Source organism: Candidatus Competibacter denitrificans Run_A_D11, assembly GCF_001051235.1.
GTDB lineage: Bacteria > Pseudomonadota > Gammaproteobacteria > Competibacterales > Competibacteraceae > Competibacter_A > Competibacter_A denitrificans.
Genome location: NZ_CBTJ020000033.1, coordinates 1 through 57671, shown reverse-complemented (window position 1 = coordinate 57671; position 57671 = coordinate 1). Strand labels below are relative to the sequence as shown.

The window sequence follows — 57671 nt, the reverse complement described above, 5'->3', positions numbered from 1 at the left end:
CACGCGCACGAGGTGGTGCATGGTGCTACCGAGTTGGCGCACGGCGTATCGGGTATCGGCGGGGTGTTGGCGGCTATGACCCCATCCCTGGTGAATATTGTGGTAGGAATCCTCGCGGGCGGTCTGGTCTTGCTGGCGGTCAAGGCGGTGGGAACGGTGTGGCCCAAAACCAAAACTGCCGCCTGATCGGTTTGTTGAATCGCAGGCCAATTTTGGCACAAGTCCGCGCCGCTTCCTGATCATGTCCCGCTTATCGGCAGGGCTGTTTTTCATTGCGTTGGCGTTGGCTAGCGCGTTCAGTAGCGATGCGGCGACGCCACCGGTCAGCTCAACGCCGGCCCTTGTCACTCTTGAGCAAGTACGCTCTAAGCTCGATACCCTCGCTACTCTGCGTGATTTGCCAGAGAGCGAGCGCACACAGGCCAAGGAACTCTACCAGCAGGCTATCAGCCAGTTAGAGGCGGCCAAAACCTATGCTGACACCGCAGAAAATTACCAACGGCAATTGCAGGCCGCGCCCGCACAGACCGCCCGCCTACAAGAAGGCTCGCTTGATAAGCCTTTGCCGGCACTTCAACCGACGCTATCCACGGATGATTTAACCAAGCGCCTGACGCAAGCCCAAGTCGATCTGGGCGATGCCCGAAAGCGCTTTAATGAGCTGGATCAGCAGTTAGCCACCCAGCAGGCCCGCCCCAAGAGCATCACCGTCGAGTTGAACGATTACAAAGAGCGGGCCGCCGACCTTGAAGCCAAATTGCAGGCGGTGAGTTTGCCTGCTACCACCCCCCTCTTGGCGGACGCACGGCGCTTGGCATTGGTCAGCCAGCGGCAGGCGTTGGTGCAAGAGATGGTCATGCTAGAACAGGAACAGCTCAGCTACGACGTTCGTCTGGCCTTGCTGAATGCCCAGCGCGCCGCCGCTACGCAAGAGATCGCCCGTACCCAAGCGCAAATCCAGCAATTGCAAACCATGCTGAATGAGCGGCGCCGCAGTGAGACGGCCGCTGTAGTGCAGCAAACCACCCAAGCGACGGAGGATGCCGCCGCCAAACCGGCCGCGATCCGGGACGCTGCGCAAGAAAATGCCGCGATCAGCCAGAAACTAAAAGAGGTCGTCCAGCACGGCAATGAGATCAGCGACCGCCAGGCTCAATTTGACCGACGCTTAGCAGACTTGACCGAGCGGGTCGGTGGAATCAAACAACAACTGGGCATCGCCGGGTTCAGTGACGCTATCGGGCCGGTGCTCTTGCAAGAGCGGCGCAATTTGCCAGACGTGCGCCAATACCTGCGCAATGCCAGCGAGCGCCAACAACAGATCGTTCAAGCTCGGCTTGATCAATATCAAGCGACAGAGCGATTACGCCGCGTGCGTTCGGTGGAAGAAGAACTCAAGCAACTGACGGCTAGTGCGGAGACCGGCTGGTCGGATGCACAACGGGATGCGATCCAGGTCGAGTTACGCACTTTGCTGGCTGATCGCCAACAGTTGCTGGAAAAGCTGGCGGCGGGTTATGCCAACCTGATCAGCCAACTGGTGGCAGCGGACGATAGCCAACGCAAGCTGAGTGATCAGGCTGGCCAATACGGGGCGTTACTCGACCGCTATCTGCTGTGGGTGCGGAGCAGTTCGCCGCTGAACATAGAATGGCTTCAGGGACTGGGGCGGGCCTTGGAATGGTCGTTAACGCCAACGCACTGGTGGGAGGCAGGAAAAAATGCCCTGCAAAGTGCGCAAAATCAGCCTCTGCCGCTTGCACTCGCGGCCCTGGCCTTGCTGGGCTTTTTTTACTACCGCCGGCGCTTCATCCTACTTTTGGCAACGGGTGTCGATGCCATCGGCGATGTCCGCAACGATAGTTTCTGGCTAACGATCCGCGCGTTGGGGGTTACCGGATTATTGGCGCTGCCTTGGCCGTGGTTATTAGCTTGGCTGGGCTGGCTGTCACGAGGTAACGCTGAAACGGATTTCGCGCGGGGATTAAGTCAAGGGTTGATCGCCGGTGCCTTCGTTACCCTGACCTGCACCTTTCTGCGCCAGCTCTGCCGCCCTCAAGGGGTCGCCATTGCGCATTTCGGCTGGAATGAATCGGGTTGTCGGTTCCTGCGCCGTCATCTGGGCTGGTTCCTATGGATTGGGCCACCGAGCGTGATCATCACTGCACTCTGTGATGCGCAGCCTGAGGCATTGTATGGCGATACTTTGGGTCGGGCCGCTTTTTGTATTGGCACGCTGGCGTTGGCGGCGCTACTGTGGCGGGTCTTACATCCTGGCCGGCGTCTGCTAGCGGAGCTGATGGCGCGGCGCGCGGGTGTGGCCTGGCGGCTGCGCCATCTCTGGTATCCGTTGATCGTGGGCCAATATTTGCTCATGGTGGGGCAGGCCCTGGCTGGCTACTATTACACGGCCTTCCAATTACGGGAGCGGCTGGCATTGACGGCTTGGCTGCTGCTCGGTGCCTTGTTGCTGGTTAACCTGCTGTTGCGCTGGTTGAATGTGAGCCAGCGGCGCTTGGCGTTTCAGCGGGCACTCAGCAAGCGCGAGGCGCAACTGACAGCCCGCGCCAAGGAGACCGCCGCACCTTCTGGGGAAGCAGCGCCAGAGGTGTTGGAGATTCCTGCGGTGGATTTGACCAGTGTCGGCGAACAGACCCGCGGGCTGATCAATTTACTGGTGTTCGTGGGCCTCGGTTTTGGTCTTTGGCAAATTTGGGCGGACCTGATTCCGGCGTTTTCCATCCTGAACGAGATCACCCTTTGGCATCAGACGCTCCAGACCGCCGGCGGTGCGCAGATTGCGGATATTACTTTGGGCAATATCCTGGTTGCCGTTGCGCTGCTTCTGCTGATGGGCTTTTGCGCCCGCAACCTGCCGGGCGTATTGGAATTGGTGGTGCTGGAGCGGCTTGCGGTCGATTCCGGTACCCGCAACGCGATTATCACCATCAGTCGTTATCTGATTGTCGCTGTCGGCCTCGCAGCCGCCTTGGATATCGTTGGGATTGGTTGGGGGCAGGTGCAGTGGTTGGTGGCTGCGCTGGGTGTCGGTCTGGGCTTTGGTTTACAAGAGATTTTTGCCAATTTCGTGTCGGGATTGATTTTGCTGTTGGAGCGGCCGATTCGGGTGGGTGATACGGTGACGCTGGGCGATCAGAGCGGTACGGTCGCCCGCATCCATATTCGGGCGACCACCTTGGTCGATTGGGACCGCAAGGAAATCATCGTTCCCAACAAGACCTTCATTACCCATGCGCTGATCAACTGGACTCGGAACGACTCCATCACCCGCGTGGTGGTTCCGGTCGGCGTGGCTTACGACAGTGACCCGATACAGGTCCACGACCTGTTGTTGAAGCTAGCGGCTACCCATCCCTTGGTGCTCAACGAGCCTGCGCCGGCCGTGCTGTTTTTGAAATTTGGCGAAAGCGCATTGGAATTTGAGGTGCGGGTGTTTGTGCGGGAACTCGCCAATCGGTTAGCGCTGACTCACGATCTGCATAACCGGATCATCGCGGTATTACGGGAGCATCACATCGAAATTCCCTTCCCGCAGCGGGAGGTGCATCTGCACGGTTGGCCGAGCCGGAGTCGTGCCACGGAACCGCCAGCGGCTGAACCACAACCCCTGTCTGTGCCTATGCAGTTGGATCAGCCGTAATCTTTGGCTAATGCCGATGCCGAGAAAATACGATTTTGTCAACCAGCGCCATCAACAGTGCTGAAACCACGAAAGCGATATGAACCACCATCAGCCAGAAAAGCTCTTCGGTGTCGCCGGTCTTAAAGTTCATGAACGCTTTGAGCAAATGAATCGAGGAAATAGCGACGATGGACACCGCCAGTTTGATTTTGAGCGTCGCGGCATCCATTTTGCCCAGCCAGGATGGTTTTTGTTGCCCTTCGACTAAATTCAGGGTTGACACAAAAGTTTCGTAACTGCTCAGAATGACCATCACTAGCAGATTGGCGATCAGCGCCAGGTCGATCAGTGCCAAGCCGGCCAAGACGATTTCCGTCTCCGTCATGATGAATACCTGCGCGAACAGGTGAGCGGTTTCTTGCACCGCCTTAATGCCGAATAAAATCAGGATGGCGGCTAGCGACAGGTAAATCGGTACCAACAGCCAACGGCTGGCGAAAATCAATTGTTGGAGAATGCGCTCGATCATGCTCTTAACTCTTGATAGAAATGATGCGCCGTGGGGCTGACGCATGAAAATAGCAAGGTTTGGGGTCTCTCAAACTCGGTTTCGCTAGGCAACGCAACCAACGAGGGGCCGAAATAATGGCCGCTCACTCGCCAGACTGCAACAGTGAGCCGCGCTCTCTGGCTTTATGGAGAGCGGCCAGAAACAGACTGGCGCCGAGACTGAGATAAACGGCGTTCAACGCGAGCGCGTACAGCAGGAAATCTAGCCGGAACCGATGCTCCAACAGGACCGTTCGCATTCCCTCGAAGACATGGCTGGCGGGCAAGGCCCAGGATAACGGTTGCAGCCAGTCCGGCAGGGTGGCGACAGGGTAGTAGATACCGCACAACGGCGCGATGGCGAAGATGGCGGCCCAGGCGATACTTTCGGCGCCCATTCCATAACGCAGCACCAAGGCGGATACCATCAAGCCGATAGCCCACCCCAGCATCAGTAAATTCACAAAAAAGCCCAACAGCGGTGGGCCAAGCTGAAACAGATTGAAACCGTAGAAGGGCATGGCCAGCAGTACGGCGACCCCGACGCCAAGCAGAGTACGCGCCAGGCTGACCAGCATCAGGGCTAAGATCAATTCAATGGGTTGTAGCGGGCTGATGAACAATTGCCCCAGATTGCGTGAATGCAGCTCTTCAAAGAACACCACCGACACGCCAAGTTGGCTGCGAAACAGGATATCCCACAGCAAGACCCCCGACAGCAGTAAACCGCTCGCCTGATAGAGCACATCGCTGTGACCGGCCAGATACCGGGTGATGAAGCCCCACAGCACCATCTGGACGGTGGGCCAGTACGCCAGCTCGATCACGCGAATCCAGGACCCGCGCAGCAAGTACAGATAACGCAAGACCAACGCACCGATCCGCTGCGGGGAAAGCGCCGTCATTCCCGCACCTCGCCGTTGCGGATGCCGCGTGCGATGTCCAGAAACACTTCCTCCATGTCCTTGCGGCCGTAGCGGTGGATCAGCTCACGCGGGGTGCCGGTGGCGACGATGTGGCCAGCGCGCAGCATGATGACCTGATCGCAGAGCCGTTCGACTTCACTCATGTTGTGAGAAGCGAGCAATAAAGTCGCACCGCTGCGGTCCCGATAATCGGTCAGCGTGGAGCGCATCCGGTCAGCGGTGTCGGGATCAAGCGAGGCGGTCGGCTCGTCGAGCAACAAAATATCTGGCTCGTTCAGCAACGCCTTGGCCAACACGACACGGGTTTTCTGCCCGGCGGACAAACTCCCGTAAGGCCGTTTGAAAAAACCGTCGATATCCAACTCCCGGCCCAATGTTGCCAGCCGCTCGTGGATGCGGCGCACGCCGTACAAGCGTGCGTAAACGGTCAGGTTTTCCCATACCGTCAGCCGCTGCGGCAAATCCATGTATGGCGAGGAGAAATTCATGCGCGGCAATACACGGTAACGATGGCGCGGAATGTCCTCGCCGAGAATCCTGATCTGACCGCTGGTGGGGAGTAGCAATCCCAGCAGCATGGCGATGGTCGTGGTCTTACCGGCGCCGTTACCGCCCAGCAGCGCGCAGGTGGCGCCACGGGCGACGGTGAAACTGATACCGTCCACCGCCCGTACCGGGCCGTAATGCTTGCACAAATCATCCACCTGGATGACGGGTGGCGTGCTCACTGTGGCCGTTCCAGCGGTTCGAGCGCGATCAGCCAGCCATCTTTTTCAGCGACCGTGATCCGTTGCAGGGATTGCCGGGCGCAGGGGCCGGCAATGCAGTAGCCGTCGTCGATGCGGAACTGCGCACCGTGAATGCCGCATTGAATCAGAGTGCCGGTGTAATCGAGAAATTGGTCCGGTTCCCATTCCATCGGTGCGCCGGTGTGTGGGCAACGGTTGCGGTAGGCATAAATCTCCTTGCGGGTGCGCACCACCACGATATCGGCATAATGGGCACCGGCTTTGGCGGCGAAACCTCTGCTTTCGCCTTCGGCCAGCGCGCTCATTGGGCAGAGCGGGTATTCGGCCATACGAAGGTTATCCAGCCGCGCGGGCCAGTCGCGGCAGATCACCTGCCAGACCCATCGCCTGCCGGGCAATCCGGTTTTTCAGCGGTCCTGCCGCGTCGGTCAGATTCAATCCGATAGTGCGGATCAGGGCAACTGGTGGCAGGGACGTGCCGAATAGCCGCTTAAAGCCGTCCATGACGGCCAGCATCAGCAAATTGTCCCCCTTACGCCAGCGTTCGTAGCGGCGCAGCGTTTTCCAGGAGGCGAAGTCTTGGCCGCTGGCGGTTGCGTCAACGATGACTTCGGCCAGCGTTGCTGCATCCAGTAAGCCCAGATTGACGCCCTGGCCCGCCAGCGGGTGCACCACATGGGCCGCGTCGCCGATCAAGGCAAGACCGGGTTTGACATAATGTTGGCTATGCTGCAACCGTAGCGGAAACGCACCCCGCGCCCCGATTGCGACAATGGCCCCTAAGCGCCAGCCGAACGCTTCCCCCAGCGCCGCTCTGAACGCCTGTTCGTCCATCGCCAACAGCGCATCGGCCTGTTGGGGACTGGTGGACCAGACGATGGAGCAACGGCCATCATGCAGCGGCAGAAAGGCCAACGGCCCGGTCGGCAGAAAACGCTGCCAGGCGGTTTCCTGATGCGGCTCGGCGGTGGCCACGTTGGCGACTACGGCTTTTTGCCCATAGTCCCAGCCAGCGGTGGCGATCTCCGCCAGGCGGCGCACCATGGATTGCGCACCGTCTGCGCCGACCAGCAAGCGCGTGGTCAATTCACGGCCATCGTTGAGCCGCACGCACCAGTGGTGATCGGCGACTCGTTGCGCGCTTTCCAGAACGACCGGACAGAGCAATTCCACAGCAGACAGTTGGCCGACCCGTTCCAGCAAAGCGAATTGAATGACTCGATTTTCGATAATCCAGCCCAACAGCGGTTCACCGATATCAGCGCTATCGAAATGGATTTGGCCGGAGCCGGTCGCATCCCATACCCGCATCTCGCGGAATGGGCTGACCCGCCAGGCCACCATAGCGTCCCAAACGCCGACCGCTGCAAAGATGCGCTGCGAGGCACGACTGATGGCCGATACCCGGATGTCCGCCTCGGCATCAGGGCGCACTCGCGCCAGCGGCATCCCTTCCAGCAACGCGATGCGTAAATCGGTATCACCCAGCGCACAAGCCAGTGCCGAGCCGACCATGCCACCGCCGGCGATGACCAGATCGTAATCGATGTTGCTATCGTTCATGGCAGTGTCAGCGTCTTTAGCGAGTTTGGCGATTGATGGGGTATGGCTTAGGCGGTCAGCGGTAGACCGCGCGCCAGTTTCGGCAGGCGGCCAGCCAATCCCATGCTATGCCGGGTGATTAATCGCTTGATCGGCGGATAAAAATCGAAAGCTAGCAAACCCAAATTACGGGCGAGCCGCACCGGCGGCAGCGGATTGACGAACAAGCGGGTCAAGGCGTCGGTGAAAGCAATGGTTTGGCGCTGATCCCAGCGACGCCAGTCGGCGTAACGGTCCAGTACCGTTAGAGCACCGATATCTTGCTCGGCGCGGCGGGCATCGGCGATGACCTCAGCCAACGCCGCCACATCACGGATACCGAGGTTAAATCCCTGGCCGGCGATGGGGTGCAAGGTATGGGCGGCATTGCCGATGATCGCAACCCGTTCACGGGCGTGCTCGCGGGCTTTTAGCAGGAACAGCGGATAAGCCTGCCGCCGGCCGATGCGGGAAAAATGGCCGAGGCGGTCACCGAAACGCCGGGTCAACAGCGCGCCAAAGCCTGCATCATCCAACGCCAGCACCTCCGGCACTGCGGGGTCATTGATGGTGCAGACCACTGCGCACCGCTGCTCGCTCATCGGGAGAAGCGCAACCGGACCATCCTCGGTAAAGCGCTCGTAGGCGACCTGTTGGTGGGGGAGGGCGGGGGTGACATTGGCAATGACCGCTTGCTGGCCGTATTCCCAGCGCAATGCGCTGATGCCGAGTTGCTCCCGTATCGGTGAGCGGGCGCCGTCGGCAGCTACCACCAGCCGCGCGCGTAATTCGCGTGTGTGTCCATCGGGCAAGCCAACCGTGGCGCACGCCGCATCCGGTTCGATGGCGATTTGATCCAGATGAGCCGGGCATAACAGATCCAGTCCGGGCAAAGTTGGCAATTTCGCCAGTACCGCCGCGCCGATCAAGCGCGCCTCGACCACATAGCCCAGGGCATCCACGCCTTCATCCCGGCAATCGAGATGGGCAAAACCAGCGCCGCCGCGCTCGGAGATATGGATTTGGTGGATCGGTGTCGCGGTTGCCGCCAGCGAATCCCACAGGCCCAAGGTTTGAAAAATTCGCTTGGTACCTTGGGCAAGGGCCAGGGTGCGGTCGTCGTAGCTGGGGTGAGCGCTAGCGGCCAACGGAGCGGCTTCTACCAGGGCGATACGCAAGCTTAGACCAGCGAGCGCGCACCCCAAACTGGCGCCGACCATGCCACCGCCGACGATCAATACATCGTAATCGGTATGGCTCATAAGCGGGAAGCAGAGGTAGGTTGAGTGGGGATCGGGGTACGGCGTTTTTTGGGTTTGCCTTGGCCCGCTGTCGGCGCCGTCGCTGATTCCCGCATCAACGCTTCAATATCATCGATCTCTTTCGGTGCAGTCTCGGTCAGGATCTCGTGGCCGTCGGCCGTGACCAGCACGTCATCTTCGATACGGATGCCGATTCGCCACCAACGCTCATCCAGCTCGGTTTCCAGGTGGATGCCAAGTTGTGCCCAGTGGGCGTCCATGATCTTGCCGCCGGCTGGGATATACAGGCCCGGTTCGATGGTCGTCACCATGCCGGGTTCAAACACCCGCCAGTCTTCACCGGTCTTGTAATCACCGACATCATGGACATCCATGCCCAGCCAATGACCGGTTCGGTGCATATAAAACGGTTTGTGCTGCTCAGCGGCGATGAGCGCCGTCACATCACCATGCAGCAGGCCCAGTGCCACCAATCCTTCAGTCAGTACCCGCACCGCAGCATCATGCGGTTCGTTGAAATGACAGCCGGGCCGAACTTTGTCGATAGCCGCTTGCTGAGAAGCGAGCACTAATTCGTAGAGTGCGCGTTGCTCACCAGAAAAGTGGCCATTGACCGGAAAACTGCGGGTGATGTCGGATGCATAGCCATCCAATTCGGCGCCCGCATCGATCAACACGATGTCACCATCATGCAGCGGGGCGTTGTTCTCCGTGTAGTGGAGGATGCAACTGTTATCGCCACCGCCAACGATGGACGGATACGACCACCCTGCACCGTTGGCGATGAAGGTGTGCAGGATTTCGGCCTCAAGCTGGTATTCCATCATTCCCGGCCGGCAAACCTGCATCGCGCGACTGTGAGCTTGCGCGGCGATCCGGGCCGATTCGCGCATGACGGCGATTTCTTCTGGGGCCTTGCAGAGGCGCATCGCGTGCAGCAAGTGTTCCAAAGCAACGAACGTGGCGGGCGCACGCACGCCGGCGCGGGCTTTACCGCGCACCTGGGTAAGCCAGGTGATAACACGGCGGTCGAATTCCGGGTTATAGCCGATGGCGTAGAAGATCCGCTCGCGGTTCTCCAGCAAGGGTGGTAACAGGGTGTCGATAGCGTCGATGGGATGGGCGTGGTCTGCCCCGTAACGGGCTATCGCGCCCGCCGGTCCAGCACGGCGCCCATGCCAGATTTCCATTTGTGGATCGCGTTCGCGGCAGAACAACAGAAATTCCTGGGCATTGCCCGGCGCCAGCACCGCGATGGCTTCAGGTTCCGGGAAACCGGTCAGATAATAGAAATCACTATCCTGGCGATAAGGGTAGTGTACGTCGCGATTGCGCGGGGCCGACGGTGCGGCGGGCAACAAGGCGACTGAGCCGGGTCCCATCCGCTCCATCAGCGTTTGACGGCGGTGAGCGAAAACGGTGGGCGGTATCGCGCGGGAATACATCGATCAGCCTTCTGGGTCAGGGTGGGCGCGAGCGGTGAGCTGCGGTCGGACGGTTTAGATCAAGCTGAAGCAACAGCAGACCGACTCGCAGGTATTCGACCACTTCCGTATAAGCAGTTTCATCGGCGTCGGTCGCTTCAGCGCGGTCGAAGCCGGCTTGGGCGATGCCGGTGGCGTCATGCAGAAATTCTTGGCTCTCTGGGGATAGCCCAGCCCAGCGCACGATGTCGCTTACGCCGAGGCCATACAGCAAGCCCTGACTCCACTTACCGAGGGCTTCGGTGCGCTGGCGCAAGGGAGTATCGTCATCGGGCAACAGCGGCGTTGCTGCGCAATCGGGATCATCCAGTTGTGTGCGACCGTATTCGAAAAATTTGCCAAGTACATCGCGCGCGGTTTCTGGCAATGCTTCATCGTCGAGCAGCTCTGCGGCGTGCGCCAGCCACGTATCAACGGTCAGGGTGCGGTCGGCGCAGAGTAGCCCACACAGCAAACCATGCAGTTCGGCCGGGTCCAGAGGATCGAGCAGGGTGCTCAGACGTTCGAACAGGGGTGGATTGAGGCTAGACATGAGAGATTTCAGGAGCGCATGATACGGGCACGGCTAATCCTAACATTGTGCGAGTAACCCGCCTAGCAAGCTCGAAAATTGACCTGATCAGAAAAGCCACTCTATAGTACTCCCATGGAAATCGAACATTTTTACGAAAATGCGTTGTCGGCCGAAACCGATCCGCTGGAGAGCGCCCCGGAAACCGCCGCGAGTGGCTTGGCCATTCTCGCCGAGCGGGTTGAACGGTTAATGGGGTTTTGTGAGCAACTCTTGCAAGAGAATCGTTCCCTGGATGAGCGAAACCGCACATTGCAAGCTGAGTGTGATCAGTTGCGCGAAAAAAATGAACAATCGCGTTCCCGGATCGAGGCCATGATCGTTCGTCTCAAGAATTTGGAGCAAGCATCGTGAGCCAGGGGACTATCGGGGTAACTGTGCATCTGCTTGGGGGCGAATATCGCTTTGCGTGTACGCCGGCCGAACATGAGGATCTGCTGGAGGCGGGCCGGTATCTGGACGAGAAAATGCGTGAGGTCCGGGATCGCAGCAGCAAGCTTTTGAGCCTGGATGCGGTGGCGGTGATGGCGGCGATGAATCTCAGCCACGAGCTGCTGCGGCAACAGCGACAATTGACCGAGACCGACGCAGTTGTTAATCATTATGTCGAGGATATGGCACAAAAAATTGATGCGATTCTTAGCAAATCTGTACCGGATGGGTTATAATCTGAGTCAAATAGTGTTTTAGGTTTGGCGCTCTCTGGGGTGTACGAGTAAAGGGTCGGGTAACCCCTTGATCCTATTTAATTCTACCCAGGGTGATAGTCGTCGGCGTTGTGTGCATGTCCGCCTTGTAGCGGGAAGCCTGATTCGCCGCTCTGTTCCCCGCTTTGAGCCCGCGCGGTTCAAGGGCAATGGCCCAAAACGGCATCAGCGGAGAGCGCCTTCTTGATGTTGATTGTGTGTCTTGGCGACTGCGGTCGCCTTTATTTTTTGAGGCTTCCCTTTCGTGCCGCTTGAGCGCCGCAACTTGCGCGAACGATTGCGTGCCAGCAGACGCGCGATGCTCGCTGATGAGTGCTGGCAAGCGGCTCTCTCGGTGGCGGCGCGAGTCCCTGATGATCTAGTCTATGCTGAAGCGTGTCATATCGCGGGTTATTGGGCCTGCCAGGGAGAGCTTGATCCGCGACCATTGCTCGAACGGGCGTGGGCGACCAACAAGCAAGTCTACTTGCCGGTCATCGTCAACGATCCGGTGGGAACGCTACACTTTGCACCCTATCGGCCCGATTCGCCCTTACGTCCCAACCGATTTAACATTCCTGAACCCGCCATCTCCCCAGATGAGTGGTTGTCGCCTGAGCAACTGGATTTGGTTTTGGTGCCGCTGGTGGCTTTCGACAGCACAGGAACTCGTCTCGGTATGGGTGGCGGATTCTACGACCGTAGTTTTGCTTTCTTGGCTAATCCAGCGTATCAGGGTCAGCGGCCCTATTTGTTGGGTTTGGGTTACGAGTTCCAGAAAAGCCCTGAGTTGTTAATCCGTGAACACTGGGATGTGCCTTTGGATGCTGTAGTGACGGAAGCTGCTTTCTATGAATTTCGCTAAACCAGCCAGAGCGAAAGGGGATAAGCCGTGGCTTATTGGCTGCTGAAATCGGAAGTCACGGCGTTTAGTTTTGCCGATCTTGAAGCGTCACCCCAGCAGACCACGGCTTGGGAAGGGGTGCGCAACTATCAGGCTCGTAATTTTCTGCGCGATGCCCTGCGTCAGGGCGATCAAGCGTTTTTCTATCATTCCGGTATGCTAAAGCCGGCCATCGTTGGTATTGTCGAGGTGGTGCGGGAAGGCTACCCGGACGAAACCGCTTTTGATCCCGCCAGTCCTTACTATGACCCCACCAGCACCTGGCAACAACCCCGCTGGCACCGAGTCGATGTGCGGTTGGTGCGCCGTATGCGCCGACCCATCACCTTAACTGAGTTGAAACACCATCAGGCGGTGTTAGGCGATTTTGCCTTACTCCGCCGGGGTAACCGCCTGTCGGTCTTACCGGTAACCGAGGCTCAATGGGCCGTGGTGGTGGGGTTGGAAATTAGCTCAATGCCATGAAAGCGTTATTTAGCTCGGCCGCAAGTTGGATAGGGATCAGACTTTGGTCTTATCAAGTCGAATTAGACGGGCGCTGGTGGATACCTTGGAAATTTAAGTCCAAAACGTGTCTCAGCGGCCTGGATGAAAGGATTGATTAGATGGCTTTACGAAAAGTCAGATTGATCCGTTGTTCGCCCACCAGGGGGTGATATCCAGCTTTGAGCGACAGAATCCCATGATAGCGCAACCGCGCTGGCCCGCCCCAGACCACCACAGCGCCGTGCGTCAAGAGCACGCGAGCGGCTTTGTCGTTCCGCCGTAAACCACCGAATAGAAACACTGCCGGCAGGCCCAGTGAAACCGAGACGATAGGCTGAGTAAAATCTCGCTCATCCTTGTCTTGATGCAGCGACAGCCGGGCGCCAGGTGCGTAGCGGTTGATGAGACATGCATCCGGCTCGAAGTCTGGAAAACCGGCGCTCGCGGCCGCTGCGCGTGCCAGTTTCAGGTACGCCTCCGGCAAGGGAGGCCAAGGTTTACCGCTTTCCGGATCGGTCGCCGCGTAGCGGTAGCCGGTGCGATCCGACAGCCAGCCGCAGGAGCCACAGTTCGTCATGGCCACCGACATGCGAAAGCCGCCCGGCGTGATCATGTGCCGAAACGGCGCTTGCCGTGCGATATCGTGCAGGGTCGTGAGCAGCGTGGCCCCGGCCGCTGTGGCGAAGTTGTGCAACACGACCGCGCCGGGACACAGGGCCTCGCGCCATGGCTGGCCTGATTCCGCATCCTCAAACAGAGGCAAGGTCATGGCTGGCTCTATGCCGGTAGCCGCCGATTCATGAGTCGGCTTCCTTCGCCAATAGGGCGCGCTTGCGCTCCACACCCCAGCGGTAACCGGACAGACCGCCATCGTTGCGGATGACGCGATGGCACGGAATGGCGACCGCCAAACTATTCGCTGCACAGGCCCCAGCGACGGCCCGCGCTGTATTCGGAGCGCCAATTCGTTGGGCAATGTCGGTATAACTGGCTGTTGCTCCAACCGGAATCTCCCGTAGGGCTTGCCAAACGCGCTGTTGAAAGGCGGTGCCGCGCACATCGAGCGGCAAATCCAGGCCGATAGCCGGTTGTTCGATAAAGCCGATGACCTTGGCGACGCGCTGCTCAAAGGCGCTGTCGCCGCCGATCAGCGTGGCGCGGGGGAAGCGGTCTTGCAGGTCATAGGCTAGCCGTTCGGGATCATCGCCCAAGAAAATGGCGCACACGCCATGAGCGCTTTCGGCGACCAGGATCGACCCCAGCGAGCATTGCCCAATGGCAAAGCGAATGAGTATGTTGAGGCCACCTGCGCGGTATTTGGTCGGCGTCATGCCCAGAACCTCGTTGGATCGCTGGTAAAAACGGCTGCTGGAGTGGTAGCCCGCCTCGAAAACTGCGTCCGTTACCGTGTTGCTGTGACTAAGGGTGTGGCGCACCCATTGTGCGCGCCGCGCCGCTGCGTAGGCTTTTGGCGTCAGTCCAGTGATCGTCTTGAAAAGGCGATGAAAATGGTACGTGCTGATGCCGACACGCTTTGCTAGTTCTGCAATGCCCGGTGTGGTCTCCGATGCTTCGATGATCCGACAAGCTTCAGTGATCTTGATCGCGTGTTGTTCGAGCAAAGGCGGCTGATCTGGCTTACAACGCTGGCAAGGTCGGAAACCGGCTTGTTCGGCTTCTTCGCGTGTTGGGTGAAAACGGACATGTTCCGGTCGCGCTAAGCGGGCGGCGCATGAAGGGCGGCAGTACACGCCCGTGGTCTGGACCGAGTAGAAAAACCGGTCAGCCACCTTGGCGTCACGAGCGACCACGGCGGCCCACCGAGGATCGTTCTGCGTGGTGACGGCATGGTGTGAGTTTTTCACAGCGGCGTTCATCATGGGTTCCTTTCGACCAGCCATAAGATGGTTGGAACTTTAGCGACGTTTGCTTATCGGTTCACTCCGAATCTTGCTTTCAAATTCGACTGTTACAGATTAGCCGCGACTATCCAGAAACAGGCGATAAGCGGGATTATCGGTTTCGTCGGCGTAGGGATAGCCGAGTTTGTGGATGAACTGGTCGAATTGCCCCCGTTCTGCTGTCGATACTTGGATGCCGACCAGCACCCGGCCATGATCGGAGCCGTGATTGCGATAGTGGAAGAGACTGATATTCCAATCGTGCGCCATGCCAGTCAGGAATTGCAGCAACGCCCCTGGCCGTTCGGGAAACTCGAAGCGATACAACAATTCATCTCGCAAGCCGGGTGCATGACCGCCCACCATATAGCGGATGTGCAGTTTCGCCATCTCGTTATCGCTGAGATCCAGCACCGGATAGCTGTGTTCGCGCAGGGTTTCAATGATGCGGTTTTTTTCACCGTCCCCCTCGGTCAACTGGATGCCGGCGAAAACCTGCGCCTGGCGGGTGTCGGCGTAGCGATAATTAAATTCGGTGATCGAGCGTTTACCGATGGTTTGGCAGAAGCGGCGAAAACTACCCGGCTGTTCCGGGATGGTGACCGCCAGCAAGGCTTCCCGTCGCTCGCCCAGTTCGGCGCGTTCGGCGACATGGCGCAAGCGGTCGAAATTGATATTCGCGCCGCAATTGAGCGCAATCAAATTGGCGCCGGTGACGCCGGTGCGCTCGACATATTTTTTCAAGCCTGCGGCGCCGAGCGCGCCGGCGGGTTCAGCAATAGCGCGGGTGTCATCGAAAATATCCTTGATCGCGGCACAAATTTCGTCGGTGGACACAACAATCATTTCATCGACCCGTTCCCGCGCCAGTCGGAAGGTTTCCTCGCCTACCTGCCTGACCGCCACGCCGTCGGCGAAAATACCCACCTGATCGAGCACCACCCGCCGATCCTGTTTGAGGGCTTGGTACATCGAAGCGGCATCGTCTGGCTCCACCCCAATGATCTTGATTTCCGGCCGCAGATATTTGATGAAAGCGGCGATTCCAGCAATCAAACCGCCGCCGCCGACTGCAATAAAAATCGCTTCGATGTGGTCGGGGTGCTGACGCAGGATTTCCATACCGATAGTGCCTTGGCCGGCGATCACATCGGGGTCATCATAGGGATGGATGAAGGTCAAGCCTTTTTCGGCTTCCAACTGACGGGCGTGCTGATAGGCTTCGTCGTAATTATCGCCAAACAGCACAATTTTGCCGCCTCGGTCGCGCACCGCCTGGATCTTAATCGCTGGCGTGGTGCGCGGCATGACGATAGTCGCTTTGGCGCCGAGCCGCTGCGCGCTCAGGGCGACGCCTTGGGCGTGATTGCCGGCCGAGGCGCAAATAACGCCTTTTTCCAGCGCCGCGCGGGGTAGATTGGCCATTTTGTTATAGGCGCCGCGCAGCTTAAAGGAAAAGACCGGCTGCAAGTCTTCACGCTTGAGCAACACTCGGTTATTCAGACGCCGTGATAAACGACTCATCACCTCCAAAGGCGATTCGATGGCGACATCGTAAACCCGAGCGGTCAGGATCTTTTTGATATAGTCGTACATGAGGATGCTTACAAAGAGCAGGGGAGGAGAGTTGCATGTCCACAGATGACATGAAAAAACGCGCCGCTGAGGCTGCGCTCGCTTATGTCGAAGATAATACGGTTTTAGGCGTCGGCACCGGTTCAACCGCCAATTATTTTATTGACGCGCTGGCGCGAATCAAATCCCGACTAGACGGTGTGGTGTCCAGTTCGGAAGCGACCACCCAGCGCCTGAAAGCCGCTGGCATTCCGGTCTTAAATCTCAACGCGGTTGGCCCGTTGCCTCTTTACGTGGATGGCGCGGATGAGGCTAATGCGCGGTTGCAGCTCATCAAGGGGGGAGGCGGCGCGCTAACCCGTGAAAAGATCGTGGCGGCGGCTAGCGAATTATTCGTTTGTATTGCTGATGAATCCAAGCTGGTGGATACATTGGGTGGCTTCCCTCTGCCGGTCGAGGTCATACCGATGGCGCGCAGCCACGTCGGGCGCGAGTTGCACAAACGTGGGGGGCAGCCGGTATTTCGAGAGAATTTTGTTACTGACAACGGCAATATCATTTTAGACGTTTACAACTTGCACATTCTGGAGCCGGCCAAGCTAGAAGCGGAATTGAACAATATTGCAGGGATCGTTACGGTGGGTTTGTTTGCCTTACGCCCAGCGGATATCGTCTTGTTAGGCACGAAGAACGGCGTCCAAACCTTGCGATGTTGATGGCTAACGCAATAAAAAACGGGCACTGCGTTGCAGTGCCCGCCGCCCTTACGCCTGATGTCAGGCTTTTGTTATTTTAGAAATCCACTCTCGTCCCGATGGAGACCGCGTTTTGGTCGCCATAGAGCACCGAGTCGCTACTGCGACCGATGTATTCAACCCATAAACGGGTCCGCTTGCTGAAATCGTACTGATAGCCGATCAGATAATTGTCCATGGTTTCGTCGGAGCCTAGCACGTTCAGTCCAGTATCCATCCGGCCGTAGGCGGCCCGAATCGTGTTGTTGGCAAACCGATACTCGCCAGCGAGATAGATATTTTTTGCGTCGCTGTCACCAAAGCGAGCGGGCGTACCAGGCGAGAATCGGGCGGTACCGAGCAGCCCAAATTCGTTCAGAGTCCCTTGCTCATAGATGAGACCGATACTGAAAGGGTCAGCCGTGAAGCCAACGCTGGCAACCCACTGATCCAGGTCAAGATCGACGCTAATGCCGTTGCTGAGTGCAACCCTATCGTCACCATTGAGGCGGATATAGCTGACACCGGCGGAGAAGGGGCCACCGCTATATTTGGCGGCGATATTCCAAAGATCGATATCATTGGAACGGCCTTGTGTACTGTTACTACCGCCGTTGGCGACCAACATGGCTTCGATGCTAAGGCCGCCCATGTCGGGTGTGGTGTAGTAAATACTGTTTTCCAAACGAACCAGCGCGCCGTCACCGAGATCCCGATCTGCCCCGGTGTTGAGGCTAAAGCCATTGAATGAGCCGCCTAGAAAGGCAGTGCTGCCAAACGAGCGATCTGTGTTGAAGATGTCCGTGACACTCGCGATATGGTAATAAGGAGTTTCCTGAGTACCCACAGAGATCTGGCCAAAGCCACCTTTCAGACCGACAAACTTCGGCCGGTTGCTCTCTAAATTGCCACCCTCGGTCAGGTCAACGCCGAACTCGTACTGGTAGATGGCGCTCAAGCCACCTCCCAACTCTTCCGATCCCAAGACACCAAGTCGCGAGCTGTTGTTAAAGACATCCCAGCTACCATCACCGTTAAACAGCGAGTTGCTTTCATCGCTGTAATCCAGAGAGACACGCGCAGACCCATACAAGATCGTATCGGCTTGTGCGGCGAATGGGGCGGCGAGGGAGGCTGCAACAGCAAAAGCAACCAAGTGATTTTTCATGGGAAAGTCCTGGCTATTAAGAATTTAAAGCACGTTTAAGTAATACGCTTTCCGATCATTGGAAGGTATTTTTAAGTAATTCGAGATTATTTATAGAATAAATGAATCAAAAAAGCAACTGTTTATTTATAAAAAAACAACTTATTTGTTAGAAAGCAACGATCATCGCAAAAGACACACAAAAGAAAACGGACGCCCTAGGGCGTCCGTTTGGTATTGCTGACGAGGCTGTTAAGCCTTAGAAGTCGTGGCGAGTCCCGATTGAGATGGTCTGTGTGCTGCCGACCAGATCGTTATCAACTTCCTGACCGAGGTACTCGACCCAGACGCGGGTGCGCTTGCTGAGGTTATACTGATAACCCAATGCCCAGTTGCTGCGGTCGTCTTGGAGAAGAACGCCGGCAACACCATTGCTGACGACACCGATACGGTCATCTTCGGGGCTGGAATGCGTATACGCAGCGCGCAGCACATTGGGTCCGAAGGTATATTGGCCAGTCAAGATGAGGTTTTGGGTTTTGCCGAAGTTAAGGACGTTGAGATCGCCATTTTCATAAGCCAGCGAGACGGCAAACGGCCCGGTATTGAAGCCGACCGCGACGCCCCACTGATTGCCATCCCAAGTCGGCCGGGTGACGAAGTTATCAAAGGAGCTGCCTTCCAGGGACATATAGGACGCACCCAGGAAGAAGGGGCCATTCTTGTACGACAGGCCCAGATTCCACATATCCAGATCGTTGCTCAAGTTGCCGTTCAGCTTGTTGTCGGCACCGGTTTTGCACAAATCAGCCGGTGTGACCGGATCATTCGGTGAGCAGGAACCGTTCATCACCAGCATCACTTCAGCCTTGAAACCGCTCAGATTCGGGGTGGCATAAACGATGCTGTTGTCCATCCGCACGCCAAAGCTGTCGCCCAGATAGACGTCTTTGTCATAGAACTTGGAGCTGTTGAAAATATCGCCAACCGCGATGGCGTTATAGTACGGGGTCCATTGGGTACCGGCCGTAATCGAGCCGAAGCCACCTTTCAAGCCAACCCACTTGGGGCGATTACTCTGGAGGTTGCCGCCATCAGTCACATCAACACCGAACTCATACTGATAGATAGCGCTCAAGCCGCCACCTAATTCTTCTTCACCACGTACACCCAGGCGCGATGTGTTGTTGAAGACATCCCAGGCATTGAAGCCGCGCGTAAAGGGGACCAGTGCGCCATTGGGCTGCCGAGCGTTCAGATAGGTGGTATCGACATCATCATAATCAACAGAGACGCGGGCCGAACCATACAGCGTGGTATCAGCGTGCGCGGCAGTACCGAACCCAACCAGCGCAGCGGCCACAGCCACCACAAGAGCAGACTTTTTCATAAAATTAAACTCCTAGGTTTGTGTTGTAAATACACAACAAAAGGGCGTTCGAAATTCGCTAAAGAAATTTATACGCATTTTGAAGCACAAATGCAACTGAAATTTTCAAAAAAAACACAAAATTTAATTTATTGTTTCAATGATACAACAATTTGTTGCTTTTTTCTTTAAAGCCAAACCATAAAAAACCCACCTTCTATAAAAAGTAGGTGGGTTAGTGAGTGGCTGGGGGACTAGGATTCGAACCTAGGTTGACGGAGTCAGAGTCCGTAGTCCTGCCGCTAGACGATCCCCCAAGGAAAACGTTAGCGCTTAGAGTACTGCGTTGCGCGCCGAGCTTTGCGTAGACCGACTTTCTTACGCTCCACTTCACGAGCGTCGCGAGTGACGAAGCCCGCTTTGCGCAGCGGAGCGCGCAGACTCTCGTCGTATTCGATGAGCGCGCGCGTCAGGCCATGGCGAATAGCGCCCGCTTGACCTGTGATCCCACCACCTTTAACCGTCACGTAAACGTCAAACCGGTCATTCAGTTGAACGGTTTCCAACGCCTGATGGACCACCATGCAGGATGTTTCACGACCGAAATATTGCTCTAGGGGTCGTTGATTAACGGTAATCTTGCCGGTGCCCGGCCGCAAAAACACACGAGCGGCGGCAGTCTTGCGCCGACCCGTGCCGTAATGTTGGTTCTCAATCATGCGTTATGTACCTTCCGGCTACCGGTCATCATGAGCTTATCGGCAGCGGTAATGGCTGCTGGGCGGTATGTGGGTGTTCAGGGCCAGCGTAAACTTTCAGTTTACGAAACATGGCCCGACCCAGAGGATTCTTGGGCAACATGCCTTTTACGGCAATCTGCACAATGCGCTCGGGATTAGACTTGCGCAGCTTTTCCAAGGATACGGATTTGATGTTGCCCACATAACCGGTCGTGTGGTAGTAAACCTTATCGGTTTCCTTGCGGCCGGTCGCGCGCACTTTCGCGGCGTTGACCACGATGATGTAGTCGCCCGTATCGATATGGCGGGTATATTCAGGTTTATGTTTGCCTCGCAAACGGCGGGCAATTTCTGTCGACAGCCGACCCAGAACCTGATCCGAGGCGTCGATCACATACCAGTCGCGCTTGACCTCGGCTGGCTTGGCGCTGAAAGTTTTCATATTATTTAGAAGCTCCAAAAAAATCCATGTCCGCGTAGGGAGTCGCGCATTGTACGAAAGCACAACTCGCCTTACAAGACTTCGATAGCGGGTGAAGAGAAGAGTTGGAGTTGCGCCATGACTGATTTCGGCTCGGTCCAAACCTCGCCTCATCAGCCGGGTTCATTCGCGCTTCACCGTAGCCCCGCCGGACAGGCCGGCAGGTGGGTTTTGCCACTCCACGCGCATCAGTTTGGACGCTCCCCGTCCTACGACTTTCGTCACTCTGCCCGGCGGGTTTTACAGGTTCTTCCGGGTCTTCTTTACCTAACCGCATACCCTAACCCATTGAAGAGTATAGTGCGAATGCTGTCGCAACACCACATTCATGGCCGCCCGTCGGTGCGCTCTGGGTCGGCGGGCAACGTCTCCGTCGAACTGGCCCGCCGTAGGGCCACGACGCGACGCCTCAAGCTGGCGGGGTCGTCGTCCATCCCTGGAGTCCTTCAATGTCAATGGGCGTCTTAGCACCGGTGCAGACGCTTAAATCCGTAGCCGTTCCACCGTGCGTCCTGCAACCAGATGTTCCGTGATGATTTCATCCAGATCGGCATGATCGACATAGCTATACCAGGTTGCTTCGGGATAGACCACGAGCACCGGTCCCTCGCTGCAACGGTCCATACAACCGGCGGTGTTGATCCTTATTTTATGAGGAATAACCGATCCTAATTCTTTAACCCGCTGCTTGACGTAATCACGCGCTTCCTGAGCGCCATATTGCTGGCAACACTGTGAACCGTCAGCGCGCAAGTTGGTGCAAAAAAATACATGATAGTGATAATAGGACACTGGATTTTTCTCCAAGACATGAGTTTGTCGCCATGACCAGCCGCTACTATACGTCCGCCGATACCTTGCTGATCAACCTCGATCAGGCGATTCGCACGCTGTTTGGTCAGCCACCAACCACCGGGCGACCGCAACCCAGCGCTGGCATTGCCCCGGCCAATGAATTAAAACCAGCCGAACAGCAAGAAGCGGCCCGTTTGATGAGAGTCAATCATACGGGTGAAATCTGCGCTCAGGCGCTTTATCAAGGCCAAGCGCTGACCGCACAACTGGATGAAGTGCGTGGGTGCATGGAGCAGGCCGCCTACGAGGAAAACGACCATCTCACCTGGTGCAAAGGACGACTGCAAGATCTGGGCAGCCGCCCCAGTATCCTGGACCCATTATTTTATGTGGGCGCTTTTGCGATTGGTGCGCTGGCCGGCAAGGCGGGCGACCGTTGGAGTCTGGGCTTTGTCGCGGAAACCGAATATCAGGTCGTGCGCCATCTCAGCTCCCACTTGCAGCGGTTACCGGCCGCCGATCACCAGAGCCGGGCAGTTTTGGAACAGATGAAGGACGATGAAGCGCGCCATGCCACGAATGCCATTGTCGCCGGTGGCGTTCGGTTGCCGTGGCCGATCCGCCTGTTGATGAAAGGGGCGTCAAAAATAATGACCAAGACCACCTATTGGGTATAGCCCAAATGTGGGTCGTTCCATAACGTTAAATCGGCCAGCCTTTGGGTAGGTTTTCGCCGTAAAAAATTTCCGCCATCTCCCGCCGCACCTGCCGCTCGATTTCCGCTTGCTCGTGCGGTGACATGTTCTGCCGGTCCATGCTGAATAAATAATCATTGAGATCAAAATCTTTCAGCAGCAGCTTGGTATGGAAGAGATGCTCTTGAGAGACATTGACATCAATGCATTGATAGCGCTCGCGGATGTCCCTGGACAGATAATCCTGAATTGAATTGATTTGATGATCAATGAAATGCTTTTTACCAGTCTCATCCCGTGCAAAGCCACGCACCCGATAGTCGAGCACGACGATATCGGCCGCAAAGCACTGCATCAGATAGTTCAGCGCCTTGAGTGGGGAAATGCGGCCACAGGTGGAGACATCGATATCGGCCCGAAAGGTGTGGATGCCGTTGTCAGGATGGCTTTCTGGATAGGTATGTACCGTGATGTGGCTTTTGTCCAAATGACAGACCACCGCGTCCGGTAGCGGCCCTGGTGCGGCCGAGTGCGAAAGATCTTCTGAAGCAACCGATTGTTCGGCCAACAACAGGGTCACGCTGGCTCCGTGCGGCTCGTAGTCCTGCCGGGCGACGTTCAAAATAGTGGCGCCGATGATCTTGGCGACCTGGCTGAGAATGTCGGTCAACCGTGCGGCGTTGTAAGTCTCATCGAGATAACGCAGATAGCATTCTTGCTGCTCGGTCGTCGAGGTATAACCGATATCGTAACTATTGAAGCTGAGCGTTTTCGTGAGGTTGTTGAAGCCTTGCAAGGGCAATTTGGGCGTTGGTCTGAGTGTTATCACATCCTGCTCCTCACAGACACAAACGCTGAACTATCACCTCGGTCACTGATGTTCAGACGTCACGAATCTCGAAGGTGTGGCTGATTTGCGCGGTTTTACCCAGCATGATCGACGCAGAGCAGTATTTCTCGGCAGAGAGTTCGATGGCGCGTTCGATGTGCTTGGTGCTCAGATTTTTGCCGGTGAAAATGAAATGCACGCGGATTTGCGTGAAGACCTTCGGGTCGCTCTCGGCCCGGTCGGCTTCGAGTTCAAGTTCACAGCCCTGCAAATCCTGTCGGGCCTTGCGCAGAATGTTCACCACATCAATCGCGGTACAGCCGCCCATCCCCATCAAGAGCATTTCCATCGGGCGAGGGCCAAGATTCTGGCCACCCAGTTCCGGCGGACCATCCAGCACCAGCGCATGGCCGCTTGGGGATCGGGCGACATAAGCCATCTCTTCCAACCAGGTGATCCGGGTTTTCATCATCAATCTCATCGGCTGCTGGAGCGGCCACGGCGGTGCTCGCCGAACAATTCGGCCAATCGAGCACCAGGATCGTCCGCCCGCATCAAGGCTTCGCCCACCAGAAAGGCATGAACGCCGTGCTGGCGCAGCAGTGCCACATCAGCAGGGGTATGAATGCCGCTTTCAGTGACGATGGTGCGATCCGTCGGGATGCGCGAGAGCAGATTCAAGGTGGTGTCCAGCCGGGTTGCAAAGGTGCGCAAGTTACGGTTATTGATGCCGATCAGCGGTATATCAAGCGCCAGCGCCCGATCCAGTTCGGTGGCGTCATGCACTTCCACCAGAACCCCCATGCCGAGTTCAGCGGCCAGCTTGGCCAGTGTTTGTAACGGGTTTTGATCCAACGCCGCCACGATCAGCAGAATGCAGTCCGCTCCGATAGCCCGCGCCTCGTATACCTGGTACGGGTCGATGGTGAAATCCTTGCGCAAGACCGGCAGAGCGCAGGTAGCCCGCGCGGCTTGCAGATACTCCTCGCAGCCTTGAAAAAAGTCGCGGTCGGTCAGCACCGACAGACACGCTGCTCCCGCCGCCGCGTAACTGCGGGCGATAGCGGTCGGCTCGAAGGGATCGCGCAGTAATCCCTTGCTGGGTGAAGCGCGTTTGATTTCCGCGATGACCGCTGCCTCACCGCCCGCAATGATGCCGTTGATCTGGGCTAAAAAAGGACGGGTCGGCGCTGCGGTTTCAGCCTGTTTGCGCACAGCGGCCAGGCTGAGCCGCTGGCTGCGTTCGGCGATTTCCTCGACCTTGCGGGCGAGGATACGCTGGAGCACATCAGGCGTATCGCTCATGTCGCCAACTTTTGCGTGCAGCGCACGAATTCATTCAGTTTGGCCTTGGCTTTACCGCCGGCGATGGCATCCCGCGCCCGTTCGATGCCCTCGGCAATGGACGCGGCCACATCGGCGGCATACAGCGCGGCGCCGGCGTTCAAAACAACGATATCGCGCGGGGTGCCCGGTTCGTTATCGAGCACGCTCAGCAACAGCGTTTTCGATTGCTCGGCGCTTTCCACCTTGAGATTACGGCCCGACATCATCGCCAGTCCGAAATCTTCCGGGTGAATTTCGTACTCGCTGATCTGACCGTTTTTGAGTTCGCCGACCAGCGTTGCCGCTCCCAGCGAAATCTCATCCATGCCATCCTTGCCCCAGACCACCAAAACGTGTTGCGCGCCCAGTCGTTCCATCACCCGCACCTGAATGCCCACCAGATCGGGATGGAAGACGCCCATCAGTTGATTCGGCGCACTGGCGGGATTGGTCAGCGGGCCAAGGATATTAAAAATGGTGCGTACCCCCATCTCGCGGCGCACCGGAGCGACATTTTTCATGGCCGAGTGATGATTCGGCGCGAACATAAAGCCGATGCCGGTTTCGCTAATGCAGGCGGCCACCTGTTCGGCTTGCAGATCGATGCGAACGCCCAGCGCTTCCAGCACGTCGGCGCTGCCGGATTTGGATGACACCCCCCGATTGCCGTGTTTGGCGACTTGCGCCCCAGCCGCCGCCACCACGAACATTGCCGTGGTGGAAATATTGAAGCTGTGCGAGCCGTCGCCGCCGGTGCCAACGATATCCACAAAATGCGGATGCGGCGGTGGCACCATCACCTTGGTCGAAAGCTCGCGCATCACGGTCGCGGCCGCGCTGATTTCGCCAATGGTTTCCTTTTTGACCCGCAGGCCGGTGAGGATAGCGGCGCTCATGACCGGCGAAACTTCGCCCGCCATGATTTGGCGCATCAGCGAGAGCATTTCATCGTAGAAAATTTCTCGATGCTCGATAGTGCGTTGCAACGCTTCCTGGGGGGTGATGGACATACCACGTCTCCGCAGCGATCAATGTCGCTGGTTGAGAAAATTTTGGAGCAGGGCGTGGCCGTGCTCGCTCAGAATAGATTCGGGGTGGAATTGCACGCCTTCGACCGGCAGCGTCTTGTGGCGCACACCCATGATTTCATCGAGTGCGCCGTCCCCAGTCTGAGTCCACGCGGTGATTTCCAGGCAGTCGGGAACGGTCGTCTTTTCGATCACCAGGGAATGATAGCGCACTACAGTCAACGGATTGGGCAGATCAGCGAACACACCCTGGCCCTGATGATAAACGGCGGAAGTTTTGCCGTGCATCACCTCACCGGCGCGGACGATGTGGCCGCCAAACGCCTGGCCGATACTCTGATGCCCCAGACAAACCCCGAAGATCGGAATTTTACCGGCGAAGGCATCAATGGTGGCCAGCGACACGCCCGCCTGGTTAGGGGTACAGGGGCCGGGCGAGAGCACGATGCGTTCAGGATTGAGGTCGGCAATCTCGTCGGGGGTAATCTGGTCATTGCGATACACCTTGACCTCTTCGCCTAATTCTCCCAGATATTGCACGAGGTTATAGGTGAACGAATCGTAGTTGTCGATCATTAGGAGCATGGCGCGTAGTCCGTTTAGGGTCAACGAAGTACTCTGATCTCGGCGGCTTCAAGTCTTGGTTCAGGAAGTCGCGCGACGGGAGCTGCGTGTGATGGGTCGCAATGTGGCGGAAACGGCGCGCGGTCGCAAGCCCACATAGATCAGCCTACGCTACCGCTTGTTTTCTCGCAGACTGATGATGGGCCAGCCGCGCTCGGTGGCGTATTGAGCAAGGATTTCATCAGGGTCCACCGCTACCGGATGCGCAACTTCAACGAGCAGAGGCAGATCATTGCGGGAATCGGTATAAAACCAACTGTCGGTCAAGTCATGGCCGGTTGCCGCCAGCCAATCATGAAGCTTTGTCACCTTGCCTTGCTGAAAGCAGGGAATGCCGAGCGGTTGGCCGGTATAGCGGCCGTCACTGAATTCGATCTCGGTTGCCAATAGATGCTGAACGCCCAATCGCTCAGCAATGGGGGCTGTAATAAAACAGTTGGTGGCCGTGATGATCAGCAAGGTATCACCGGCCTTTCGGTGTTTATCCAGCAGGGCGACTGCTTTAGGCAGGATGATCGGCTCGATTTTCTCCTTGATAAATTGTGCCCGCCAAGCCAGTAGGGTGGCCAGCGGATGCGCGGTCAACGGTCGCAGCATGAAGTGCAAAAAGGCATGAATATCGAGCGTCCCGGCTCGATAGGAATCATAAAATTTCTGATTCTCGCGCTCGTAGAAGACGCCATCGACTAGGCCCTGTTCCACGAGGAATCGGCCCCACAGGTAATCGCTGTCATCGGCCAGCAGGGTGTTGTCGAGATCGAAAAGCGCCAGACTCATACCGTCCCCAAAAAGAAAAAATTTAGCCGAGCTGGTATTGCCGCAGCTTTTTACGCAGCGTGCCGCGATTGATGCCCAGAATCGCTGCTGCCTTGGTTTGATTGCCGCCGGTGAATTGCATCACGATCTGTAATAACGGCGGTTCCACCTCATGTTGTACTAAATCATAGAGATTGCAGGGCGCTTGACCGCCGAGATTATGAAAGTAAATCCGCAATGTTTCATAGACATGATCGCGCAGCGGGGTAGCGGGTAATAAATCGACCGGAGGATCGGAAGGATTGATGCTCATGCGGCCAGAGGCTCCTGGGTGGCCAGATGTTCGAAGAAATAGCGGGTCAGCCGTACTTGTGCTGCGGCGCTTTCAACTGGATTGATTTTGGTGCGAAATACGGCACCTGTTGGCCAATGCTGGCTATACCAGCCTAAGTGTTTGCGAGCAATCCGCACCCCGGTGGATTTACCGTAAAAATGATGCAGATGTTGCAGATGGGCGAGTACGCATTGGCCGATCTCGGTAATGTCCGGTAGTGGCAAGCGCTGACCGGTCGTCAGGTAATGGGCAATCTCACGGAAGATCCAGGGTTGACCTTGAGCGGCTCGGCCGACCATCACAGCGTCCGCGCCAGTAGAGTCTAAAACCCAGCGGGCTTTTTCCGGGCTGGTGATGTCGCCGTTAGCAATCACTGGTATGTTCACCGCCTGCTTGAGGGTATGAATCGCCGCATAATCCACCGGCGCACTGTAGCCGCACGCGCGGGTACGGCCATGCACGGTCAGCGCGCGAATGCCTGCTTGCTCGGCGATGCGCGCGATGGCAAGCCCATTGCGGTGGGTTAAATCCCAACCTGTGCGGATCTTAAGGGTGACTGGGACTGGAACCGCGTTGACCACAGCGTCCAGAATCCGTCCAACCAACGATTCGTCACGCAACAAAGCGGCCCCAGCGAGCGTGCCACACACTTTTTTAGCCGGGCAGCCCATGTTGATGTCGATGATGTCGGCGCCGTACTCGACATTGAGCCGAGCGGCTTCCGCCATGGTGGCAGGGTCAGTGCCAAGAATCTGCACACTGCGCGGGCCAGGCTCGCCCGTGTGATCAAGCCGCAGCCGGGTTTTGCGGCTATCCCACAGCGCGGGATTGGCGCTCACCATCTCCGAGACCGTGAGTCCTGCACCCAACGCTCGGCACAATTGCCGGAACGGCCGGTCGCTGACGCCAGCCATTGGCGCCAGGAAGACGGGCGGGTCGAGAAGATAGGGGCCAATGTGCATGGAAGTGAGCTAGATGGGGGGTAGTCATCATACCGGAATGCGGCTGATGGATGAAGCGAGCGCGACGTGTGGGATTTGCCAGCCCATCCGTTAATAGAGGACCGTTGTCCTCGTGATGCCCGACATAGATCGTGCGATGCGGTTAGCGGGCGCGATGACGGCTTAACCCTGGCGGCGCTGGGCTGTCAATAGCACCCAGTCATCCCGATAGCGGACAGGAGCAAACGCAAAGTCTTGAATGAAAGCCGCTTGAACGGTATCGGCGTGCGCTTGCAGGATGCCGGATAAGATAAGCTGGCCACCGACTTTGACCCGCCGCCCAAACTCAGGGGCTAAGCGCACCAGGATTCCTGCCAGGATATTGGCCAAGAGTAGATCCACTTGCAGATCGGCGGCTAGCTCGTTAGGGCTGGACAGCTCCAGGCGATCTTCCACGTCATTTTCCGATGCGTTGTCGTCACTAGCGATCAGGGCTTGTGGATCAATATCAACGGCCCAGACGCGCTGCGCCCCTAACTTGGCGGCAGCGATGGCCAGAATCCCGGAGCCACAGCCGTAATCCAGGACGGTTTTACCGACGATGTTGGCGCCATCCAGCCATTCCAGGCACAGCGCGGTGGTCGGATGGGTGCCGGTGCCAAAGGCCAAGCCGGGATCAAGCCGGAGATTGACCGCCGTGGGTTCAGGTGGGGTTTGCTCTTTCGGGCAAACCCATAAGCGCTGGCCAAAACGCATCGGATGAAAATGCTCCATCCACGCCCGAACCCAATCGCGTTCTTCCAGTTCGCTCAACCGACATTCCGGCAATGAGCGGGAATGCAGGAATCGGCATAATTGGTTTTTGATGACTTCGATGTCGGTTTGGGCATCGAACAGCCCCGTGACCCGCGTATGTGCCCACAGCGGGGTTTGACCAGGGCCTGGCTCTAGAACCGGTTGATCACCGGCATCCGTCAGTGTGACTGCGAGCGCACCCGCCTGGAGTAGGGCGTCTTCCAACTGGTCTGGAGAGTGATCAATGGCTTCGAGCGTCAGTTGCAGCCAAGGGGCATTCGCCTCATCACGCATCGCTCATCCCCTTCCGTGCAAAGGGTGGATGACACCGGGTGTGTTGGCAGGAAAGCGTCGGCAAGGCGTTCGGCATGGCGTTCAACGGTTAGCCAGCAACTGCTTTTCAAGGTAATGGATGTCCGTGCCTCCTGTGATGAAACGGGCATCACTGAGAATCCGCTGGTGCAGCGGTGCGTTGGTTTTGATGCCTTCAATGACCAATTCGGCCAGCGCATTGCGCATCCGGGCGATGGCGGTCTCGCGGCTGTCACCGTGAGCGATCAGCTTGCCGATCATCGAATCATAATTCGGCGGCACCCGGTAACCGTTGTAAGCGTGAGAATCGACCCGGATGCCAGGCCCACCGGGTGAATGGTATTGGGTGATGGTGCCGGGTGAGGGGGCAAAGGTATCGGGGTTTTCAGCGTTGAGCCGGCATTCGATGGCGTGGCCGTTGATATGGATATTTTTTTGTTCGTGGCGCAACGGTTCACCGGCTGCGATCAGCAACTGCTCCTTAACGATATCGACCCCGGTGATAAGTTCGGTGATGGGGTGCTCGACCTGAATCCGGGTATTCATTTCGATGAAATAGAATTTATCGTCCTGATAGAGAAATTCAAAAGTACCGGCGCCGCGATAGCCAATCCGCCGACACGCTTCCACACACACCTGACCGATGCGGCGGCGCTGCTGGGCCGTGATGCCGGGCGCTGGCGCTTCCTCGATCACTTTTTGGTGGCGGCGCTGCATCGAGCAATCCCGCTCGCCAAGGTGGATCGCGTTGCCGTGAGTGTCGGCCAAAACCTGAATTTCAATGTGGCGCGGCCGTTCCAGATACTTTTCCATGTACACGGTGGGATTGCCGAAGGCCGCGTTCGCTTCGCTACGGGTCAGGTCGATGGTGGTCAAGAGCGCCGCTTCACCGTTGACGACCCGCATTCCGCGCCCGCCGCCACCCCCCGCCGCCTTGATGATCAGGGGATAACCGATTTGGCGTGCCAGGCGCAGGGTTTCCCGATCATCGTCACCCAGCGGCCCATCAGAACCGGGCACACAGGGCACACCGGCATCTTTCATGGTTTTGATGGCGGAGACTTTATCTCCCATCAGCCGAATGGTATCAGGACGGGGACCGATGAAGATGAAGCCGCTTTGTTCGACGCGCTCGGCAAAATCGGCGTTTTCAGAGAGAAAACCGTAGCCGGGATGGATCGCTACCGCATCGGTCACTTCAGCCGCGCTGATCAGCGCTGGCATGTTGAGATAGCTATCCGCAGCCGGCGGCGGGCCGATGCAGACCGTTTCATCAGCCAGGCGGACATGTTTGAGATCCCGGTCAACCGTGGAGTGGACGGCGACGGTGCGAATGCCCAGCTCGCGGCAGGCGCGCAGAATCCGTAGGGCGATTTCTCCCCGATTCGCGATAACGACTTTCTCGAGCATATTGGGCTATTCGATCACCAAAAGCGGCTGATCGTATTCAATGGGCTGGCCGTTTTCCGCCAAAATCCGCGTAACGGTGCCGGTCTGATCCGCTTCGATTTGATTGAACATTTTCATGGCTTCGATGATGCACACCGGGTCACCCGCGTTAACCTGTTGGCCGATTTCAACAAACGGTTTGGAGCCGGGCGAAGCGGAACGGTAGAACGTACCGACCATGGGTGAGCGCAGGATATGGCCCTTGATCGCTTCGGGCGCTGCTTCCAGTAAACCGAGGGGTACGGTGCTCGGTGCCGGCGCCTGAGCGGGCATGGCGGCAGCGGGACTGTAAGCGGGCGCATTCCAAAGTGGCTGCGGAGCTGTGGTCGGCGGCGTAGTCCCCGGTTGGGGGTGACGGGTGATCCGCACCGAGTCCTCGCCTTCCTTGATTTCAATTTCAGCGACACCCGACGCTTCGAGCAGATCGATGAGTTTTTTGATCTTGCGAATATCCATCGGCATGGCGGTTACCGGCGTGGCGTGACAGGATAGTGATTGGCTGCTTGGGGCCGCTCAGTGTCCGTCAGGAGGGTGGAGCCGTGGAAACCGGATTTGGAGGCATCCGACAGATTAAGATGAAGATTCAGCCCGTTCGGCAACAATAGCTTAGCCATGAGTCATACAATCGTCCATACAAAACGAAGGGCGGATTCTGCATGAACCGCCGTGAGGTGTCCAGCCAGAAATCAGCCGATTTACCGTCGATCCAGCACGTTAGCCGTCGATGGCGTGTGTCAGTCGCATGATCAGGCGTGGGGAAGTCCATCCTGTCCAGAAGAATGTGATGCAGGGGCCTAATGGGTTTGCGCACCCGTCAGATAGTCCTCAATCTCAACAGCGTCGATTTGCTCAGGCCGCAGAAAACGCTCGGCATAGTGCCGGTAAACACCGGCGCGAAGAAACAGCGCGAAAATCTCCGCATCAATGTGCTGCTCGCGCACCATCCGCGCCATGATCTTCAGGGCCTCGGACAAGGTTTTACCCGATTTGTAGGGCCGATCAACGGCGGTCAGCGCCTCAAAAATGTCTGCAATCGCCATCATCCGTGCCAATACGCTCATCTCGTCGCGCTTTAGCCGCTTGGGATAACCGTGGCCATCCATCGTTTCATGATGACCGCCCGCGATCTCCGGCACCCGCCGCAGCGGTTTGGGAAAGGGCAGCCGCGACAACATCATGATGGTCTGGACAATATGCTCGTTGATTTTATAGCGCTCCTCTTCCGTCAGGGTGCCACGAGCAACGCACAAGTTATGTACCTCGCCTTGGTTGTAAAGCAGTTCGGGTATCTTCAGTTGGAATCCCCAGGGATTGTCGGCCCCAATCTGATCATCGGGGTGACGTTCGAAACAGTGTTCCGGCTTGTCGGCCAGCAGCGATTCGACCGTTGGTAGTGGCATGGCCGGAGCACGCGCCTTGCGGGCTTGCTCTTCGTGGGAGAGACCGAGGCGGTCGTCGAGCGTGCGCAGCCAGGTTCGTTCGGCCAACCGTTTGAGCCGGGCGATCTGATCGGGAGCCATGAATTCACCGCCCTGATTGCAGGACGCGACAAAAGTAAAATCGTCATCCAGCGCCCGCCAGTCCGCTTCGAGCTTGATTCGCAGCTCAGCTAGATTGCCGCCCTCGGCGACTGCCCGCCAATACGTGATTTCTGCATCGCGCTTGAGGACTTCAAAGCGCATCCGCACCTCGTTAATGCGGTTGTAGAGGGTTTCTAGCTTGGTGGCCTTGTCAACCACATACTCCGGCGTGGTGATCTTGCCGCAATCGTGCAACCAGCAAGCGATATGCAATTCTTCCCATTCCCCCGTGCTCAGGGTGAAATCACGGAACGCACCGGCTTGATCCGCGCAAGCCGCCTGGGCGAGCAACTTGGTTAACTCCGGTACCCGGGCGCAATGGCCACCGGTATAAGGACTCTTCGCGTCGATGGCGTCAGCCAGCAAGCGGATGAATGATTCAAAGAGATGTTTTTGCGCTTGAAACAAGCGCTGATTTTCGATGGAGACGGCCGAAGTGCCCGACAGCGCGGCAATGAAAGCCAACAACTCCGGGCCGATTCGATTGTCATCAGGGGGTGTTCCCGTCTTCAGCAACGCCAACAGGCCGACCAGTTCTTGTTGCCGGTTGCGCAGAGGCACCAAAATCAATTGACCCACCGGTTTAATGGGCGGGTCGGTCAGCAAAGCCATATAGGCCGCCAATGGCTCATCTGGCGTCAGTGGCTTGATCTGCGGCACGGTCCGTTGGGCGGCCGCAACCAACGGGTGGGGAGATGATTCCGTGAGGGACAAGGTTGGCAGGCGGTCAGTCGTTACGGTGCCCAGCGGGTCCGATACACGAGCGGCGGTGGGTCGGAGTTCTTGCTCATCATCGCTGACCAGAAACAGGATGCCGGCATCACCTTGCGCCAAGGCCAGCGTTTCGGCCAACACGCGATCTAATAAGCGAGCAAAATCGCGCTCGGCGGTGAGGGCTGATCCGATATCGAGAAAGCGGCGAATCGTGGATTTCATTAAATCCATGGCGCGGGCGAGCTGATTGACCTCGTTGATGATCGAATGCACCACGATAGGCTTCTGAAAATCGAAACGACGAATACGCGCGGCCTCGTCAACCAGGTTTTTCAGATGGCGAGCGATCCGATTCGCCAGCAACCAGGTGATCGGCAAGGCCAGCAAGACCAGACCGATGGCGATCAAAGCGCCTTCATCACGGATGCGTTTGGCATCTGCTAACAGATCGGCACGGGGTACGGCCAGTCCCAGAAAGAGAGGGGTTCCGCCCTCGAAAGGCAAGGTTCTGACCATGCCGTGCCATGTCTGACCGGCCGCTTCCAGAGCGAAATTCTTGGGTGGTAATCCTGCTCTGCGCTGATCTGGCCTGGGTAAATGGCGCTCCAGTTCGGTTAACGATGGCTCTTTTAATTCAGGTAGTCTCACCAAACGCAATGCTCCTCCCTCGCCTTGCTGCGGCAGGCGAGTGGCCTCTGGATAAGCGATGACTTGGCCGGAGCTGTCGAATACCACAAGCTGGGTCGTCGAGAATAAACGACTGCTATTCAATGTAGCGGAGAGCGCGCTTAAGGTCAGATCAGCGCCAACGACGGCCGTGCCAATCCTGGCGCGGCGAGCGAGCGTGATACCGGCTTCGCGGCTGGTGAAGAATAGATAGGGATCGGTTCGGATGCGGTCTGGCCGGCTGCGGGCAGCCTGATACCAAGGGCGGTTACGAGGATCGAACGTATAGTCAGGCCGCGCCTCGTGGCGGAGTAACTGCAAAGCGGCATCGAAATAAAGAAAAGCGCCGGTGGCTGCCTCGGTTCCGTTTCGCTCCACGCTTTGCACCAAATAGCGAGCCGCATTCGGAGCGGCTAATGCGTCGCGGAGCGGCGAGTTCGGTGGCAGCGCACGCAGCAGAAAGAAATCGCCATCGTCGTAACCGATGTAGAGGGCGTCCAGATGAGTCGATTGGCTCAGCGCTTCAGATAAATAACCTAGATGATCCAGGCGCTCTATCAGCGTGTTATCGGCGGTCAGTCGCTGCCAGGCCAATAAATCGACGGTGGTCGCCACGGGCGTGACCAACATCTGAAGTTGGCGACCCGTCTGCTCGGCCATTCGTTCAAACCGCTCATCGGCCGCGTGCAGGATGAGTTGGGTCGTCTTGGTGAAGCTGTTCCAGATGATCGTTGCACCCAGCAGCACAATCAATGCGATAAATAAGGTTGCGATGTGCAGGCGCAACGGTAATTGGCGCCGCGCAGGTAGGAAGTTAGCGAAGATCATTCGTTTTAAGTGACCCTCTCTGTATTTGCTCGGCGATGGATTTGGCTTGATGGCAACTGGCTTGGCGAAAGACCCTGCGCACTGTGCGCCGGATGGCTCTCAACTTCGCTGGCCAAGCAACCGGCGCAGGTGCCGGTTAAACGCATCCGCTTCGACGGAACCAACCACGCGATAGTCGCGGCGTTCTTGGCCGTCAGGGCCGAAGAACAAGATCGCCGGTGGCCCAACGATGCCGAAGTGCTTTAAAAATTTTTGCTGTTCGGCACTGTTAGCGGTCACATCGGCCCGCAGCGTTACGATGTTAGTCAGTGCCGCCCGCACGTTGGAATCGGTGAACGTGTAACGCTCCATTTCCTTACAGCTCACGCACCAGTCAGCGTAGAAATCCAGTAATACCATGCGACCACCCGCGTCCTGTACGGCTTGATCGACATCGGCTACGGTTGTTACCGGGCGAAATAGAGGCGATTCGACCGGACTGGCCGCGTTGGCCAGCAGGCTAACGCCCCGTAGCGGTTGCCAAGGATCGCGGCCACCCGCCGCGACACCCACCAGCAATAAAATTCCATAAATCAGCAACACTAAGCCCAAGCCCTTGATCAGCGTGCGCCAGGTGGCCGCGCCCTGAATGGTCGGTTGTAATGCGCCCATATAGGTTGCCGTCACGATCAGCAGCGTCGCCCACAACACCATGGTCACGGCGGCGGGCAGAATCCGCTCCAGCAACCACAGTGCGACCGCCAGCAGCAAGACGCCGAATATGAATTTGACGCGCTCCATCCAATGCCCGGCGTGCGGTAGCCAATGCCCAGCAGACGCGCCAATGATCAAGAGCGGTACGCCCATGCCAAGACTGAGGGCGAACAGAGCAGCAGCACCAAGCGTCAGATCGCCCGTTACCGCGATGAAGGTTAAAGCACCGATCAAGGGCGGCGCGACACAAGGGCCGACGATGAGCGCCGACAAGAGGCCCATGATAGCGACCCCGACATGTCGGCCACCGCGCTGGCGGTTACTCCAATCCACCAGCCGGTTCTGAAGTTGGCTGGGTAGTTGCAACTCGTATAAACCGAACATCGACAAGGCCAACAACACGAACAGCGCACTGAAAAGGCCGAGCACCCAGGGATTCTGAAACCAGGCTTGGATGTTTTGGCCGAGCAACGCCGCCAGCAAGCCGGCCACGGTGTAAGTGCTCGCCATCGCCAGTACATAGGTCGCCGAGAGCAAGATGGCGCGGCGTCGGGTCAATGCCGTACCTTGACCGACGATCAGACTGGAGAGAATCGGGATCATCGGGAACACGCAGGGCGTAAAGGCCAAGAGCAATCCAAAACCAAAAAAAGCCGGAATGGCCCAAAAGCGTTGTTCGCCCAACAGCCGCGCGAGCCGATCCTGTTCTGCTTCGGGGGTGAGCGTTGTCGCCAAGCGCGGATGACTCGTTGCCGGTGATGGCAAGGCCGCTCCGGTCTCTGGTGCTGTTGCCTGTGCGAGGGGCACTGTGGGTAAATCTGGCTGGCTAGGCACCTTTGGAGGCGCCGCTAGCTCTGCTTGGCTGGACGACGGCGGAGCCACTGCCTTTGCTGTTGCAGACAACTCCGGCAAGGTGATCGCTATCGTTTGAGTGAGAGGCGGGTAGCAGACGCCGATTTCCGCGCACCCTTGATAGCCGGTCTTGAGTTGTAAGGTTTTTTCATGAGGTGAATTGCGACGTAGGTGAGCGATGAGGGTCGCCTCGTCGTGAAACACTTGTTGTTGGCCGAAATAAGGATCGTCTTTCGGTTGGCCGGCAGGGATATCGAGTTCGGCGATGCTGATGTCTGCGTTATCGACGATCTGAATCTGGAATTTATCGCGATAGAGATAGTAGCCGGGCGCGATGGTCCAGCGGACTTCGAGGGTCGAGGCGTCCAAACTGTTGATGGCGACCTGAAAGGCTTGCTCGGCGTCGAGGATACGTGCACGCGAAGCACTGCCAAATCGGTCGAACAACCCACCGGTGGCCGGTTCGGTCAGGAGCGCCAGCAGTACCGCTAATGCCGCTACCCACCGTGGGAGATCTCTCATATCGGTGCCCCAGTGTTATCGCTCAGCCAATCCAGATAATCAGCCGCACCCACCTGAATCGGTAACGCGATGATTTCCGGCACGTCATACGGATGCAGTGCGCGGATGCGCGTTTCGAGCAGCGGGTAAATCACATCGCGGGTTTTCAGGATGAGCAACAGTTCGTTATCCCTCCGCACTTGACCTTGCCAGCGGTAGACGGAGATCAAGCCAGGCACGATATTGGCGCAAGCGGCCAAATGTTCTCCAACGACCGTTTCGGCGATGCGCTCGGCCACGGTGGAATCGGGGCAGGTGCAATAGACGACGAGGGGTTGAGTCTCCATAGAGCTTCTCTCAGGCAGCGGGATAGTGGATCAACGCGGTCGTGCGCAATGCGGCGATAGGCGCACAGCAGCCCTGGGATTTAGCGTAACCATAGATGCTACAGCGCGCAATTTTCTTCCAACCGCCCCTTGAAATTTTTTATCTTTGTCCCACTTCAGGGCCAAGCACTTGACAGGGTGTCTTTGCCGGCTATTATTAGCACTCATTGAAGGTGAGTGCTAATACTATAGGCGCCAACCTCGTGTCAGCGAACCCTTAACGTAATCAGTGGAGATAAAAGCGATGAGCATTCGGCCCTTACATGATCGAGTTCTGGTCAAGCGTGTTGAGGAAGAGACCAAGAGTCCGGGCGGTATCGTCCTCCCCGGTGCCGCCGCCGAGAAACCCTCACGCGGTACGGTGAAAGCGGTTGGACGCGGCAAACTCCTTGATAACGGCGACGTGCGGCCTCTGGATGTGAAAGCCGGTGATCACATTTTGTTCGGCAAATACTCCGGTAGCGAAGTCAAGGTGGATGGCGAAGAGCTGATTATCATGCGCGAAGACGAAATCATGGCGGTGATCGAGTAACGCTACGCCCGCAGTAACCAATTCTTTTTCGATTGACGATTGTTCCAGATCAAGTTTTCAGAGGAATTTCCCCATGGCTGCAAAAGATGTCAAATTCGGTGATGATGCCCGCTCGCGCATGGTGCGCGGCATCAATATTCTCGCCAACGCCGTTAAGGTAACGCTCGGCCCGCGTGGCCGTAACGTGTTGCTCGACAAAGCCTTCGGTGCTCCCACTGTGACCAAGGACGGCGTGTCGGTTGCCAAGGAAATCGAACTGGAAGACAAGTTCGAGAATATGGGCGCGCAGATGGTGAAGGAAGTCGCCTCCAAGACCTCCGATGTGGCCGGCGACGGCACCACCACTGCCACCGTGCTGGCGCAAGCTATCGTCCGTGAGGGCATGAAGGCCATCGCCGCCGGCATGAACCCGATGGATCTCAAGCGCGGCATCGACAAGGCGGTCATCGCCACCGTCGAGGAATTGCGTAAGCTGTCAAAGCCCTGTGCTGATGACAAAGCCATTGCCCAGGTCGGCACCATTTCTGCCAATGCGGATGAGGCCATCGGCCAGATCATCGCCGATGCGATGAAGAAAGTCGGCAAGGAAGGCGTGATCACTGTTGAAGAAGGCAAGGGCCTGGATAACGAACTGGATACCGTGGAAGGCATGCAGTTCGACCGCGGCTACATCTCGCCCTACTTCATCAACAACCAGCAGAGCATGAATGCTGAGCTGGATGCGCCTTATGTCCTACTGTATGACAAGAAAATTTCCAATGTCCGCGACATGTTGCCGGTGCTGGAAGGGGTTGCTAAAGCCGGTAAGCCGTTGCTGATCATCGCTGAAGACGTGGAAGGCGAGGCGCTGGCGACCCTGGTGGTTAACACCATTCGTGGCATCGTCAAAGTCGCTGCCGTCAAGGCGCCGGGCTTCGGTGATCGTCGTAAGGCCATGTTGCAGGATATTGCCATCCTGACCGGTGGCCAGGTGATTTCCGATGAAGTCGGTCTGAGCCTGGAAAAGACGACCCTGGCCGATTTGGGGACTGCCCGCCGCATCGTGGTCGCCAAGGAAAACACCACCATCATTGATGGCGCGGGTAAGGCTGACGAGATCAAGGGTCGCGTCGAGCAGATTCGTCGCCAGATCGAAGAGGCCACTTCTGACTACGACAAGGAGAAGTTGCAGGAGCGCGTCGCCAAGCTGGCGGGCGGTGTCGCCGTCATCAAGGTCGGTGCGGCTACCGAAATCGAAATGAAGGAAAAGAAAGCCCGCGTCGAAGATGCGCTGCACGCAACTCGCGCGGCAGTCGAGGAAGGCGTGGTTGCTGGTGGCGGCGTCGCGCTGATTCGTGCGCTGCAAGCGATCAAAGGCTTAAAGGGCATCAACGAAGACCAGAATCACGGCATCGCCATCGCATTGCGGGCGATGGAAGCGCCGCTCCGTGAAATTGTTGCCAACGCCGGCGAAGAGCCTTCGGTGGTACTGAACAACGTGCTCAGCAACAGCGGCAACTACGGTTACAACGCGGCCACGGGTGAGTATGGCGACCTGGTGGCGATGGGCGTACTTGACCCCACTAAGGTCACTCGCTTTGCCTTGCAGAACGCGGCTTCGGTCGCTGCGCTGCTGATCACCACGGAAGCGATGGTCGCTGAACTGCCCAAGAAGAGCGAGCCTGCCATGCCGGGTGGTATGGGCGGTATGGGCGGTATGGGTGGCATGGGCGACATGATGTAAGTAAGCCCAAACTCAAAAAAGCCCCGCGACTGCGGGGCTTTTTTCGTTCAGTGCGCTACTTCTTCACGGCTTACGTCGCTCGATTTAAAGAGCCTGGTTTGATCAGCCTTTAAGCTTATTAGCGGATTCTTTAATCGAAGCGCTTAACTTATCCCAGGCGCTTTCAACACCGTCTTTCAGATGCTCCCAAGCATCATCGCTCGCATCCGCCACTTCCTTCATTTTGGCCTTGAGCGTGTCATAAATGTCTTCAGCTTCAGCCGCCGCTTTACTATAGAGGTCCTCTGCTTTATCAGCCGCGTCCTTAGACAGATCCTTGGCTTTATCAGCCGCATCCTTAGACAGATCCTTAGCTTTATTGGCGGTGTCCTTCGCTTTGTCCACCGCCTTGTCCGCCGCTTTTTCAACCTCAGCGCTGCCTTCAGCCGCTGCCGATTTTGCTTTGGCTTTCCACTCAGCCAGTTTGGCTTGAGCCTGTTCGACTTCAGCTTCCAGCTTTTTCAGATAAGCTTCTTTGTTAATCATGGTTGCATTCTCTCAATTAAGTTCAGAGGTTTTTAGGCGCGTTTAAACAGCCCAATAAGCGCGAGTAGGATTACTGCTCCCACAGTCGCACTAATAATTGATCCAAGCAAACCAAAGGTGGCTATGCCCAGAAAATTGAAAAGTACCCCGCCAATAATCGCGCCAATAATACCAACGATGATATTGCCGACTAGGCCAAAGCCGCCTCCTTTGATAATTTGCCCAGCGAGCCAGCCAGCGACGGCACCAATCACCAGAAAGATTACAATTGCCGTTATGTCTTGCATACACCGACCTCCTTATTGAATACAAAGACTGGGATGAACTAAAAGCAGCGTGCAACCTGTTGAATGCGCTCGCCTCATGGTGACAACGAGCACATCGGCTTATCCGGCAACGTGGGTAAAGGATTTATTGGGCAGCTTTCTGCTGTACTGCTTCGCCCGATTTTTGGAGCGCTTCGCCGGTTTTTTCGAGCGCTTTGCCAGTAGCGGTAGCCGTAGCAGCGGCTGCGTCTTTGGCGGCTTCAGCCGTATTTTGCGCGGCTGCTTTCACAGCCTCGCCGGTTTTTTCAACGGCTTTACCGGTGACTTCAGCGGCGGCTTTTGCCGTGTCTTTGGCGGCGGCTGCGGTGTCTTTGGCGGCTTCGGCCGTATTTTGCGCGGCTGCTTTCACGGCCTCACCGGTTTTTTCAACGGCTTTACCGGTGGCTTCAGCGGCGGCTTTTGCCGTGTCTTTGGCGGCGGCTGCGGTGTCTTTGGCAGCTTCGGCCGTATTTTGCGCGGCTGCTTTCACAGCCTCACCGGTTTTTTCAACGGCTTTGCCAGTGGCTTCAGCGGCGGCTTTTGCCGTGTCTTTCGCCGCGTCCGCAGCCTGCTTAGCGGTTTCGCCCGCTTTTTCGGCAGCGGCATCAATCTTTTTGCCCGCGCGTTCGGCGGGTCCTTCCCCCTGTTTTTGCTCGCAGCCGGAAATGGCGATGCCCAGGAGAGAAACAAATAAAAAAATCATTGATTTGCGCATGGATGCCCCTTAATTTGCCTTATTGAGTCGTTTGGCGAGAAACCCTAACCGATGATCGGGATTAGGGTTTATGATTTTGTATCACTTCGAGATTTAATTTGAAACCTTAAACAGGTTTTGACGAACACAAAAAGGCGCCGATAGTCGGCCTGACGACACCTCATTATACTCTGCAACCTTAACTGGCCCTGCTTTGAGCAAGGGTTTTTTTACAAAGTTCCCTGTGTGAAATAATGCTTTTAAGAGTAACGAAACTGGGAGATGAGCTTGAATAAATTAGTGGGAGTGGCCGCCGTCGGCTTGGCGTTGGCTGGCGGTTTTGCAGGTGCGGCATACTGGTCCGGCCAGAAAACCGAACAATGGTACAAAAACGCTTTGGCGGAAGCATCGAAGTATTCTGAGCTTGAAATTGCGCCGATTCGTTATGAGCGAGGGTTATTTTCTTCCGAAGCGGTGACCCGTTATCGCTTGGCCGTCGGTTCGGAAACGATTGCCGATGGGGCCGACTTGGCGTTTTCAACCCGGGAGCACATCTATCACGGCCCCTTGCCCTTGGCAGGCTGGGGGGTTGCGGACGTGCCCATGGGGTTGGCAGCCGCCGTGGTGCGGCAAACATTCGATCCGGAGAGCAATCCGTGGCTTCGCCAATTGGCCGCACTGTACGGTGGCCAAGACCCGGTGGTGGCGGTGACCCAAGTTGGGTTTGACGGGGCTAGCAGGACGCGCCTGACCATGCGGCCGTTAACGGCGGATAACGTCGGCGAGTGGCAAAGCCTGAAATTCTCCGGGCTGGAGGGTCAGACCCAGTTGGGTCCGCACGGAACCTCCATACGCGGTGATTTTACAGTCAACAGCCTGAAAGCGGTTACGAAAGCCGCCCCGGCCGGTGAGGCTCAGGCTAAAGGCGAGGTGCGATTCAGTTTGCGGGATCTGAAGGGCGCGGTGAACCAGCGTAAGGGACCTTTCGATCTGATGTTGGGTGATAGCCGTTTCAGCGCTGGAGAATTGCGTATTCAGGATACGGCCAACGATGCGCCAGTCCTTTTAACGAATTTAGGCGCAGACGCAACGATAGCCCCTAATCCGCAAAATCCCCAGCAAGTGAATATCGATACGGTATTCAAGGCCGAGAAGCTGGTCGTCGAATCCTGGAATGGGACCGGTACTCTGCGGTTGGCCTTTCATAACTTGGATGGCGCGACTCTTGGGCAATTGCAACAGTGGCAACAAAAGATCGCTAAAAAACCAGAAGATCCACAAGCGATCAATGAATTAGTGACGTTGGCAAAAGCGTTATTGCGCGGCAAGCCCGAATTGCTTCTCGACACCGAAGCCAAAGTTACGCAAGGTGATTGGCGCGGCAAGCTGTCCCTCAGTTTCCAGGATTATGGCGAACCGGATGCGGTGACCGATCTGTCCACCTTATTGAAGATTTTGGAGAAGGGATCAGCCGAGATCGTAGTCTCTAAGGGCTTGGCTGATGCCATGGTGGCACGGGCCGGGGAGCAGCAGTTATTCGATATGCTCGCCGCCGGTTTTTTGCGTTTGGAAGGTGACCACTATAAAGCGACGGCCCGTTTCGAAAACGGCAAGCTTTTTGTCAACGACAAGGAAATACCGCTTGACGGCGGCAACGGGATGAACCAATAGACCGTTTACCAGGCTAAAAATCCAGCGAACGATAATGGCTTAACAGCGATGGCGGAATTAAAAGGCACTTTGGAACGGTTGCCTGGCCCCCTTAGAGCAGAGGTTGCCCGTTATTGGGAATCATTTGCAGCGGCGGCGGACAGTGCCGGCGTCGTACGGCCGACCGGCGGTTTTTTGGAGCAAATGATCAAGGTGTGGGCGAGCAGTGAATTTGTCGCCCGCACCTGCATTCGTGATCCGGCGACCTTGATGGCCGCGTTTGACAGAGGCGATCTGGCGACACGCTATGCCGCCGATGAATACCAGGCGCGGCTGGAGCGTCTGTTGGTCGATGCAGTTGATGAAAACCAACTGGGCGTGGCGCTGCGCCGTTTTCGGCGCTGGGAAATGACGCGCATCGCCTGGCGCGACCTGGCCGGCTTGGCGGGTTTGGAAGAAACGCTGGGTGACTTGAGTGAACTGGCAGAGCAATTGATCGACGCCGCCTTAGCGCGCTTAGGCGAATGGCACTGTCGCCGCTACGGCCAGCCGCGTGATGCCGATGGCCAGCCGCAACGGTTGGTGGTGCTGGGGATGGGTAAGTTGGGCGGCCGTGAGCTGAATTTCTCCTCGGATATCGACCTGATTTACACCTATCCGCGTCAGGGCCAGACCGACGGGGATCGATCCGTCAGCAACGAGGAATTTTTCCGCCGGCTCGGTCAGCGCGTGAGTAAACTGCTGGCCGAGCCGACCGCCGAAGGGTTCGTGTACCGGGTCGATCTGCGCTTGCGGCCTTTCGGTGATTCCGGGCCGCTGGCGATGTCATTTACCGCATTTGAGGACTACTACCAGAATCACGGCCGGGACTGGGAGCGCTACGCGATGATCAAGGCGCGCGTGGTGGCCGGTGACCGGGTAGCCGGTGAGCGCTTACTGGCTGATTTGCGGCCGTTCGTGTACCGGCGCTATCTTGATTACAGTGCGTTTGCCTCGCTGCGTGACATGAAAGTACTGATCGCGCAAGAAATAGAGCGCAAGGGTATGCGAGGCAACGTCAAGCTCGGACCAGGCGGCATCCGCGAAATTGAGTTTATCGGCCAAGCGTTTCAGTTGATCTATGGCGGGCGTGAGCCGGCCTTGCGGGAACGCAGTATTTTGAGAGTGCTGGATATCCTGGCCACCAGCGGCCGCTTGCCGGTGATCGCCGTTACTGAGTTGAAGCAGGCTTACGATTTTCTGCGACGAGTGGAAAATCGCTTGCAGGCGTGGGCCGATCAGCAGACGCATCATCTGCCGGAAGACGATCTCGCACAGCTTCGCCTGGCCTTCGCCATGGGGTTTGCCAACTGGCGCGCATTCACGGCAGAACTGACCCGCCATGGCGAGGCGGTGACGCAGCAATTTACCCAGGTGTTTGGCGATCCAGCAGCGACCGATGCCAAGCCGCAGGGGACCAGGGCCGATCTGGCGCTGCTATGGCAGGCTGATCCTACCGAAGATAATGCCCTGCGGCTGCTGGCTGAACGGGGTTTCGAAAATCCGGCGCTCGCCTGGAACCGGTTGCAAGCCCTCAAGAACGGGTTCAGCTATCGGGCGATGAGTCAACGCGGTCGGGAGCGCTTAGATGAGTTAATCCCGCGCGTTCTGACGGCGGTCTCTGCCATAGCGCAACCGACGTCGACCTTGGAGCGGGTACTGGATTTGCTAGAAAGCGTAGCCCGCCGTTCGGTGTACTTGGCATTGCTGACGGATCATCCGCAAGCGCTGGCCCAACTGGTGAAGCTCTGCGCGGCCAGCAGTTGGATCGGCAAGCATTTGGCCCGCTATCCGTTGTTGCTGGATGATTTGCTAAATCCAACGACGCTGTACGCGCCGCTGGATCGCCAGGGCTTGGCGCTGGATCTGGAACGCCAACTGGCGCGCGTTCCGGTGGATGACTCGGAAGAGCGGTTGAATGCCTTGCGCTATTTCAAACAGACGCAAGTGCTGCGGGTGGCTGCCGCCGATGTCAGCGGCGCGATGCCACTGATGATCGTCAGCGATCATTTAACCGAAATCGCGGAAGTTCTGCTACGCAAGGTGCTGGAACTCGCCTGGGCGGATTTGCTGCCGAAATTCGGCCAGCCGCGTTGCATGAGCGACGGGGTGGAGCGAGATGCCCGTTTCGCCATCGTTGCGTATGGCAAGCTAGGGGGCATTGAACTGAACTACGGTTCCGATCTGGATTTGGTGTTTTTGCACGATAGCGCCGGTGACCGTCAGCTAACGACCGGTCCGCGCCAGATCGACAACCCTAGTTTTTTTGCCAAACTGGTTCAGCGCGTCATCTATTGGCTGACGACCCGAACCGGCGCCGGCGATTTGTACGAAGTCGATACGCGCTTGCGGCCCAGTGGTCGCGCCGGCCTGCTGGTTATCTCCTTCGAGGCTTTCGCTGAGTACCAGTACCATCAGGCTTGGACCTGGGAGCATCAAGCACTGACGCGCGCCCGTGCGGTAGCCGGGCCGCCTGAACTGGCTGAACGCTATCAGGCCCTCCGCCGCGACGTGTTGCGCATGGCCCGCAACCCGCAGACCCTGCGTTGCGATGTGTGTGAGATGCGCGAGCGGATGCGCGCCGAATTGGATGCTAGCAACGCCGAGACGTTCGATCTCAAGCAGGGCTGCGGTGGTATCGCCGATATCGAATTTATGGTGCAATATAAAGTCTTGGCAAACGCCCAACGCTATCCAGACTTGGTGATTTACCCCGATAATATCCGACAACTCGATGGGCTGGAACGGTCAGGGAGTTTGTCCATCGCGGATGCCGCTAGGCTGCGTAACGCCTACCGGAACTTGCGTCGGCGTATTCACCTGCTCAAGCTCCAAGAACAATCCGCCTGTGTTCCGGTCGCTGAAGCGAGCGATGCGCGCAAGGCGGTGGTCGGTATCTGGCGGCGTCTCATGGAGGATGCCGCCACCATTCCGGCCAGCGAGACCTGATGCGAGCGGCAAACGCCGCAGCCTATCGCGCGATGCGCGATCTTTATTTGGCGAGGAGATTTCGATTATGTCGATGGCTGACCGTGATGGTTTCATCTGGTACGACGGAAAGCTGGTGCCGTGGCGTGAAGCCAACACCCATGTTTTGACTCACACTCTGCATTACGGCATGGGGGTATTTGAAGGGGTTCGTGCCTACGCCACGGATCGGGGAACTGCGATTTTTCGGCTGCAAGCCCACACGGATCGCCTGTTCCGCTCGGCGCACATCGTTGGTATGCCGATCCCTTATCCCAAAGATCAGCTTAATGAAGCATCCCGGCAAGTCGTCAGCGCCAATAATCTGGCCAGCGCTTATCTGCGCCCGATGTGCTTCTACGGCTCGGAAGGGATGGGAATTCGCGCCGACAATCTAAAAACCCACGTCATCGTTGCCGCCTGGGAGTGGGGCGCCTACCTGGGCGCGGAGAACCTAGAGCGCGGTATCCGCATCCGCACCTCGTCTTTTAACCGCCATCACGTCAACATCACGATGTGCAAGGCCAAGGCGAACGGCAATTATATGAATTCGATGCTGGCTCTGGCGGAGGCCGTGCGCGACGGTTACGACGAAGCTATGTTGTTGGATACCGAAGGCTATGTGTCTGAGGGCAGCGGCGAAAATATCTTCATCATTCGCGACGGGGTGATTTACACCCCAGACCTGACATCGGCCCTGGAAGGCATTACCCGTGACACCATCATCCGTTTCGCCGCTGATCTCCAGATTCCGCTCAAAGAAAAGCGGATTACCCGTGATGAGGTTTATATCGCTGATGAGGCTTTTTTCACCGGTACCGCCGCCGAGGTAACGCCGATTCGTGAAGTGGACGGTCGCGCCATCGGTTCCGGTCGGCGTGGTCCGATCACCCAACGCTTACAAGCGATGTATTTTGATCAGGTACACGGGCGCCGTGAGGCGTATCCCGAATGGTTGACGCTGGTCTGATTCACTGACCATACTCCAACAGACCTTGTTTTCGCCGCCGCTCCGCGATCACTACAAAAAGCAAAATCAGGAGAAACGACTCATGGCTGCTGCTGCCACTCTAGGCAAAGCTCAACCCAACGCCAAAAAATCCTATCAGGTTAGCCGCGCCGATTTGCCTTTGTCGTGTCCGCTGCCCGATATGATGGTGTGGAACTCGCACCCGAAGGTGTATCTACCCATCGAAACGACCGGTAGGGCCAAGTGTCCTTACTGTGGCGCGGAGTTCGAACTGATCGGCTAGCACACCTCTAGGGCCTGCCAAACCGTGCTGGCTTGAGAATCGACTGTTGAACAAGCGGCCCTTGCGGGTCTGGCGGTTCAGCGACGGCAAGGCCGGACACGACAATCAAAGCGGTGGTCTGCTGGAAGCGTTGCGCCGGTTACGACCCGTCGAGCACCATGATTTAGGTGCCTCATCGACTACCACGGCATTGGCAGCCTGGTTGTTCGGTCGGGTACCTTCGGTATGGCGAGAGTTGCCGGCCCCCGATCTGCTGCTGGGAGCCGGCCATCAGACCCATCTTTCCCTGCTAGCCGCCCGTAAGCAGCGCGGTGGCAAAGCCGTGGTATTGATGCGGCCCACCTTGCCGCTGGCGTTGTTCGATCTGTGCCTGATCCCGGAACATGATGCGCCACCGGTTCGAGCCAACGTGCTTACTACACGCGGCGCGCTCAACCGCATTCAACCCTCAACCGTTTTGGAGTCGGAGCGGGGTCTGTTGCTGATCGGTGGGCCATCGACTCATTTTGGCTGGGATAATACCGAGATCTATCAGCAAATCACCGCAGTTCTGCAAGCCCATGCGACGATGCATTGGACATTGACGACTTCGCGCCGCACACCCGCCGATTTTTTACAAGGTTTACCGGTTGCTCCCGACGGCCGTCTTGGCGTCATTCCAGTCACCGCAACGGATCGTTATTGGTTGCCGGCCCAACTGGCCCATGCGCATCAGGTCTGGGTAACCGCTGATAGCGTGTCAATGGTTTACGAGGCACTAACGGCCGGTGCGGCTGTCGGCATCTTTGCCGTGCCACTGAAGCGGTCAAATCGCATCAGTCGGGGACTCGACCGCTTAGTTGAGCAGGGTTGGCTCACGCCGTTTGCGCGCTGGCGACAAACTGCGCAGTTGACACGGCCAACGGGATCGTTCGCCGAAGCCGACCGTTGCGCCCACTGGATTATTACGCAATGGTTCGGCTAAACATCGTCCAAGTGCTGCCGACGCTGAACGGCGGTGGCGTGGAGCGGGGGACGCTGGAAATCGCGCATGAGCTGGTGCGGCAAGGGCATCGCTCGGTGGTGATTTCGGCCGGTGGGCGATTGGTGCCTCAGCTCGTGCGTGAAGGCAGCGAGCATTTAGCCTGGCCGCTTGGTGTCAAGTCGCCGTTAACCGTGCGTTGGGTAAGACCGTTGCAGCGCTGGCTGGCCGAGCAACACATCGATATCCTCCATGTTCGATCACGCTTACCGGCCTGGGTTGGCTGGCTCGCTTGGCGGGGCATGGATGCTGCCGCCCGACCACGTTTCGTCACGACGGTGCATGGTTTGTATTCAGTCTCTCCCTATAGCGCCATCATGACACGCGGCGAGCGAGTAATCGCCGTTTCCGAAACAGTGCGCGATTATTTGCGGCAGCATTATCCCCAATTGCCCACCGAGCGGGTGCAAGTTATCGAACGCGGTGTCGATCCGGCAGCATTTCCCTACGGTTATCAGCCGTCCGAAAACTGGCGACAGGCATGGTATCGGCGCTATCCGCAATTGCGCGATGCATTAGTGCTGACCTTGCCGGGGCGTTTGAGCCGACTCAAGGGCCACGAGGATTTTATCGAACTGATGGGCCGGTTATGTGCGCACGATCCGAAGGTGTATGGATTGATCGTTGGGGCGGCAGAATCTCGTCATCAGCGCTACGCTGCTGAATTGCAAAGACAGGTTCAATCGCGCGGTTTGGCAGAGCGCGTGCTGTTGGTCGGCCATCGCGACGATATGCGGGAGATTTACGCCATCTCGACGCTGGTACTCTCGTTGTCGGCCAAACCGGAATCGTTTGGCCGAACCGTTTTGGAAGCCCTCAGCCTTGGTACGCCGGTCGTCGGTTATGACCGAGGCGGCGTTGGGGAGATTCTGCGGCGGATGTATCCGAACGGCTTGGTATCGGCTGGTGATCCGACGGCCTTAATAGCGCACGTTGCGGCACTGTTGGCGGCTAGAGAGCCGGTGCCGTCAGAATCCGCATTTCCCTTACAGCGGATGCTTGATGATACGCTGGCGCTTTACCAGGACTTACGTCACCTTTCTCCCGGTTGAGTGAATCCGGCTACCGGTTTGCGGCGAGGTGGCATCCTGCCACCGTGACCATCCATTAGTGAGTCGGTGCGGAAGTACCGTATTCCAGTTCTACCTCAGCGGGAAATTGATCCACCGTGGCGGTCGTCGCGGTAAAGGTTTCCAACGTTCGGTTATTGACTTTCAGGCCGCGCAACGGTCGGTCGAGCGGTGAATGCACGATAATCCGGCCTGGGGGCACGGTCACATCGCCGGATAAACGCAAATGCAGGGTGTCTGGGTCGCTCATGGTCATCCGATAATTGAGCGTGCCGTGCCAGGTCGGCAACCGTTTGACCGTGACTCCTTCCGGGCTGGTCACCCAGGCGGCGGGAATGCCGGCACCGATGACCAGTGCCTGGTCGGCCTCACGTTCGTAGGCAAATAGACTGCGTACCGCGCGGATATAGTCGGAACCGACCCAGGTGTGCGGCATGTCGCCGATAAAGCGCGGAATCTTGGGATCGCGCCAGACCACTTCAGCCCAATGATTCCAGCCAGCGGGCCGCTGGCCATCCATGAAAAATGCTAAAGCTTCCAGTGCGCGGTCGCGGAATCCAAGCCGGATCAGCGTACCCACGACCCGCCATTCATAGGGGGTATACGCTTGCCACTCCTCCTCACCGTCACGACGACGACGGAAGTTCTCAAAGTAGCGCTCGAAGGTCCGATCCAAGGCGGGCTGAGGTAGTCGGCCTAACTCTCCGCCCGGATCGACGGCCACTGTGGTCGAGGTTGGATCGAAATCCCCCAACTCGACTGCGCCGGGAATGAAATCGATCTGGTGGTTCTTGATAGTTTCGCGGATTGACGCATACAGATCTTTGCGGAAGGCATCACGCAGTGCGGCAAATCGGGTCGCCTGTTCGTCTTCGCCCAGTACGACCGCAATGGTTGCTGCGTCTTTCAGGCCGCGTAGGATAAAAAAGTTATCCCAATAAGAATGGCGCGGATGGCTGGAATAGCCTTCGTGGCTGATCGATTCAGGGACTAACCCCCAGTAAGCGGCGTCCGCCGGATTGGTCCGATAACGCTCCGTGAGGCGCTGCCGACGTAGAAATTCAATATAACCCACCGCTTTGACCACATGTGGCCACATCTGGCGCAGGAACCCGACATCACGGGTGTAGCGGTAATACTCCATGATTGCGTAAATAAGCTGGCCGTGACTATCGTGCTCAGGCACCGGGTCGGCGCCCCGTGCATCCACGCAGCAGGGGACTTTGCCGTCCTCCAACTGGTAGGGGGTGTACCAGAGCAGAAATTGCCTGACTTCCTCGGTATAGCCCATCCCCAGCAGAGCAGCCGAGGTGAGGGCGCCATCACGAATCCAGGAGCGGGCGTAGGTGCGTGAACCGGGCTGGATCGCCGGGCCGGCACGATTGATCAGGATATAGGCGAGATTGCTTTTGAGAGTATCAGCCAGTTTGCGCGCAACCGGCGGCAACTCCAAGCCAACTCGGTCCAGCCGCGATTCCCAATCGCGCCGCGCCTGTTCCAGCAAGCGATTTTCCTGAGCGCTGGCATCCGCGTCGGTTGGGGGCAAAGGCAGCTCGGTTTCGGTGCTGTGGAACGGGATACGCAGAAAAACCTCGCGCACTTCGCCGGCTTCAAGATCCCAACTGTATTCCAGTGCCCCTGCCGCGTAACCTAACGGGTCTTCAACGCGGGTACGATCCGGCAATTTGCCCTCAGTCAGAAAATCGGTCAACGGCCCCTGATCGAAAGCTGCTGCACCAAACCGGGCGGGCTTGGTTAGAACGAAAATAGCCTTGCTGGGTTCGTTTACTTGGATGAGCCGATTTGCGTAATTCAAACGGTGGATCGGAGAGACGCCACCGGTCATATTGAGCGACTGCCATGGCGGATTGACCTGAAACGGGCGCACGGCCAGAAACAGAGTAACGTGGCGGCTTTGGGCGCTCAGGTTCTCCATGCGGTAGCGGGCGTGTAACTCGGATTTACCCGCTTTACCGCTGGTGAAGGCCGTGACGGCAAACCAGAAGTGTTCCTGTTCCCAGCGCACGGTAGGAATCGGCAGATAGCCGTTAGCCAAATCCTGCACCGGTTCCAAGTCGGCCCAAGTAATCAAGCGGCCATCTGTGAACAGGAACGGTTCAATGCTAAAGCCGCCTTTGTCCACTTCCAGGGCGCCATCTTGACCAAGCAGCGCTTCTTTGCCATCGCCGCTGGTGCCCACCACGGTCCAGTAGGCTTGTTGGCCTTGAAAATAGCGGGGATAAAGTCCAGGGCGGGTATCGCGGGCTAGTGCTTCGAAAAATCCATTCTGCGAGGTCGAAAATTCGTATGATTGAACCTGAATTCGGCTGATGCCGTACCCCTGGCTCCGACTACTGCGTTGCAGATTAAGGCGCAGGTAGCGCGATTCGGCTTCCGGCAGGTAGAGATAATCCCGCCGGCCGTTGCCGTCGCGCACGGTATAAATGGTGTCCCAAGCGTCGCCATCATTGGAAGCCTGCACCTCATAATTGACGGCGTAATCGTCGGGGTGCCAGTCGATCACCAACCCCCCATATTCGTGGGGCCGCAGAAAATCGAGAGACAACCATTGGCTTTCGGCCAACGTGCCGCTGTGCCAGCCATGGGTGCTGTGATCGGGATTGAGAATGCCTTCTGGAGTGTAGCCCTCAGCCGTGGTAGACGCACCGATGGTCGGGTTTTGGCTGTAAGCATGTGCCGGTTCGCGTTCTTCCATCGTCAGCTCATCAATCCAGACCGAGCCTTTGGCCGCGCCGCCCGGCACGATGGCTAACTCAATAGTGGTCACTTCTTCCAACGCACCACCGGGTCCCCAGGCAAAACTCAGATGGCGCTTTTTGACGGTGATTTGCTGCCAATCGTCTGAAAATTTGCGCTCTCGCTGTTTATACCACCAGACGTTTTGCTTGGCATCCACCAACTTAAACTCGAAATCCACAGCCGGTGTATTGCCTTTCGCAAACAAGTGAAAAGCATAATTATCGGGCAGGCGCAGATGAAAGGTTTTGCGGGCGATCAGCCAACTGGCACCATCCACCGATTCGAAATCCAGCCGCATCGCTCGGCCGTTGCGGCCGGTATCTTGGGCTATTTCAAGGCGGGCGCCGTTGGAAACGGCAACCGTCCAGCCGCTCAGATCTTCAAAATCATCCAAGAGGGTCGGCGTGCGGCCACTAGATGGGTCGATGGTGGAAGCCGGAGTAGTGCCGCCGGGGGCAGCGAGAATAGTGAAGGGCAGCATGGACAAGATTACCGTAAGGAGGCCGATAGGCAGCACGCGCGAAGACCACAGGGAGATCAGTCGGCAGCGGGCGTTGTTGTATTCATAGTGTTTTGGCATATCTGGACTATCCTTGCTCAGCCTGAGAGAGTCTCGCATCATGTTCGATCACAAGCTCCTTACGGTGGAGCGGTGGATTGCCTGGTTGCATAGCGGCAGTACTTTGTCGGCTTTTTCGTAACACCCTGACCAACCTCTCTGCAATTTCACCTTAATATTAACTGCAAGGCTGGTATTAACCAGTTTTTTAGCAACCTGTTCGCAGGAGCAGTCGGCTCGGAAGATGTCCTCTGTCGAGAGGTATCTCGTGACTCTTGGCGAGGCAACATAACATTTCGCTAAACGTCTGGCACGCGGGCTGGATGGGAGGCAAGAGACATGCTGCTGAAACGAATGACAGCGTTGGTGGTCGGGACGTTGCGCATGGGGCGACGGAAGCGGCTGGCGTTGCTAGGCCACCTAGCGATTGTGCTGGTCTTAAACGGCTCGGCGCAGGCGCAAGTGTATAAATGGACCGATGCCGAAGGGCGAGTCCATTATGGCAATCAGTCACCACCGGTCGGTACGGAATCGGCCCAAACCCTCGATATTCCGTCACGACCCGCGCCGTCCGGCAAAATCGATAATGTGGGTGATTTGAGGCGGGCTACGCGCCGGTTGCGTGAGCTGCGCGCCCTCAACCGAGGGGTTTCGGTCAGCGAACTGGACCGCCCAACGAACCACCGTAACCGGGCTAAAAGCAGAGAACCGGTCTACATCGGTTACGAGGATCAGACAAAAATCGACAACCTCAACGCCGATATCCGCCGTTTGTCGGCGTCAAGCGTCGAAACACCAGCCAACCGGTCCCGCTCTCTCCGCGCTGCCAAGGCCGAACTGCGACAGATCTATCGGAAATATGGTATGCACTCGCCATAGAGCGAGTTTTTAGAAAGAGTGCCTGAGCGCTTAGGGTAACGCCCCCGCATCGGCTGGCGGCCGACTCCAAAACAGCGCGTGTAGGCGTTGCAACGACTCTGGATCGGCAATCAAATCACGCTTTTGCGCGGCACTCATACTGTCCGGCCCTTCCTCCTCCAAATGATGGATCAAACCTTCTAGATAGTGGCGACGCCGCTTGCCGGGAGGCTCTCGTTCTGGCAACAGCGAAAGATGCAGAGCATTGACGTAGGGATCGGTCAGAGCCTGCACGAAACGACTGCGCGGTTGATCGCGCAGCACTGGCAATACCGGCTCGTCATCTTCCAGATTCTCCGCCAAATAGCGCAACACGGCCGGCGGTTCAGTTTCTTCGGGGGTGAGGAAGAGACCCAGTTCACGCGCTTGGCGGCCCAAAGCGATGCTGCTGGAGAGCATCGAGACCGGAATCGAAAGGATCAAACCGACCAGTACGGGGGTGAACCACCAAAAGAATGCTGGCACATACCAGTAGCTGAGTACACCGGTCACAATCCCAATCAGGGTATGGCCCCCATGGGCTAAAGCGGCTTCCTTAAAGCTGGTCATGTGGTCGCCGCGTTGCTGCGGAGGCCAACCGACCGCACGACGCATCAGGATCGCCAGCACGAATTTGGTTTGAAACAGCATCAATACGGGAGCGGTGAGCACTGAGAAGACCGTCTCCAGGATCACGCTCCAGGTCGCCGCCGCCAGTCCGCCATAGGCGCGCAGCAACTTCGCGTCTTTGAGTAGCAGCAACAGTGCCAGCAGTTTGGGTAAGAACAGCATGGTCAACGTGACCAAGAGGACGGTGGTCATTTCGACAGCAAAAGACACCGGCCAGACCGGCATCCAGTTTTGCCCGAAGAAATACACCAGCTCCTGTTGGGTTTGCAGATAAGCGTCAACACCCGTAGCGACCAGGAAGAGCAGCCAGAGTGGCGAGGCCGCATAGGACATCACCCCCATGATGAAATGCAGACGGCTAATACCGTTGAGGCCGCGCGACACTGCCAATCGCAGATGCTGCATATTGCCCTGGCACCAGCGGCGGTCGCGCTTGGCGTAGTCGATCAGCGTTGGCGGGATTTCCTCGTAGCTGCCGTCCAGATCGTAGGCTAGCCACACCTCCCAACCGGCTCGCCGCAACAGGGCGGCTTCCACAAAATCGTGGCTGAGAATTTCGCCGCCAAACGGTTCACGGCCTGACAGTTTGGGTAGGCCGCAGTGATCGAGAAATGGCTGAATCCGAATAATCGCGTTGTGGCCCCAGTAGTTGCTTTCACCCAACTGCCAATAGTTCAGGCCAGCGGTGAACATGCGTCCATAAATACCACCGGCGAATTGCAGGATGCGGGCAAACAGGGATTCACGGTTGACCGGCACCGGCGGCGTTTGGATTAGGGCGACGCCCGGATGGTTTTCCATCAGGCGTACCATCTCGACCAGTGTGCTGCCTTTCATGATGCTGTCGGCATCCAGGACGATCATGTAGCGGTAATGGCCACCCCAGCGCGTGCAAAAATCTTCCAGATTGCCGGTTTTGCGACTGGTGTTTTCCGGCCGATTTCGATAAAAGATCCGCCCCTTGCCATCCAGAGCGCGGACCATATCCTGCCAACGCAGTTCCTCTTCGACCCACACGTCCGGGTCTCTGGTATCGCTCAAAATAAAAAAGTCGAAACCGTCGCTTTGGCCGGTGTCCACCAAGGATTGATGGGTAGCCCGCAAGCCAGCGAAGACCCGTTGCGAGTCCTCGTTATAGATCGGCATTAGGATCGCGGTACGCGGTGGCGGTGCGGTCGGATCAGGCGACGTACCGGGTTGCCGGGAAATGGCCCAACGGTCACGGCCAAACAACAGGATGAAAAATCCCATCAACGCCGACCAAAACGAAATGCAGATCCAAGAAAACAGGATGGCGTATAAGAGCAGCAGCAGCAATTCAATAGGGCTGAGGCCGTCGGTGTGGAACACACTGACCAGCAAGCCAAGCGCGATGAGCGTGCTTAAAATGACGAGGGCGAAAAACCCCGCCTGCCGGAGCGCATGTCCGATTGGCTCCGGGGTTTGAACGGAATTAGCCATGTTGTGAATTCCAGATGGGGGGTGTCGATCAGCCGCCAAACAGCTTACGCCACAGTACGCGCAACAAGCCCAATAGCGAAAATGACCTGATCCGCTGGGTCGGCATGGCGCTGGCTATTGGGGGTGGCGTTGGCTCAGCAATGGCCACTCGTAGGGTGTCCAGCAGATGATCCATCGCTTCACCGGGGGGGGCAAACAGTGCTTTGGGCCAGTCTGGAGCCACACCGCTCAGCAGCGCGGCGCGGGCGGCAGCCAGTTGCCGTGAGGGGCGGGGCAGTTCGAGCACCCGTGCTAGCCACTCATCCAACAGATCCCCACAGACCATCAGCGCCCGCGCCAACGGATCGAGTGCTGGAGTCTCTGGAAGCTCGGCCGCGCGCCGCAACACTTGTTCAGTCAGCGCTTGTACCTGGGCCGGATCAGTCACTCCCAGGGTTTGCCAGTAGGCTCCAAGCCGACCGAACAGCAACTCACTCGACGGTGCAGCGACGGGTGGCGCCAGATAGTGGTGTCCCGTGCTTATTTTGCTACGGTCCACTGGTAGCTCCAGGTTTCGGTCAGCACGTCGTTGCCAAGCTTGAGAAAACAACGCAGCTCGGATCGATCAACCCCTTGGGGCAGCAGTTCGAAGGATAAACGCCACCCGTTACTGTGGGCGTTTTTATGGACCACGACGTTTTGAATCTGACCGGCGGAAGCGCTAACGATAGCTTGCACCGGCGTATTTTCCGCCAGTTTGGCAAGCGTCTCACCGCTGAAATCGATCACAAATCGCCGAATTTCGGGATTAAGATCGCCCGCTCCGCCGGCGCCGATTCGGCTGGCCAGCGTCCGACCGCCGGGTGATAGGGTCGGTAGATCAAGGAAAAAGGAAAGGCGATAGCTGAACTCCAGTTGCTGGCCGGTTTCGACGGGTTTTTCCGGGACCCAAAACGCAGCGATATTGTCGTAGCGCTCGGCGTCACTGGGAATCTCGATCAACTGTATCGAGCCTTTGCCCCATTCGCCCAGCGGTTCCACCCAAATGCTGGGCCGGATTTGGTAGCGTGCCTCCAGATCTTGATAGTTATCGAAGCTGCGGTCACGCTGCAACAAGCCAAAGCCCCGCGGATTGTTGTCCTGGTAGGCGCTGATGCGCAGCCGCGCCGGATTGTTGAGTGGTCGCCAGATCCATTCGCCATTGCCGCTAGCGAGCAACAGGCCGTCCGAGTCATGGACTTGGGGGCGGAAATCATCGAAGAACCGCTCGTTGAGAGCACCATGGAAGAACATGCTGGTTAAAGGCGCTACGCCGAATTTCTGGACTTTGTTGCGCGCGAAAATGCTCGCTTTGACCTCCATTTGGGTGGCCACACCTGGTTTGATGGCAAAACGGTAAGCACCGGTGACACTCTGGCTGTCCAGCAGGGCATAAACCGTGAGTTCGGTGGCATCCTTACCCGGTTTTTCCAGCCAGAACTCACGAAAATAGGGAAATTCTTCGGGTTTGGGCAGACCGGTGTCGAGGGCGAGACCCCGCGCGGATAGGCCGTAGTTTTGGCCTTGGCCGACGGCACGAAAATAGCTGGCGCCGAGGAAAACGGCCACTTCGTCGTAATGGCTGTCGGTGTGTAGGGGATAGAGCACCTTGAAACCGGCAAATCCCAAATCCTTGGGCAGGTTATCGGGCACTTGATTGTGGCCGTAATCGAACAGGTCGTTGGTGTACTCAACCGGCTTGCTGTCACCATCGGCGACGATATTGATGGCGACTTGTCGGTTGAAGAGGAAGCCGAGCGGGGCGAACTGAATTTCGAAGGGTAGTCCAGCATCTCGCCATAGGGTTTTCTCGGCCCTAAAGCGAATATCCCGATACTGGTCGTAGTTTAGCTTGGCGAGGAAATCGGGTAGGTTGGTGCCTGTTTCCTGGAAGGGTTGGGTAGCCAGCACTTCGGCACGACGTCGAACATCGGCAAAATTAAACCGCTTCGGGGGTGGTGTCGTGGTCGGCGTGGCTTCAGGTACGTTGGGCGCGCCGGAGCTTGCCACCGGACAACAGAAGACGCCCGCCAACAAGAGAAAGCTCATTAAAATTCGAAAGTTCACGGGGTTACGGCTCCGTCGGTGTGGTGATCCGTGAGATTTGGGATACAGTTTAAAACAATCCATTATTGTTGTGCTAACTACTTCGAGCAATCACTAAAAAATCTGGAAGAAATGAAGTGCTCCCGCCTATGAAAGAAATAAAGCCAAAGAAGAGAATCGCAATGTAACTTTCTTCCAGAGATGTTGGGATACGAAATTTTATGTTTTAATTGACTGGGAATCAGATGGGATTTTGATGTTAAGTAGGAGTAGTTTTTAAATGTATTTCGATAACATTAATTTATTGCGCGCTTTTGCTGCTCTATCGGTTTTGGTCTATCATGTTATTGAATTTTTCCCTTGGAAAAACTTTCCTGTGGAGGGGCCGTTACTTTGGTTTCGTATTGGCTGGTTAGGCGTTGATCTATTTTTTGTAATCAGTGGTTTTTTGATTACATTAGCCGCATTACAGTTGTTTAAAAACTATGGGAGCGATTTTTACAAAATTTACCTTAGAAGAAGATTAGCACGTATTGCACCTCTATATTTTTTAACTGGCTTTATCTTTTTAGTGTTTCTTTGGCCTACTTTTTTAAACAGTGGGGTTCTGATAAAAAATATAGTTTATC

Annotated in this window: 56 protein-coding genes, 1 tRNA gene and 1 other RNA gene (1 of these 58 running past the window's edge); 19 read left to right on the top strand and 39 right to left on the bottom strand. The window is 57.2% G+C overall.

The window, feature by feature from the left end:
* A protein-coding gene (locus BN873_RS07180) for a DUF808 domain-containing protein (RefSeq protein ID WP_048672242.1) crosses the window boundary here: on the top strand, positions 1–186 show its 3' portion. 771 nt of this gene lie to the left of the window's left edge; only the last 186 of its 957 coding nucleotides appear in the window; its start codon lies off the left edge, out of view; it ends in the stop codon at positions 184–186.
* Between the two features lie 55 nt (positions 187–241).
* A complete protein-coding gene (locus BN873_RS07175; RefSeq protein WP_048672237.1) occupies positions 242–3661 on the top strand; it encodes a mechanosensitive ion channel domain-containing protein in 3420 nt (1139 codons plus the stop codon).
* A gap of 7 nt (positions 3662–3668) precedes the next feature.
* Here the strand turns inward: BN873_RS07175 and BN873_RS07170 are convergent, their stop codons facing one another.
* From BN873_RS07170 to BN873_RS07135, 8 genes are all read right to left on the bottom strand, one after another.
* On the bottom strand, positions 3669–4169 hold the full coding sequence (locus tag BN873_RS07170) for a TIGR00645 family protein (protein ID WP_048672355.1): 501 nt from the start codon (positions 4167–4169) through the stop codon (positions 3669–3671).
* 127 nt (positions 4170–4296) lie between these two features.
* Positions 4297–5097: an ABC transporter permease gene (locus tag BN873_RS07165; RefSeq protein WP_048672233.1), complete on the bottom strand. Its 801-nt coding sequence runs from the start codon at positions 5095–5097 to the stop codon at positions 4297–4299.
* The gene (locus BN873_RS07160; RefSeq protein WP_048672231.1) at positions 5094–5846 is read right to left on the bottom strand and encodes an ABC transporter ATP-binding protein; all 753 of its coding nucleotides are present in this window, start codon (positions 5844–5846) and stop codon (positions 5094–5096) included. The genes BN873_RS07165 and BN873_RS07160 overlap by 4 nt, the downstream gene beginning before the upstream one ends.
* Complete coding sequence (locus BN873_RS07155) at positions 5843–6196, bottom strand: Rieske (2Fe-2S) protein (RefSeq protein ID WP_048672228.1); 354 nt, start codon at positions 6194–6196, stop codon at positions 5843–5845. The genes BN873_RS07160 and BN873_RS07155 overlap by 4 nt, the downstream gene beginning before the upstream one ends.
* 7 nt (positions 6197–6203) lie before the next feature.
* On the bottom strand, positions 6204–7430 hold the full coding sequence (locus BN873_RS07150) for a UbiH/UbiF/VisC/COQ6 family ubiquinone biosynthesis hydroxylase (RefSeq protein ID WP_048672225.1): 1227 nt from the start codon (positions 7428–7430) through the stop codon (positions 6204–6206).
* 47 nt (positions 7431–7477) lie between these two features.
* Complete coding sequence (gene ubiH, locus BN873_RS07145; protein WP_048672222.1) at positions 7478–8710, bottom strand: 2-octaprenyl-6-methoxyphenyl hydroxylase; 1233 nt, start codon at positions 8708–8710, stop codon at positions 7478–7480.
* Complete coding sequence (gene pepP / locus BN873_RS07140) at positions 8707–10155, bottom strand: Xaa-Pro aminopeptidase (RefSeq protein ID WP_071244058.1); 1449 nt, start codon at positions 10153–10155, stop codon at positions 8707–8709. The genes ubiH and pepP overlap by 4 nt, the downstream gene beginning before the upstream one ends.
* A gap of 16 nt (positions 10156–10171) precedes the next feature.
* Positions 10172–10726, bottom strand: coding sequence for a UPF0149 family protein (locus tag BN873_RS07135; protein WP_048672220.1), 555 nt, complete (start codon positions 10724–10726; stop codon positions 10172–10174).
* A gap of 114 nt (positions 10727–10840) precedes the next feature.
* Here BN873_RS07135 and BN873_RS07130 point away from each other — a divergent pair, with 114 nt between their 5' ends.
* The 5 genes from BN873_RS07130 (at position 10841) to BN873_RS07115 (ending at position 12820) form a co-directional block, all read left to right on the top strand.
* Positions 10841–11119, top strand: coding sequence for a TIGR02449 family protein (locus tag BN873_RS07130; RefSeq protein ID WP_048672218.1), 279 nt, complete (start codon positions 10841–10843; stop codon positions 11117–11119).
* Positions 11116–11433, top strand: coding sequence for a cell division protein ZapA (locus tag BN873_RS18740; protein ID WP_053085262.1), 318 nt, complete (start codon positions 11116–11118; stop codon positions 11431–11433). The genes BN873_RS07130 and BN873_RS18740 overlap by 4 nt, the downstream gene beginning before the upstream one ends.
* A 28-nt stretch (positions 11434–11461) precedes the next feature.
* Positions 11462–11651, top strand: a non-coding RNA gene (gene ssrS, locus BN873_RS19060) — 6S RNA.
* Positions 11652–11716: 65 nt separating this feature from the next.
* On the top strand, positions 11717–12316 hold the full coding sequence (locus BN873_RS07120) for a 5-formyltetrahydrofolate cyclo-ligase (protein WP_048672214.1): 600 nt from the start codon (positions 11717–11719) through the stop codon (positions 12314–12316).
* A gap of 27 nt (positions 12317–12343) precedes the next feature.
* On the top strand, positions 12344–12820 hold the full coding sequence (locus tag BN873_RS07115; protein ID WP_048672212.1) for an EVE domain-containing protein: 477 nt from the start codon (positions 12344–12346) through the stop codon (positions 12818–12820).
* Between the two features lie 136 nt (positions 12821–12956).
* Here the strand turns inward: BN873_RS07115 and alkB are convergent, their stop codons facing one another.
* From alkB to ilvA, 3 genes are all read right to left on the bottom strand, one after another.
* Positions 12957–13610, bottom strand: coding sequence for a DNA oxidative demethylase AlkB (gene alkB / locus BN873_RS07110; RefSeq protein WP_048672209.1), 654 nt, complete (start codon positions 13608–13610; stop codon positions 12957–12959).
* 28 nt (positions 13611–13638) lie between these two features.
* Positions 13639–14718 carry a bifunctional DNA-binding transcriptional regulator/O6-methylguanine-DNA methyltransferase Ada gene (ada, locus tag BN873_RS07105; protein WP_048672348.1) on the bottom strand — a complete coding sequence of 360 codons (1080 nt, stop codon included), beginning with the start codon at positions 14716–14718 and terminating at the stop codon, positions 13639–13641.
* Positions 14719–14817: 99 nt separating this feature from the next.
* A complete protein-coding gene (ilvA, locus tag BN873_RS07100) occupies positions 14818–16338 on the bottom strand; it encodes a threonine ammonia-lyase, biosynthetic (RefSeq protein ID WP_048672206.1) in 1521 nt (506 codons plus the stop codon).
* A 35-nt stretch (positions 16339–16373) separates the two neighbouring features.
* Between ilvA and rpiA the strand changes: the two genes are divergently transcribed.
* Positions 16374–17033, top strand: coding sequence for a ribose-5-phosphate isomerase RpiA (rpiA, locus tag BN873_RS07095; protein WP_048672205.1), 660 nt, complete (start codon positions 16374–16376; stop codon positions 17031–17033).
* Between the two features lie 76 nt (positions 17034–17109).
* Here the strand turns inward: rpiA and BN873_RS07090 are convergent, their stop codons facing one another.
* The 6 genes from BN873_RS07090 to BN873_RS07065 form a co-directional block, all read right to left on the bottom strand.
* Positions 17110–18219, bottom strand: a complete 1110-nt coding sequence (locus tag BN873_RS07090) for a porin (protein WP_048672203.1) — start codon at positions 18217–18219, stop codon at positions 17110–17112.
* 238 nt (positions 18220–18457) lie between these two features.
* The gene (locus BN873_RS07085; RefSeq protein WP_048672200.1) at positions 18458–19588 is read right to left on the bottom strand and encodes a porin; all 1131 of its coding nucleotides are present in this window, start codon (positions 19586–19588) and stop codon (positions 18458–18460) included.
* A gap of 222 nt (positions 19589–19810) precedes the next feature.
* A tRNA-Gln gene (locus BN873_RS07080) sits at positions 19811–19884 on the bottom strand.
* 9 nt (positions 19885–19893) lie between these two features.
* Positions 19894–20286 (bottom strand): 30S ribosomal protein S9, encoded by a 393-nt coding sequence (rpsI, locus tag BN873_RS07075; RefSeq protein ID WP_048672199.1) that lies wholly within the window; start codon positions 20284–20286, stop codon positions 19894–19896.
* A gap of 28 nt (positions 20287–20314) precedes the next feature.
* The gene (rplM, locus tag BN873_RS07070; RefSeq protein ID WP_048672197.1) at positions 20315–20749 is read right to left on the bottom strand and encodes a 50S ribosomal protein L13; all 435 of its coding nucleotides are present in this window, start codon (positions 20747–20749) and stop codon (positions 20315–20317) included.
* A gap of 522 nt (positions 20750–21271) precedes the next feature.
* Positions 21272–21580, bottom strand: a complete 309-nt coding sequence (locus tag BN873_RS07065) for a (2Fe-2S) ferredoxin domain-containing protein (RefSeq protein WP_048672196.1) — start codon at positions 21578–21580, stop codon at positions 21272–21274.
* Between the two features lie 32 nt (positions 21581–21612).
* On the opposite strand from BN873_RS07065, the gene coq7 reads away from it, so the two are divergent.
* Positions 21613–22260, top strand: coding sequence for a 2-polyprenyl-3-methyl-6-methoxy-1,4-benzoquinone monooxygenase (coq7, locus tag BN873_RS07060; RefSeq protein ID WP_048672194.1), 648 nt, complete (start codon positions 21613–21615; stop codon positions 22258–22260).
* Positions 22261–22285: 25 nt separating this feature from the next.
* Here coq7 and speD read toward each other — a convergent pair whose 3' ends face one another.
* From speD to cutA, 15 genes are all read right to left on the bottom strand, one after another.
* The gene (gene speD / locus BN873_RS07055; RefSeq protein WP_242434389.1) at positions 22286–23107 is read right to left on the bottom strand and encodes an adenosylmethionine decarboxylase; all 822 of its coding nucleotides are present in this window, start codon (positions 23105–23107) and stop codon (positions 22286–22288) included.
* 52 nt (positions 23108–23159) lie between these two features.
* A complete protein-coding gene (locus BN873_RS07050) occupies positions 23160–23576 on the bottom strand; it encodes an OsmC family protein (RefSeq protein ID WP_048672191.1) in 417 nt (138 codons plus the stop codon).
* An 8-nt stretch (positions 23577–23584) separates the two neighbouring features.
* Complete coding sequence (gene trpC / locus BN873_RS07045) at positions 23585–24412, bottom strand: indole-3-glycerol phosphate synthase TrpC (protein ID WP_048672190.1); 828 nt, start codon at positions 24410–24412, stop codon at positions 23585–23587.
* Positions 24409–25443 (bottom strand): anthranilate phosphoribosyltransferase, encoded by a 1035-nt coding sequence (trpD, locus tag BN873_RS07040; RefSeq protein ID WP_048672189.1) that lies wholly within the window; start codon positions 25441–25443, stop codon positions 24409–24411. The genes trpC and trpD overlap by 4 nt, the downstream gene beginning before the upstream one ends.
* A gap of 18 nt (positions 25444–25461) precedes the next feature.
* The gene (locus BN873_RS07035; protein ID WP_048672187.1) at positions 25462–26046 is read right to left on the bottom strand and encodes an aminodeoxychorismate/anthranilate synthase component II; all 585 of its coding nucleotides are present in this window, start codon (positions 26044–26046) and stop codon (positions 25462–25464) included.
* A gap of 150 nt (positions 26047–26196) precedes the next feature.
* Positions 26197–26862, bottom strand: coding sequence for a histidinol-phosphatase (locus tag BN873_RS07030; protein ID WP_048672186.1), 666 nt, complete (start codon positions 26860–26862; stop codon positions 26197–26199).
* 22 nt (positions 26863–26884) lie between these two features.
* Positions 26885–27154 (bottom strand): DNA-binding transcriptional regulator Fis, encoded by a 270-nt coding sequence (gene fis, locus BN873_RS07025; RefSeq protein ID WP_048672184.1) that lies wholly within the window; start codon positions 27152–27154, stop codon positions 26885–26887.
* Entirely contained in the window at positions 27151–28137 is a 987-nt protein-coding gene (gene dusB, locus BN873_RS07020; protein WP_048672182.1) for a tRNA dihydrouridine synthase DusB, read from the bottom strand. The genes fis and dusB overlap by 4 nt, the downstream gene beginning before the upstream one ends.
* Before the next feature lie 162 nt (positions 28138–28299).
* On the bottom strand, positions 28300–29205 hold the full coding sequence (prmA, locus tag BN873_RS07015) for a 50S ribosomal protein L11 methyltransferase (RefSeq protein ID WP_048672180.1): 906 nt from the start codon (positions 29203–29205) through the stop codon (positions 28300–28302).
* An 81-nt stretch (positions 29206–29286) separates the two neighbouring features.
* The gene (accC, locus tag BN873_RS07010) at positions 29287–30633 is read right to left on the bottom strand and encodes an acetyl-CoA carboxylase biotin carboxylase subunit (protein WP_048672178.1); all 1347 of its coding nucleotides are present in this window, start codon (positions 30631–30633) and stop codon (positions 29287–29289) included.
* A gap of 6 nt (positions 30634–30639) precedes the next feature.
* The gene (gene accB, locus BN873_RS07005; RefSeq protein WP_048672343.1) at positions 30640–31128 is read right to left on the bottom strand and encodes an acetyl-CoA carboxylase biotin carboxyl carrier protein; all 489 of its coding nucleotides are present in this window, start codon (positions 31126–31128) and stop codon (positions 30640–30642) included.
* Between the two features lie 11 nt (positions 31129–31139).
* Positions 31140–31286, bottom strand: a complete 147-nt coding sequence (locus tag BN873_RS20350; protein ID WP_171820430.1) for a hypothetical protein — start codon at positions 31284–31286, stop codon at positions 31140–31142.
* A gap of 180 nt (positions 31287–31466) precedes the next feature.
* On the bottom strand, positions 31467–34460 hold the full coding sequence (locus BN873_RS07000) for an HD domain-containing phosphohydrolase (RefSeq protein WP_048672176.1): 2994 nt from the start codon (positions 34458–34460) through the stop codon (positions 31467–31469).
* Positions 34461–34559: 99 nt separating this feature from the next.
* Positions 34560–36527 carry a protein-disulfide reductase DsbD gene (dsbD, locus tag BN873_RS06995; RefSeq protein WP_048672175.1) on the bottom strand — a complete coding sequence of 656 codons (1968 nt, stop codon included), beginning with the start codon at positions 36525–36527 and terminating at the stop codon, positions 34560–34562.
* Positions 36524–36853: a divalent-cation tolerance protein CutA gene (gene cutA / locus BN873_RS06990; protein WP_048672173.1), complete on the bottom strand. Its 330-nt coding sequence runs from the start codon at positions 36851–36853 to the stop codon at positions 36524–36526. The genes dsbD and cutA overlap by 4 nt, the downstream gene beginning before the upstream one ends.
* 283 nt (positions 36854–37136) lie before the next feature.
* On the opposite strand from cutA, the gene BN873_RS06985 reads away from it, so the two are divergent.
* Entirely contained in the window at positions 37137–37424 is a 288-nt protein-coding gene (locus tag BN873_RS06985) for a co-chaperone GroES (protein ID WP_048672170.1), read from the top strand.
* Positions 37425–37497: 73 nt separating this feature from the next.
* The gene (gene groL, locus BN873_RS06980; protein WP_048672167.1) at positions 37498–39147 is read left to right on the top strand and encodes a chaperonin GroEL; all 1650 of its coding nucleotides are present in this window, start codon (positions 37498–37500) and stop codon (positions 39145–39147) included.
* A 102-nt stretch (positions 39148–39249) separates the two neighbouring features.
* Here the strand turns inward: groL and BN873_RS06975 are convergent, their stop codons facing one another.
* The 3 genes from BN873_RS06975 to BN873_RS06965 form a co-directional block, all read right to left on the bottom strand.
* The gene (locus tag BN873_RS06975; protein ID WP_048672165.1) at positions 39250–39672 is read right to left on the bottom strand and encodes a sll1863 family stress response protein; all 423 of its coding nucleotides are present in this window, start codon (positions 39670–39672) and stop codon (positions 39250–39252) included.
* 32 nt (positions 39673–39704) lie between these two features.
* The gene (locus BN873_RS06970) at positions 39705–39959 is read right to left on the bottom strand and encodes a GlsB/YeaQ/YmgE family stress response membrane protein (RefSeq protein ID WP_048672162.1); all 255 of its coding nucleotides are present in this window, start codon (positions 39957–39959) and stop codon (positions 39705–39707) included.
* Positions 39960–40083: 124 nt separating this feature from the next.
* A complete protein-coding gene (locus BN873_RS06965) occupies positions 40084–40680 on the bottom strand; it encodes a hypothetical protein (protein WP_048672160.1) in 597 nt (198 codons plus the stop codon).
* Positions 40681–40953: 273 nt separating this feature from the next.
* Here BN873_RS06965 and BN873_RS06960 point away from each other — a divergent pair, with 273 nt between their 5' ends.
* From BN873_RS06960 to BN873_RS06935, 6 genes are all read left to right on the top strand, one after another.
* Positions 40954–42342: a YdgA family protein gene (locus BN873_RS06960; protein ID WP_048672158.1), complete on the top strand. Its 1389-nt coding sequence runs from the start codon at positions 40954–40956 to the stop codon at positions 42340–42342.
* Between the two features lie 48 nt (positions 42343–42390).
* Positions 42391–45309, top strand: a complete 2919-nt coding sequence (gene glnE, locus BN873_RS06955; protein WP_048672156.1) for a bifunctional [glutamate--ammonia ligase]-adenylyl-L-tyrosine phosphorylase/[glutamate--ammonia-ligase] adenylyltransferase — start codon at positions 42391–42393, stop codon at positions 45307–45309.
* A gap of 67 nt (positions 45310–45376) precedes the next feature.
* Positions 45377–46297 (top strand): branched-chain amino acid transaminase, encoded by a 921-nt coding sequence (locus BN873_RS06950; protein ID WP_048672154.1) that lies wholly within the window; start codon positions 45377–45379, stop codon positions 46295–46297.
* 82 nt (positions 46298–46379) lie between these two features.
* Entirely contained in the window at positions 46380–46580 is a 201-nt protein-coding gene (locus BN873_RS06945) for a zinc-finger domain-containing protein (protein WP_048672152.1), read from the top strand.
* 46 nt (positions 46581–46626) lie between these two features.
* Positions 46627–47544, top strand: coding sequence for a mitochondrial fission ELM1 family protein (locus BN873_RS06940; protein WP_171820429.1), 918 nt, complete (start codon positions 46627–46629; stop codon positions 47542–47544).
* Entirely contained in the window at positions 47532–48653 is a 1122-nt protein-coding gene (locus BN873_RS06935) for a glycosyltransferase family 4 protein (protein WP_048672149.1), read from the top strand. The genes BN873_RS06940 and BN873_RS06935 overlap by 13 nt, the downstream gene beginning before the upstream one ends.
* Before the next feature lie 55 nt (positions 48654–48708).
* On the opposite strand, the gene BN873_RS06930 is transcribed toward BN873_RS06935, so the two are convergent.
* Positions 48709–52011, bottom strand: coding sequence for a discoidin domain-containing protein (locus tag BN873_RS06930; protein ID WP_048672147.1), 3303 nt, complete (start codon positions 52009–52011; stop codon positions 48709–48711).
* Between the two features lie 318 nt (positions 52012–52329).
* Here BN873_RS06930 and BN873_RS06925 point away from each other — a divergent pair, with 318 nt between their 5' ends.
* A complete protein-coding gene (locus tag BN873_RS06925; protein ID WP_048672144.1) occupies positions 52330–52869 on the top strand; it encodes a DUF4124 domain-containing protein in 540 nt (179 codons plus the stop codon).
* A 30-nt stretch (positions 52870–52899) separates the two neighbouring features.
* On the opposite strand, the gene mdoH is transcribed toward BN873_RS06925, so the two are convergent.
* Genes mdoH through BN873_RS06910 form a run of 3 tightly spaced genes read right to left on the bottom strand, consistent with a single transcriptional unit; the run spans position 52900 to position 57063 of the window.
* Positions 52900–54978, bottom strand: coding sequence for a glucans biosynthesis glucosyltransferase MdoH (gene mdoH, locus BN873_RS06920; RefSeq protein ID WP_048672142.1), 2079 nt, complete (start codon positions 54976–54978; stop codon positions 52900–52902).
* A 28-nt stretch (positions 54979–55006) separates the two neighbouring features.
* Entirely contained in the window at positions 55007–55516 is a 510-nt protein-coding gene (locus tag BN873_RS06915; RefSeq protein WP_048672140.1) for a hypothetical protein, read from the bottom strand.
* Entirely contained in the window at positions 55498–57063 is a 1566-nt protein-coding gene (locus BN873_RS06910) for an OpgD/OpgG family glucan biosynthesis protein (protein ID WP_242434388.1), read from the bottom strand. Before BN873_RS06910 ends, BN873_RS06915 begins: the two co-directional genes overlap by 19 nt.
* Positions 57064–57322: 259 nt before the next feature.
* Between BN873_RS06910 and BN873_RS06905 the strand changes: the two genes are divergently transcribed.
* On the top strand, positions 57323–57671 hold a 349-nt coding region (locus tag BN873_RS06905; RefSeq protein ID WP_048672137.1), incomplete at its 3' end, for an acyltransferase family protein.

Coding starts and splice junctions, on each gene's coding strand:
- trpC (WP_048672190.1), bottom strand. CDS start 24,412: ATGAGCGATACGCCTGATGTGCTCCAGCGTATCCTCGCCCGCAAGGTC.
- rplM (WP_048672197.1), bottom strand. CDS start 20,749: ATGAAAACTTTCAGCGCCAAGCCAGCCGAGGTCAAGCGCGACTGGTAT.
- BN873_RS07135 (WP_048672220.1), bottom strand. CDS start 10,726: ATGTCTAGCCTCAATCCACCCCTGTTCGAACGTCTGAGCACCCTGCTC.
- accC (WP_048672178.1), bottom strand. CDS start 30,633: ATGCTCGAGAAAGTCGTTATCGCGAATCGGGGAGAAATCGCCCTACGG.
- BN873_RS06970 (WP_048672162.1), bottom strand. CDS start 39,959: ATGCAAGACATAACGGCAATTGTAATCTTTCTGGTGATTGGTGCCGTC.
- BN873_RS07150 (WP_048672225.1), bottom strand. CDS start 7,430: ATGAACGATAGCAACATCGATTACGATCTGGTCATCGCCGGCGGTGGC.
- BN873_RS07000 (WP_048672176.1), bottom strand. CDS start 34,460: ATGATCTTCGCTAACTTCCTACCTGCGCGGCGCCAATTACCGTTGCGC.
- glnE (WP_048672156.1), top strand. CDS start 42,391: ATGGCGGAATTAAAAGGCACTTTGGAACGGTTGCCTGGCCCCCTTAGA.
- cutA (WP_048672173.1), bottom strand. CDS start 36,853: ATGGAGACTCAACCCCTCGTCGTCTATTGCACCTGCCCCGATTCCACC.
- prmA (WP_048672180.1), bottom strand. CDS start 29,205: ATGCGTGATGAGGCGAATGCCCCTTGGCTGCAACTGACGCTCGAAGCC.
- BN873_RS07030 (WP_048672186.1), bottom strand. CDS start 26,862: ATGAGTCTGGCGCTTTTCGATCTCGACAACACCCTGCTGGCCGATGAC.
- fis (WP_048672184.1), bottom strand. CDS start 27,154: ATGAGCATCAATCCTTCCGATCCTCCGGTCGATTTATTACCCGCTACC.
- BN873_RS07165 (WP_048672233.1), bottom strand. CDS start 5,097: ATGACGGCGCTTTCCCCGCAGCGGATCGGTGCGTTGGTCTTGCGTTAT.
- BN873_RS06985 (WP_048672170.1), top strand. CDS start 37,137: ATGAGCATTCGGCCCTTACATGATCGAGTTCTGGTCAAGCGTGTTGAG.
- rpsI (WP_048672199.1), bottom strand. CDS start 20,286: ATGATTGAGAACCAACATTACGGCACGGGTCGGCGCAAGACTGCCGCC.
- dusB (WP_048672182.1), bottom strand. CDS start 28,137: ATGCACATTGGCCCCTATCTTCTCGACCCGCCCGTCTTCCTGGCGCCA.
- BN873_RS07175 (WP_048672237.1), top strand. CDS start 242: ATGTCCCGCTTATCGGCAGGGCTGTTTTTCATTGCGTTGGCGTTGGCT.
- alkB (WP_048672209.1), bottom strand. CDS start 13,610: ATGACCTTGCCTCTGTTTGAGGATGCGGAATCAGGCCAGCCATGGCGC.
- coq7 (WP_048672194.1), top strand. CDS start 21,613: ATGACCAGCCGCTACTATACGTCCGCCGATACCTTGCTGATCAACCTC.
- BN873_RS07035 (WP_048672187.1), bottom strand. CDS start 26,046: ATGCTCCTAATGATCGACAACTACGATTCGTTCACCTATAACCTCGTG.
- BN873_RS07090 (WP_048672203.1), bottom strand. CDS start 18,219: ATGAAAAATCACTTGGTTGCTTTTGCTGTTGCAGCCTCCCTCGCCGCC.
- BN873_RS06930 (WP_048672147.1), bottom strand. CDS start 52,011: ATGCCAAAACACTATGAATACAACAACGCCCGCTGCCGACTGATCTCC.
- BN873_RS06925 (WP_048672144.1), top strand. CDS start 52,330: ATGCTGCTGAAACGAATGACAGCGTTGGTGGTCGGGACGTTGCGCATG.
- BN873_RS07050 (WP_048672191.1), bottom strand. CDS start 23,576: ATGAAAACCCGGATCACCTGGTTGGAAGAGATGGCTTATGTCGCCCGA.
- BN873_RS06960 (WP_048672158.1), top strand. CDS start 40,954: ATGAGCTTGAATAAATTAGTGGGAGTGGCCGCCGTCGGCTTGGCGTTG.
- BN873_RS06950 (WP_048672154.1), top strand. CDS start 45,377: ATGTCGATGGCTGACCGTGATGGTTTCATCTGGTACGACGGAAAGCTG.
- mdoH (WP_048672142.1), bottom strand. CDS start 54,978: ATGGCTAATTCCGTTCAAACCCCGGAGCCAATCGGACATGCGCTCCGG.
- BN873_RS06965 (WP_048672160.1), bottom strand. CDS start 40,680: ATGATTTTTTTATTTGTTTCTCTCCTGGGCATCGCCATTTCCGGCTGC.
- BN873_RS07155 (WP_048672228.1), bottom strand. CDS start 6,196: ATGGCCGAATACCCGCTCTGCCCAATGAGCGCGCTGGCCGAAGGCGAA.
- ilvA (WP_048672206.1), bottom strand. CDS start 16,338: ATGTACGACTATATCAAAAAGATCCTGACCGCTCGGGTTTACGATGTC.
- ada (WP_048672348.1), bottom strand. CDS start 14,718: ATGAACGCCGCTGTGAAAAACTCACACCATGCCGTCACCACGCAGAAC.
- ubiH (WP_048672222.1), bottom strand. CDS start 8,710: ATGAGCCATACCGATTACGATGTATTGATCGTCGGCGGTGGCATGGTC.
- pepP (WP_071244058.1), bottom strand. CDS start 10,155: ATGTATTCCCGCGCGATACCGCCCACCGTTTTCGCTCACCGCCGTCAA.
- BN873_RS07085 (WP_048672200.1), bottom strand. CDS start 19,588: ATGAAAAAGTCTGCTCTTGTGGTGGCTGTGGCCGCTGCGCTGGTTGGG.
- BN873_RS06975 (WP_048672165.1), bottom strand. CDS start 39,672: ATGATTAACAAAGAAGCTTATCTGAAAAAGCTGGAAGCTGAAGTCGAA.
- accB (WP_048672343.1), bottom strand. CDS start 31,128: ATGGATATTCGCAAGATCAAAAAACTCATCGATCTGCTCGAAGCGTCG.
- groL (WP_048672167.1), top strand. CDS start 37,498: ATGGCTGCAAAAGATGTCAAATTCGGTGATGATGCCCGCTCGCGCATG.
- dsbD (WP_048672175.1), bottom strand. CDS start 36,527: ATGAGAGATCTCCCACGGTGGGTAGCGGCATTAGCGGTACTGCTGGCG.
- BN873_RS07130 (WP_048672218.1), top strand. CDS start 10,841: ATGGAAATCGAACATTTTTACGAAAATGCGTTGTCGGCCGAAACCGAT.
- BN873_RS20350 (WP_171820430.1), bottom strand. CDS start 31,286: ATGGCTAAGCTATTGTTGCCGAACGGGCTGAATCTTCATCTTAATCTG.
- trpD (WP_048672189.1), bottom strand. CDS start 25,443: ATGTCCATCACCCCCCAGGAAGCGTTGCAACGCACTATCGAGCATCGA.
- BN873_RS06935 (WP_048672149.1), top strand. CDS start 47,532: ATGGTTCGGCTAAACATCGTCCAAGTGCTGCCGACGCTGAACGGCGGT.
- rpiA (WP_048672205.1), top strand. CDS start 16,374: ATGTCCACAGATGACATGAAAAAACGCGCCGCTGAGGCTGCGCTCGCT.
- BN873_RS06945 (WP_048672152.1), top strand. CDS start 46,380: ATGGCTGCTGCTGCCACTCTAGGCAAAGCTCAACCCAACGCCAAAAAA.